Source organism: Sphingobium sp. LMA1-1-1.1, assembly GCF_040676365.1.
GTDB lineage: Bacteria > Pseudomonadota > Alphaproteobacteria > Sphingomonadales > Sphingomonadaceae > Sphingobium.
Map to the genome: position 1 here is coordinate 456,506 of NZ_JBEGHS010000023.1, position 57,081 is coordinate 513,586.

49 protein-coding genes (2 of these 49 only partly in view) are annotated in these 57,081 nt (G+C 63.2%); 24 read left to right on the plus strand and 25 right to left on the minus strand.

Annotated elements, in window-relative coordinates:
- The 12 genes from MRBLMA1_RS13530 to MRBLMA1_RS13585 form a co-directional block, all read right to left on the minus strand.
- A protein-coding gene (locus MRBLMA1_RS13530) for a PAS domain S-box protein (protein ID WP_363737341.1) crosses the window boundary here: on the minus strand, window positions 1–604 show its beginning. The gene continues 1,331 nt to the left of window position 1, outside the view; the window shows 604 of its 1,935 coding nt (coding positions 1–604); its start codon is at window positions 602–604; its stop codon lies off the left edge, out of view.
- A gap of 260 nt (window positions 605–864) precedes the next feature.
- Window positions 865–2,325: a lipopolysaccharide biosynthesis protein gene (locus MRBLMA1_RS13535; RefSeq protein ID WP_363737342.1), complete on the minus strand. Its 1,461-nt coding sequence runs from the start codon at window positions 2,323–2,325 to the stop codon at window positions 865–867.
- 10 nt (window positions 2,326–2,335) lie between these two features.
- On the minus strand, window positions 2,336–2,893 hold the full coding sequence (locus MRBLMA1_RS13540; protein ID WP_363737343.1) for an acyltransferase: 558 nt from the start codon (window positions 2,891–2,893) through the stop codon (window positions 2,336–2,338).
- Window positions 2,890–3,420 (minus strand): acyltransferase, encoded by a 531-nt coding sequence (locus MRBLMA1_RS13545; protein WP_363737344.1) that lies wholly within the window; start codon window positions 3,418–3,420, stop codon window positions 2,890–2,892. Before MRBLMA1_RS13545 ends, MRBLMA1_RS13540 begins: the two co-directional genes overlap by 4 nt.
- Before the next feature lie 4 nt (window positions 3,421–3,424).
- Window positions 3,425–3,658 carry an acyl carrier protein gene (locus tag MRBLMA1_RS13550; RefSeq protein WP_363737345.1) on the minus strand — a complete coding sequence of 78 codons (234 nt, stop codon included), beginning with the start codon at window positions 3,656–3,658 and terminating at the stop codon, window positions 3,425–3,427.
- Window positions 3,655–5,451 (minus strand): HAD-IIIC family phosphatase, encoded by a 1,797-nt coding sequence (locus MRBLMA1_RS13555; RefSeq protein ID WP_363737346.1) that lies wholly within the window; start codon window positions 5,449–5,451, stop codon window positions 3,655–3,657. Before MRBLMA1_RS13555 ends, MRBLMA1_RS13550 begins: the two co-directional genes overlap by 4 nt.
- Before the next feature lie 3 nt (window positions 5,452–5,454).
- Entirely contained in the window at window positions 5,455–6,672 is a 1,218-nt protein-coding gene (locus tag MRBLMA1_RS13560) for a polysaccharide biosynthesis protein (RefSeq protein WP_363737347.1), read from the minus strand.
- Entirely contained in the window at window positions 6,669–7,859 is a 1,191-nt protein-coding gene (locus MRBLMA1_RS13565; RefSeq protein WP_363737348.1) for a glycosyltransferase, read from the minus strand. The genes MRBLMA1_RS13560 and MRBLMA1_RS13565 overlap by 4 nt, the downstream gene beginning before the upstream one ends.
- Entirely contained in the window at window positions 7,856–8,590 is a 735-nt protein-coding gene (locus tag MRBLMA1_RS13570) for a hypothetical protein (protein WP_363737349.1), read from the minus strand. The genes MRBLMA1_RS13565 and MRBLMA1_RS13570 overlap by 4 nt, the downstream gene beginning before the upstream one ends.
- Window positions 8,583–9,746 (minus strand): FAD-dependent oxidoreductase, encoded by a 1,164-nt coding sequence (locus MRBLMA1_RS13575; protein WP_363737350.1) that lies wholly within the window; start codon window positions 9,744–9,746, stop codon window positions 8,583–8,585. Before MRBLMA1_RS13575 ends, MRBLMA1_RS13570 begins: the two co-directional genes overlap by 8 nt.
- Complete coding sequence (locus tag MRBLMA1_RS13580; protein WP_363737351.1) at window positions 9,739–10,716, minus strand: glycosyltransferase family 2 protein; 978 nt, start codon at window positions 10,714–10,716, stop codon at window positions 9,739–9,741. The genes MRBLMA1_RS13575 and MRBLMA1_RS13580 overlap by 8 nt, the downstream gene beginning before the upstream one ends.
- Window positions 10,717–10,719: 3 nt before the next feature.
- Window positions 10,720–11,655: a glycosyltransferase family 2 protein gene (locus MRBLMA1_RS13585; protein WP_363737352.1), complete on the minus strand. Its 936-nt coding sequence runs from the start codon at window positions 11,653–11,655 to the stop codon at window positions 10,720–10,722.
- 242 nt (window positions 11,656–11,897) lie between these two features.
- Here MRBLMA1_RS13585 and MRBLMA1_RS13590 point away from each other — a divergent pair, with 242 nt between their 5' ends.
- Genes MRBLMA1_RS13590 through MRBLMA1_RS13600 form a run of 3 tightly spaced genes read left to right on the plus strand, consistent with a single transcriptional unit; the run spans window position 11,898 to window position 15,342 of the window.
- Window positions 11,898–13,625, plus strand: a complete 1,728-nt coding sequence (locus MRBLMA1_RS13590; protein WP_363737353.1) for an ArnT family glycosyltransferase — start codon at window positions 11,898–11,900, stop codon at window positions 13,623–13,625.
- A complete protein-coding gene (locus MRBLMA1_RS13595; protein ID WP_363737354.1) occupies window positions 13,622–14,350 on the plus strand; it encodes a class I SAM-dependent methyltransferase in 729 nt (242 codons plus the stop codon). The genes MRBLMA1_RS13590 and MRBLMA1_RS13595 overlap by 4 nt, the downstream gene beginning before the upstream one ends.
- Entirely contained in the window at window positions 14,347–15,342 is a 996-nt protein-coding gene (locus MRBLMA1_RS13600; protein ID WP_363737355.1) for an NAD-dependent epimerase/dehydratase family protein, read from the plus strand. The genes MRBLMA1_RS13595 and MRBLMA1_RS13600 overlap by 4 nt, the downstream gene beginning before the upstream one ends.
- A 5-nt stretch (window positions 15,343–15,347) precedes the next feature.
- Here MRBLMA1_RS13600 and MRBLMA1_RS13605 read toward each other — a convergent pair whose 3' ends face one another.
- Window positions 15,348–15,923: a hypothetical protein gene (locus tag MRBLMA1_RS13605; protein ID WP_363737356.1), complete on the minus strand. Its 576-nt coding sequence runs from the start codon at window positions 15,921–15,923 to the stop codon at window positions 15,348–15,350.
- Between the two features lie 68 nt (window positions 15,924–15,991).
- Here MRBLMA1_RS13605 and MRBLMA1_RS13610 point away from each other — a divergent pair, with 68 nt between their 5' ends.
- The 9 genes from MRBLMA1_RS13610 to MRBLMA1_RS13650 are packed head-to-tail and all read left to right on the plus strand — an operon-like array spanning window position 15,992 to window position 26,313.
- Complete coding sequence (locus MRBLMA1_RS13610) at window positions 15,992–17,017, plus strand: glycoside hydrolase family 5 protein (protein WP_363737357.1); 1,026 nt, start codon at window positions 15,992–15,994, stop codon at window positions 17,015–17,017.
- Window positions 17,017–18,216, plus strand: coding sequence for an outer membrane beta-barrel protein (locus MRBLMA1_RS13615; protein WP_363737358.1), 1,200 nt, complete (start codon window positions 17,017–17,019; stop codon window positions 18,214–18,216). The genes MRBLMA1_RS13610 and MRBLMA1_RS13615 overlap by 1 nt, the downstream gene beginning before the upstream one ends.
- 10 nt (window positions 18,217–18,226) lie before the next feature.
- Window positions 18,227–19,024, plus strand: a complete 798-nt coding sequence (locus MRBLMA1_RS13620) for a polysaccharide biosynthesis/export family protein (protein WP_363737359.1) — start codon at window positions 18,227–18,229, stop codon at window positions 19,022–19,024.
- Between the two features lie 22 nt (window positions 19,025–19,046).
- Window positions 19,047–20,297: an AAA family ATPase gene (locus tag MRBLMA1_RS13625; protein ID WP_363737360.1), complete on the plus strand. Its 1,251-nt coding sequence runs from the start codon at window positions 19,047–19,049 to the stop codon at window positions 20,295–20,297.
- 30 nt (window positions 20,298–20,327) lie between these two features.
- Window positions 20,328–21,698 carry an exopolysaccharide biosynthesis protein gene (locus MRBLMA1_RS13630; protein ID WP_363737361.1) on the plus strand — a complete coding sequence of 457 codons (1,371 nt, stop codon included), beginning with the start codon at window positions 20,328–20,330 and terminating at the stop codon, window positions 21,696–21,698.
- Window positions 21,695–22,363: a hypothetical protein gene (locus tag MRBLMA1_RS13635; protein ID WP_363737362.1), complete on the plus strand. Its 669-nt coding sequence runs from the start codon at window positions 21,695–21,697 to the stop codon at window positions 22,361–22,363. The genes MRBLMA1_RS13630 and MRBLMA1_RS13635 overlap by 4 nt, the downstream gene beginning before the upstream one ends.
- A gap of 5 nt (window positions 22,364–22,368) precedes the next feature.
- The gene (locus tag MRBLMA1_RS13640; RefSeq protein WP_363737363.1) at window positions 22,369–24,255 is read left to right on the plus strand and encodes a WecB/TagA/CpsF family glycosyltransferase; all 1,887 of its coding nucleotides are present in this window, start codon (window positions 22,369–22,371) and stop codon (window positions 24,253–24,255) included.
- Window positions 24,245–25,297, plus strand: a complete 1,053-nt coding sequence (locus MRBLMA1_RS13645; protein ID WP_363737364.1) for a glycosyltransferase family 2 protein — start codon at window positions 24,245–24,247, stop codon at window positions 25,295–25,297. Before MRBLMA1_RS13640 ends, MRBLMA1_RS13645 begins: the two co-directional genes overlap by 11 nt.
- Complete coding sequence (locus MRBLMA1_RS13650) at window positions 25,294–26,313, plus strand: polysaccharide pyruvyl transferase family protein (RefSeq protein ID WP_363737365.1); 1,020 nt, start codon at window positions 25,294–25,296, stop codon at window positions 26,311–26,313. The genes MRBLMA1_RS13645 and MRBLMA1_RS13650 overlap by 4 nt, the downstream gene beginning before the upstream one ends.
- A gap of 84 nt (window positions 26,314–26,397) precedes the next feature.
- Here the strand turns inward: MRBLMA1_RS13650 and MRBLMA1_RS13655 are convergent, their stop codons facing one another.
- Window positions 26,398–27,366, minus strand: coding sequence for a glycosyltransferase family 2 protein (locus MRBLMA1_RS13655; RefSeq protein WP_363737366.1), 969 nt, complete (start codon window positions 27,364–27,366; stop codon window positions 26,398–26,400).
- A gap of 133 nt (window positions 27,367–27,499) precedes the next feature.
- On the opposite strand from MRBLMA1_RS13655, the gene MRBLMA1_RS13660 reads away from it, so the two are divergent.
- From MRBLMA1_RS13660 to MRBLMA1_RS13675, 4 genes are read left to right on the plus strand one after another with little or no spacing between them, the layout of a single operon-like run.
- Window positions 27,500–28,636: a glycosyltransferase gene (locus MRBLMA1_RS13660; protein ID WP_363737367.1), complete on the plus strand. Its 1,137-nt coding sequence runs from the start codon at window positions 27,500–27,502 to the stop codon at window positions 28,634–28,636.
- Entirely contained in the window at window positions 28,633–29,757 is a 1,125-nt protein-coding gene (locus MRBLMA1_RS13665) for a polysaccharide biosynthesis protein GumK (RefSeq protein ID WP_363737368.1), read from the plus strand. The genes MRBLMA1_RS13660 and MRBLMA1_RS13665 overlap by 4 nt, the downstream gene beginning before the upstream one ends.
- 25 nt (window positions 29,758–29,782) lie before the next feature.
- Window positions 29,783–31,006, plus strand: a complete 1,224-nt coding sequence (locus MRBLMA1_RS13670) for a polysaccharide biosynthesis protein GumE (protein ID WP_363737369.1) — start codon at window positions 29,783–29,785, stop codon at window positions 31,004–31,006.
- On the plus strand, window positions 31,003–32,091 hold the full coding sequence (locus MRBLMA1_RS13675) for an acyltransferase family protein (RefSeq protein WP_363737370.1): 1,089 nt from the start codon (window positions 31,003–31,005) through the stop codon (window positions 32,089–32,091). The genes MRBLMA1_RS13670 and MRBLMA1_RS13675 overlap by 4 nt, the downstream gene beginning before the upstream one ends.
- Here the strand turns inward: MRBLMA1_RS13675 and MRBLMA1_RS13680 are convergent.
- From MRBLMA1_RS13680 to MRBLMA1_RS13690, 3 genes are all read right to left on the minus strand, one after another.
- A complete protein-coding gene (locus MRBLMA1_RS13680) occupies window positions 32,055–35,003 on the minus strand; it encodes an amidohydrolase family protein (RefSeq protein WP_363737371.1) in 2,949 nt (982 codons plus the stop codon). The genes MRBLMA1_RS13675 and MRBLMA1_RS13680 overlap by 37 nt on opposite strands.
- A gap of 12 nt (window positions 35,004–35,015) precedes the next feature.
- Window positions 35,016–36,890: a gamma-glutamyltransferase family protein gene (locus MRBLMA1_RS13685; RefSeq protein ID WP_363737372.1), complete on the minus strand. Its 1,875-nt coding sequence runs from the start codon at window positions 36,888–36,890 to the stop codon at window positions 35,016–35,018.
- A gap of 120 nt (window positions 36,891–37,010) precedes the next feature.
- Window positions 37,011–37,241: a hypothetical protein gene (locus tag MRBLMA1_RS13690; RefSeq protein WP_363737373.1), complete on the minus strand. Its 231-nt coding sequence runs from the start codon at window positions 37,239–37,241 to the stop codon at window positions 37,011–37,013.
- Window positions 37,242–37,343: 102 nt separating this feature from the next.
- Here MRBLMA1_RS13690 and MRBLMA1_RS13695 point away from each other — a divergent pair, with 102 nt between their 5' ends.
- The gene (locus MRBLMA1_RS13695) at window positions 37,344–40,463 is read left to right on the plus strand and encodes a TonB-dependent receptor domain-containing protein (protein ID WP_363737374.1); all 3,120 of its coding nucleotides are present in this window, start codon (window positions 37,344–37,346) and stop codon (window positions 40,461–40,463) included.
- A 75-nt stretch (window positions 40,464–40,538) separates the two neighbouring features.
- Entirely contained in the window at window positions 40,539–42,416 is a 1,878-nt protein-coding gene (locus tag MRBLMA1_RS13700; RefSeq protein ID WP_363737375.1) for a gamma-glutamyltransferase, read from the plus strand.
- Between the two features lie 208 nt (window positions 42,417–42,624).
- Here MRBLMA1_RS13700 and MRBLMA1_RS13705 read toward each other — a convergent pair whose 3' ends face one another.
- The 3 genes from MRBLMA1_RS13705 to MRBLMA1_RS13715 all read right to left on the minus strand — a co-directional run bounded on the left by MRBLMA1_RS13705 (window position 42,625) and on the right by MRBLMA1_RS13715 (window position 45,025).
- Window positions 42,625–42,816, minus strand: coding sequence for a hypothetical protein (locus MRBLMA1_RS13705; protein WP_363737376.1), 192 nt, complete (start codon window positions 42,814–42,816; stop codon window positions 42,625–42,627).
- Between the two features lie 27 nt (window positions 42,817–42,843).
- Window positions 42,844–43,110: a DUF2171 domain-containing protein gene (locus MRBLMA1_RS13710; RefSeq protein ID WP_133652783.1), complete on the minus strand. Its 267-nt coding sequence runs from the start codon at window positions 43,108–43,110 to the stop codon at window positions 42,844–42,846.
- A 181-nt stretch (window positions 43,111–43,291) separates the two neighbouring features.
- A complete protein-coding gene (locus MRBLMA1_RS13715) occupies window positions 43,292–45,025 on the minus strand; it encodes an acyl-CoA dehydrogenase (protein WP_363737377.1) in 1,734 nt (577 codons plus the stop codon).
- A gap of 127 nt (window positions 45,026–45,152) precedes the next feature.
- Between MRBLMA1_RS13715 and MRBLMA1_RS13720 the strand changes: the two genes are divergently transcribed.
- Window positions 45,153–45,866, plus strand: coding sequence for a helix-turn-helix domain-containing protein (locus MRBLMA1_RS13720; RefSeq protein WP_363737378.1), 714 nt, complete (start codon window positions 45,153–45,155; stop codon window positions 45,864–45,866).
- Window positions 45,867–45,902: 36 nt separating this feature from the next.
- Here MRBLMA1_RS13720 and MRBLMA1_RS13725 read toward each other — a convergent pair whose 3' ends face one another.
- Window positions 45,903–46,487 carry a TetR/AcrR family transcriptional regulator gene (locus tag MRBLMA1_RS13725; RefSeq protein WP_363737379.1) on the minus strand — a complete coding sequence of 195 codons (585 nt, stop codon included), beginning with the start codon at window positions 46,485–46,487 and terminating at the stop codon, window positions 45,903–45,905.
- A gap of 64 nt (window positions 46,488–46,551) precedes the next feature.
- Window positions 46,552–47,247 carry a FadR/GntR family transcriptional regulator gene (locus MRBLMA1_RS13730; protein ID WP_363737380.1) on the minus strand — a complete coding sequence of 232 codons (696 nt, stop codon included), beginning with the start codon at window positions 47,245–47,247 and terminating at the stop codon, window positions 46,552–46,554.
- Between the two features lie 220 nt (window positions 47,248–47,467).
- On the opposite strand from MRBLMA1_RS13730, the gene MRBLMA1_RS13735 reads away from it, so the two are divergent.
- The 5 genes from MRBLMA1_RS13735 (at window position 47,468) to MRBLMA1_RS13755 (ending at window position 53,496) form a co-directional block, all read left to right on the plus strand.
- Window positions 47,468–48,607 carry an NAD(P) transhydrogenase subunit alpha gene (locus tag MRBLMA1_RS13735; protein ID WP_363737449.1) on the plus strand — a complete coding sequence of 380 codons (1,140 nt, stop codon included), beginning with the start codon at window positions 47,468–47,470 and terminating at the stop codon, window positions 48,605–48,607.
- Window positions 48,604–48,894 carry an NAD(P) transhydrogenase subunit alpha gene (locus MRBLMA1_RS13740; RefSeq protein WP_025549500.1) on the plus strand — a complete coding sequence of 97 codons (291 nt, stop codon included), beginning with the start codon at window positions 48,604–48,606 and terminating at the stop codon, window positions 48,892–48,894. Before MRBLMA1_RS13735 ends, MRBLMA1_RS13740 begins: the two co-directional genes overlap by 4 nt.
- Window position 48,895: 1 nt before the next feature.
- Window positions 48,896–50,290, plus strand: a complete 1,395-nt coding sequence (locus MRBLMA1_RS13745) for an NAD(P)(+) transhydrogenase (Re/Si-specific) subunit beta (protein ID WP_363737381.1) — start codon at window positions 48,896–48,898, stop codon at window positions 50,288–50,290.
- Window positions 50,291–50,449: 159 nt separating this feature from the next.
- Window positions 50,450–51,919, plus strand: a complete 1,470-nt coding sequence (locus MRBLMA1_RS13750) for a DUF4139 domain-containing protein (protein ID WP_363737382.1) — start codon at window positions 50,450–50,452, stop codon at window positions 51,917–51,919.
- Window positions 51,920–51,927: 8 nt separating this feature from the next.
- The gene (locus tag MRBLMA1_RS13755) at window positions 51,928–53,496 is read left to right on the plus strand and encodes a DUF4139 domain-containing protein (RefSeq protein WP_363737383.1); all 1,569 of its coding nucleotides are present in this window, start codon (window positions 51,928–51,930) and stop codon (window positions 53,494–53,496) included.
- Between the two features lie 111 nt (window positions 53,497–53,607).
- Here MRBLMA1_RS13755 and fdhD read toward each other — a convergent pair whose 3' ends face one another.
- The 3 genes in view from fdhD to fdhF are tightly spaced (at most 10 nt apart) and all read right to left on the minus strand, a layout consistent with a single transcriptional unit that may run on beyond the window.
- Window positions 53,608–54,426 (minus strand): formate dehydrogenase accessory sulfurtransferase FdhD, encoded by an 819-nt coding sequence (gene fdhD / locus MRBLMA1_RS13760; RefSeq protein ID WP_363737384.1) that lies wholly within the window; start codon window positions 54,424–54,426, stop codon window positions 53,608–53,610.
- Window positions 54,423–54,659, minus strand: coding sequence for a formate dehydrogenase subunit delta (locus tag MRBLMA1_RS13765; RefSeq protein ID WP_363737385.1), 237 nt, complete (start codon window positions 54,657–54,659; stop codon window positions 54,423–54,425). The genes fdhD and MRBLMA1_RS13765 overlap by 4 nt, the downstream gene beginning before the upstream one ends.
- Before the next feature lie 10 nt (window positions 54,660–54,669).
- A protein-coding gene (gene fdhF, locus MRBLMA1_RS13770; protein WP_133652774.1) for a formate dehydrogenase subunit alpha crosses the window boundary here: on the minus strand, window positions 54,670–57,081 show its 3' portion. The gene runs 435 nt beyond the window's last position; only the last 2,412 of its 2,847 coding nucleotides appear in the window; its start codon lies beyond the right edge, outside the window; its stop codon occupies window positions 54,670–54,672.

Sequence of the window (57,081 nt, forward strand, 5' to 3'; positions counted from 1 at the left end):
AGAGCAGCGATACGGGGCGATTCATGATGTCGCGGCTGTCCCAACCGGTGAAGCGTTGGGCGCCCCTGTTCCAGTGGACGACCCGCCCCTCCACATCGGTCATATAGAGGGCATAGTTGACCGATCCGTCAGTCAACAGCTTCAACTGCTCGGTCAGCCGGTTGACATAGGCGCCTTGCCGCTCCGCCCGCGCGCGCCAGAAGGTGGATTTAAACGCCACCCCATTGGCCGCCACCATGACCAGCAGGAAAGCCAGGCCGTCCTCGCCGCTTCCGCCCCTGATCTGCACGTCGACAATGGCGTAGATGACCGTCAGCAGGCCGGTAGTAGTGACAGCGGCCGGGCCAATTCCCATCAGGGTTGCGACGGAAATCACGATCAGGGTCAGGATCGCATAGTCCTCGGCAGCCAGCGACGCGACCCCGTCGCGGAAAATCCAGGAGGAGGCGAGAAAGACGATGATCAGCGAGGCAATATATTTGCCAAGGCCGCTCCAACGCACTTCGACAATCCACGCGGCAGGGGTGAACCGCTGCGACGCATTACGCATGAGTGCCAGCGAGAAACGCCGCTGAAGACGCTCATCGGCGCCGGTTGCAAGCATAGTCTTTCACTCCGCGCTTATAGCCCAGAACTATTTCTTGCGACCTCGGTTTACCGTATTTATTGGACCCGGCCGGGATCGGCCCGGCTCAGCTCATGCATCATCCCATACGCCAGCCCCTTTAAGGGAAATAGCTTAAGGGAAATTGCTGCGTTGCAATGGTCGTAACAGCATGATCGGGGATTGCCTAGTAGGTATTGCTACGGAATTTTACATCTTTACGGCAACAAAATCGCCCAAGAGCAATATGCTAGCATAGGTTACACTGTTCCGTACCGCCCCTTGGCGAACATCAACAGCTGAACCAGAGCGTTTCGCCCGAGCAACAAAAGGGCCATGCCATAGGTCAGCGCTCCGATGAGGATAGTGAGGGTCAGGACTTCCGCCGGCGCCATCTCGACAAGAAAAGGCCGCGCGCCCAATACGCATCCCGCCATGGCTGCGGACGCGAACAAGCCCGGCCGAACGGCCTTCCAATAGTCCTTCCAGCTGATCGGCAGCAACAGGATCACGCCCAGGACGGAGAGCGGATAAAGCAACCAGGCGCGGAGCGTGAAGGCGGCTGCGATCGCGCCCGGCCCCTGATCCGCCGCCGCCAGGAAGAGGGTGCAGTTCACCACGGCATAGAGGGCGGCCAACCACGTCTGCCATTGTGGCTTACCAAGGGCAAGCATAAGCGATTGATTATAAATGCCGATTGCCTGGAGCGCGCCAAAGAAGCTGAGACATTGCATCACCGGCACCGCTCCTGCCCAGCGCGGCCCGAAGAAGAGATGGATGAAGGAATCGGCCACCAGCGCCATGCCGACGAAGGCCGGGGTGGTGATCAGCGATGTCGCGGAGACGAGCTTGAGGAAGGCCGCAGCCAATCGCGGCGGATCATGCTTGAGCTGCGAGAAGGCCGGGAAGGCGATCCGGGAGAGAGCCCGCGCCAGCAGCAGATTGGCCGCCAGCAGCGCGCGCTTGCCGACCGTATAGACGCCCGTCGCCGCCGCACCCAAGACAACGCCCACGATCAGCACGTCGGAGTTGGAATTGAAGAAATTGGCGATGCCCGTCAGCGTCACATGGCGGCTGTAAAAGAAGATTTCCTGCCCCTTCTTCCGAACGAAGCGAAAGCGCGGCCGCCGGGAACACCCCGCCCAGAGGATCGCAGTGCCGACCAGAGCGGTCGCCATATTCTGCATCACGAGCGCCGTCAGCCCATAGCCCGCCATGGCCATCGGAATGCCAATCAGCGCGCCCGCCAAGGTCGACAGGGTGGATCGCACCGCCAGCGGTCGCATCATCAACGCCCGGGTCAGCCAGGCTTGGGGCACGACGTTCAGCGCGGAGAGAAAATTGGCGATGCTGAGCCAGTGCAGCACCCACGCCAGTCCCGGCTGCTCCAGCGTCCGCTCCACAACACCCGCGCAGGCGAGGGTGAGCAGCAGCATCAGCGCGCCGATCGTGAAGGCGATCCAGAAGGCGGTATCGTCCAGATCGGGATCGTCGCGCCCCGCGCTGACCATCGGGGCGCTTATGCCCGACAGCAAGGTCATCTGGAAGAACTGCCCCGCCAGCAGCGCCATGGCGACCACACCCAGCGCGGCGGCGTCGACATAGCGGGCTACCATCATGAACCCCAGAAACTGAATCGCCTGAACGCCCCAGCTTTCGACCAGCGACCAGGCCATGCCCGATCGGATTTTTCCGGCTATGCCGCCAGTGGTTGGGGACATGATGCTTCCCTTATCGCCTTATGAAATCGTCGCCCGCGCGGACATGCTTGACGAAACCCGCTGGATTGCCGCGCCAGAGCTGGCGGGCGGGAACATCCTCGAACACCACTGCACCTGCAGCTATCACGCTGTGATCGCCAATCGACACGCCCGGCAGGATCGTGGCGTGGCGCCCGATCCAGACGTTGCGGCCGATGTGGATCGGCCGGGGCCGTGCGGCATGCCCCTCATGGACCGCATGGAAGCTGGTGTCGAACAGGCTGGCATGGTCCCCGATCCGGCTGAAGGCGCCGATCTCCACGCTGGCGGCGCTGAAGATGGTGACGCCACTGTTGAGCGACACCTGATCGCCCAGGACGATCCGGCCGCTGCCAACGGCCTTCAGCCTGATGCGGGCGGGCTCGTTGCGCAAGCGCACGGCCTCACCCAGAACAAGTTGCCCAGCGAGATAGGGCACGCCACCCCGCACCCGCAGAGCACGGCCCCCTTTGCCGCCTGTCACCCGCAGACGCCAGCGGGTCCATCGCGCATAGAGGTCGTCGAGCCGGGCGGTGACGAAGAGCCTCATCGGCGCATGAACACCAGCTTGGCGGGATTGCCCGACATGACCGACATGGCGGGCACCCGGCCCGACACCACCGCGTTCGGCGCTATGATCGCGCCATCCTCTATCTGGCTATTGTCCAGGATCACCGCGCCCGCGCCGATCCAGACATTGTTGCCGATGCGGGTCGGGCCAGCCGACTGCACTCCCTGTTCGCGGATCGGCAGGTCGGCGCGGTCATAACGGTAATTGACGCCGATAATCGATACGTTGGGACTGATCAGGCAGTCGTTGCCGATGACGATGCCATGGCTGTGCCCGGCGATGAACACGCCGCAGCCTATGTCGGTCCGTTCACCCACCCTCACCGGCCCTTCGCTCGCCTTGATCTTCACGAAGGAACTGATCTGCGACTTGCGACCGATCTTCAGCAGCCTGCTCCATTCCAGTTCCGCGCGCGGGCTGACGATCGCGCGCCCGACGAACAGATGGTAGAGGCTGTGCACGAAGCCTGGAATGGCGAAACGGCGTATGGCGACACCCAGGCGCATGGCGTCATGCCTCGCCCAATGTCTGCGACAATTGTTCCACCGTACGTATTCCGGCAATCTGCTCCATGCTGAGGCGCACGCCATATTGCGCTTCGAACGCCGTGATGATCCGCAGATGGGCCAGCGAATCCCAGCCGGGAACCCCGTCCCGGTCCAGGCGCAGGTCTATCCGGGACGGATCGACTTCGATGATATCACCGACGAGGTTCAGCAGGTCGTCCATATCCACAGTCATCATCTCGCCTCCAGCATGATCCAGTCGCATTCCCTGAACGCGACATCCGCGCGGGAAAGCGCGTAGTCCGTGCCGTCGCCGCCCTTGATGGCGGCAAAGCCCTGATCGTCGAAAAAGCCGCGCACCGGATCGTTCTTGGCCGTCGGAACGTAGCTGCCGTGCAGGAATGCGGCGTCGCTTTCCAGAAAGCGACGCTTGACCTCATTCATCATGGCATGTTCCAGGCCGCGGCCCATGGCGCGGCAACTCATCAGCAAATGTCCGATATGGAGCGCCGTGCCCTCTCGCCTCAAGGCGCAGATCGCGACCGTGCCCAATTCCCCGAAGCGGTCGCGCAGATCCGCAACGATGAGCTGCCATGCCGGGCCGGTCATCATCGCCTCCACCTCCCCCATGGTCGGGCGGCCGGTGGTCAGGTTGAACTGGTTGGTCTTGTTGAAAAGCTGATGCACTCTCAGCAGGTCTGCAGGCCCCGCGTCGCGGACCGCCGCGCGCATGTCAAGGTCGCGCAGATAATCCATCGGATCGCAGGAAGCACACAGAGCCTCCCGCTTGGCAGCCAGCGCATATTGTTCGGTCCTGGCCCTGTCCTCCGCCGTCAACCGGCTTTTCTCGAACCAGGGCAGCGCGTCCAATATATCGACAAAGTCGGACGGATCTGGCGGCAGAAGCACCGCATGGACATCCGGGCAATATTGCCGCACGGCCGCGATCTCCGCCGCGTTGTCATCCAGGAACACCAGAGCGTCCAGACCGATATTGAGCTGGCTCGCGATCTTCTCTATACTCGCATATTTGGTATCCCAGCCTATCGCCGTCGCCGCCATGTCCGACAATTGTAGCGGCATGTCGGTACGCAGGCGAAACACTTCCTCGACATCTTCCGGATTGTTCTTGCTGCACAATGCGAGCATGATGCCGCGTTCCTTGAGCGCCTTGATGCGGAGTTGGAAGGCACGGAACGCCTCACCCACCATGTCGCCGCGGCCGATGCGGATACCGTGCGGCCCGTCCTCGCCCACCACCCCGCCCCACAGGCTGTTGTCGAGGTCCAGCACCAGGCATTTGCGCGCTGCTCCGAGTGCGCCCACAAGCGCATGGGCGAAGACCGCGCCGAATTCCCGCATCATCATGTCGGTCCAGCCCAACCCGGCGAGATAGTGCATCCGGCGGTCTATCGCATGCCGCGCGCCGACCCGGCCCATCGCTTCGACCACGTCCAGCATCATCGCCCTGGGGCGCGCCCGTACGGCGCGGATCAACGCCAGGTTCAGCTCCAGGAAGAATTCGCGCTCGCCATATTCACTGCTGAGGTCCGCGACGCCCAGCGCGCTGGAAGGACAGGGGAAATTGGCTACCATCAGCGTCGCTGTGGTGCGCATGACCGCGCTGTCGATCCAACCCTCTATCTCCGCCGCCATATCGGCCCGCAAGCGATGACGGTCCTCAACGGAAAGTTGATGGAACCGTGCGAAGGCATCGGGCCGCATCACCTCCGCCGACAGTAGCAGAACGATGACGTGGGGATCGAAGCACTGCAGCGCCTCGCCATGCAGATCCTGCATATATTGACCGAAGGGGCTGACATGGAATGCGGACATCTGGCCGACCTTCGCGGCCTCCACACGCAGGAAGGGGGTGAGAAGGTCCAGCGTGACATTGCCCATCAGCGCGACGCGCACGCCGGCCTGCGCCTCCATCTCGCGCAATAGCCTGCCGGTCTTGCGATAATCAAGCGACGCCGATCCGATGTACAGGGATTGCATCATCTCAGAAAAGCCCATTTGGGTGGTCATGTCTCAATCCTTTCCAAGCCGACGCCAGGCGAGGTGCAGGGTAAAGAGCGTGGGGATCGCACCGCCCAGCGTCGCGCCCCATAGCAGCCCGGTGATGCCGTAAGCGGCCCCGGCCAGCGCACCGCTGACCGTCAGCGCCAGACCCACCACGCCCCATCCGTTGAGCAGCACCAGATCGGCGGGCGATCCCGCCGCCGTGAGCATCGCTCGGGGGAAGGCCATGGCGACCTTTCCCACACCGTTCACGCAGGCGGCGAAGACCAGGGCCGGACTGATGGCGTAGAGGCCACCGGTCACCATCGTGGCGAGCAACGGGCCGCAGACGGCAAGGCCCGCCGTCGCCACGATGATCACCGCGAGCAGCGGCCTGGCCTCCGCCAGCACAATGGCCTGTCGGCGCGCCGGTTCCGCACCGATCAGCCGGGGCGCGAGGGTGAAGCCAACGCCGGAAGCGAGCAGGCGGAAGGGAAAAATCGCGACCGACGCCAGCACGCCGAACAACGCCAGATCCTTCAGGTCCAGCAGGATCGGAATGACGATCCGTTCGATCTGTAGCGACAGCGTGCCGAGGGCGACGAGGCCCAGCATTGACCCCGCCTCGCGCCAGCGCCGGGCGGGATGGCCGACATCGCCGTCCTTCGCCCTGCATCGCAAAAGACTCCAGCCGATCGCGCCGAAGACGATGTTTCCGGCGGCGAATATGGCAAGAGGCGTCGCCCCATGCTTGATGCCGAGAAGGACAGTCAGGGTTCCGGCAAGCAGGAGGATGAAACTGGCCGAAATCGCGAGCAGCATGGAGGCACCGGGCATCTCCCATGCGCGAAGGCCGGTGCTGGTCGCCGCGACAAGCCCGCCGCCGGCAATTGCCAAGGCCGTCAGCCATGCCTCGCCCCGGTGCAGTCCGCCCAGCAGGCCAGTTACCGCGCCCACCACACCGCCCACCACAAGGCCGGAGAGGATGAGGAAAGCCAGCAAGCCCCTTCCCGCCCGCATCGGCCCGCGCAGGAACAACTGATCCACGCCCATCGGCGTCAGCAGGCCGAAGATATTGAACAAAGCAACCGCCAGCGTGAAACGGCCATAAGCCTCCACCGGCAGCACCCGCGCCAGCAGAAGCATGCCCAGGGTGAAGGCTGCGCCCGACAGACCGAAACCCAGCGCGGCGAACAGGCTGGAGGGTGCGCCCTTCACCACCCGCGCGCTGGTGCCGATGGCCGTCATGCGGCCTCCAGCGCTGTGGGCGAAGGGGGTGTCGTGACATCTGACGAAAGCACGGCATAGGCGCTCCGCAGCCGCTCGACGAAGGCGGCATGGCCATAGTCGAGCCGAGCCCTTGTGGCCGCCGCCTTCCCCAGACCCTCTCTCAGCGCGTCGTCAGCGCAGAGCCGTCGCAGCCCTTCCGCCATGTCCTGCGGCGTTACCGGTGTCAGCATGGCGCAACGACCATCCAGAACCTGGGAATGGCTTTCGATATCGGTTGCCAGCAGCGCCCTGCCCGACGCCATATAGGAGAAGATCTTCATCGGCGTGTTCCGGCCCTTCAGGCGCGGCGAGCAGAGGATGTCCGCCTGCGCCAGATAGTGGCTGAGGCCATCCAGCGGGCGCGGCCCCAGCAGATGCACGTCGCCTTCCAGCCCGCGTTGCAAGGCGAATTGCCGATGCTGCGCGACATGGTCCGCCTGGCCGCCTATCACGACCAGCGCGGGGCGCTCAACAGGCGCAAGGGCCGCCATCGCTTCGATCAGCAGGCGGACACCCTGATAGGATTCCAGATTGCCGACATAGAGCGCGAGCGGACGATCCTTCGCATAGAGGCGCAGATCTTCGACGGGTGCTGCAGCAGCGGGTCCTTCCATCGCGACGTCGGGCAGCAGATGGATGCGCCCGGGGGCTGCGAAACGGCTGGCGCTTTGCAGGATGGCGGGGCAGACGGCGATCACCAGATCGCTGCGGCGGAAGACGAATTGCTCGCATCGCTCGACGATCCAGGCGAAGACGCCGGCTCCGGGCCATTTCTCGACGATCTGCTCGCTCAGGATCGAATCCGCATCATAGACGAGGCAGATTCCGAAGAGCCGGGACAGGGGCAGCGCGAAGAAGGCCGCCTCCTCGACAGCGTGGATCACATGATGACGATAGCGCCGAAGCAGGCCGATCGCGGTGAAGAGCATCCAGAAATCGCAGGCGAGCTTCTTGAGCGAAAAGCCGATCGGGACATTCCGCACCCCCGGCGGAGCCGCGATGCGGTGATGCCGCACGCCGGGCATCGGCACGTCGCGCCCCTCATGGAAGCTCAACAGATCAACCTCATGTCCCTGCGCAGCCAAGGCTTCGGCTGCCATTCGCACGGCAATGGGCGTGCCGCGTTCCTCGTAAAAGGGCTGTGGCGCCAGCATCAATATCTTCATGAGGCCATTCTCAGGCGAAACTGGTTGCCGAGGAAATGCAACGGCCCGGCGAGCGCACCATAATGCCGCGCCTGCCTGCCGGTCGAGCGGATCAGCAGGCGCAGGTCGCGGCCGGGACGATCGGCCGAAAGCCTGCCCTGCACCATGGTCCCGAAAGTACCGATCCGCCGGGCATCGCCCCCCAACGGCAAGGGGTCCGATCCGCGCAGAACCGTCCGATGGCGGAAGCGACGTTCCGGCCAGAAAGCAGGACGCCCGCCATTGTCGCCCAACAGCAGTCGCTCCTCCGAATCTCCGGCCAGCAGCCTGTCGACCAGCCGCCCTCGCGCACCGGCCCATTTGCCGACGCCCCAGGGAAGGATGATCAGCGCGTCCGCAGCGTCCATCGCCTCGATCAATTGTTCGGCCGGCGCGCCATCGACAAAGTCGGCGGCCGTAGCCAGCGCCAGCATCTCGAGCCTTTCGGCGCTGACGACCTGCCTTCCGGCCAGCACCAGCAGGTCTGCCGAACCGGTTTCCAGCCAGAGGCTTTCCGGTTCCGCCGTGGTCCGCGCCGATGCCTTCAACGTTCCGAACGCATCGCACCCCTGTTGCTCCGCCAGCATGAAGACAGCCAGGCAATCCTTCCCACCCGCCGCCGCCATCATGCGTTCATGCGCCTGCATCAACCTGTCCCATGGGTCGTCGCCGGGATGCAGATGGACGTGCGCGTCGATCATCAGTTCAGGCATGACGCGGTCGCCATCCGCCGGTTTGCGGCAAGAGCGCGGCGGGCCACAGGCGGCGCGCCACCTGTTCGCTCAGCAGCGGCGCGGTGGTCAGCTTGCCGCCCAATAGCATATGATAGCCCTCCGGCCCGGGACGCAAATGCCGGTCTCCGGGATGAAGCGCCCGCCCGCTGCCGTCACGATCCGGCAGCAGACCGGCATAGATGGCCAGCACCGATCCTTCGTCCAGTTCAAGGTTCGGAAGGCATTGGCGAATGGATGTGAGGGCGGACCGGACATCCTCCGCCGTCGGTTGAGGCGAAAGGCTGCCGGGTCCGGGACGGTAGAAAGTGCCGACCAGCGTCGCTGCGCCATAGCGGCGAAAGAAGAAGCTGCGGCCGCGGCCGGGCGTAGGCGACAGGGCATAGGCGTCGCTGGCGGGGGGCGCGGGAATGTCCATCAGCAGGTTGAAGGCGAGGACCGCCGCGCTCGGCACCCGGCGCGCCGGACCGAGGCAGCGCCCCGCTTGCGCGCCACCGCAATCGAATAGCAGGTCGGCAGCGATCCTCTGCTCCCGCCCGTCCTTCACGTTCCGCAACTGGACGGCCCGGACGCCTCCGCCCTGCTCGATCAGGCCGGTTATCTCAGTGGAGCGCAGGACGACGCCGCCGCGCTGCTCCACCTCAGCCAGCATTTCCCTCAGCAACGCGGGCGGGTTCAGCAACTGCGCATCATACCAGACCGCGCCGCCCAGCAGACCGTGAGCCGCGACATCATAGGCCTGCAAGACCTCCTGCCGCGAACAGGCCCCGTCTTTGGGAAGCGGCACATGCTGGCCGAGTGCCGTTCGCAGCATATGGTCAAGTCCTCGCGCGAGGGCGAACAGGCGGGGCGACCGGGGGGTACCGTCATAGAGCGGCATCACACAGCGCAGTGGCCGGACCTGATGCGGATAGCGGTCGATATACCAGTTCTGCGCGCGGCGGCTGCGCACCCAGCGGGGGATGTTCATCGACTGGAGGTAACGCAACCCGCCATGGATGATGCCATAGCTGTTGACGGACGCGCCGGAGGGATGATCATCCCGATCGACCAGGACCGGGCACACGCCCCGTTCGAGCGCGGCCAGTGCCAGCGTGGTGCCCTGGATGCCTGCCCCTATTATTATGGTTTCAGGCATCGGCGGACACATGCTCCACGATCTTTTCGACACGATAATGCTGCTTGCCGTCGCCGCGGGTGAAGATGACGATCTCCGCGATCAGGCCGATCGCCGCGATCTGGATGCCCAGCACCAGCAGCAGCACGACCAGCACCAGCAATGGCCGGTCACTCAGCGGAATATTGCTGACCTCCCGCTGGAACAGCAGGAAAGCCATCAGGGCCAGGCTACACAGGATCGACGCCGCGCCCACAGTGCCGAAGAAGCGGAATGGACGTTGCATGAAACGGACGAGGAAGCCGACGGCCAGCAGGTCCATCATCACGTCGAAATAGACGCCCGGCTTATGCTGCGGCCGGCCCGCGTCGCTTTCCGCCTGAGGCAAGGTGAGTTGGACGACCTTGAAGCCGTGCACCTCCGCCAGCAGGGGCAGGAAGCGCTGCTTTTCATCCTGGATCGGAATCTCGTCGAACACACTCCGATGGACGGCGCGGACGAGGCAACCTGGATCATCATATTTGGCCCCGGCGAAGCGCGCCATCTTCTGAAAACCCCAGCCGCGCAGCCGGTTGAACATGGCATCCGCCCGCCTGTCGCGACGGGCGGCGACGACGTCGGCTTCGTCCAGATGGTCCAGAAGTTCGGAGATCGCCGCGCCACCGATCTGGAAATAGGCGGGCAGGAACAGCAGGTGTCGTCCGGTCGACTGGCGGATACCTTCGCGCAGGCAGGCCGATTCGCCGAACTCCCGGCCGAAGCGGATGATCTCTATGGGTTCGCCGTCGCGCTGCAATTGCTCCAGCGTGGAGACCGGGTAATCCGGCTGTCCATCGACGACGAAAATGAACTCATAACTTTTCCCCGAGGCCACGATTCTATCCCGATATTCACCGTAGACGCTTGCAACATCATCGAAACGCTTGAGGACAGGGACGATGACAGAGATGTCCATGACTTTGACCAGATCCAGCTTTGCCGTGGCAACCATTGCTCAATTCCCCGATTTGATTTGGGTCGACAGTTTCGCGCCTAGCGACGCAAAATCGGAAACATTCCCGGTCAGGCTGGCGAGCATCTGTCCGATCACCGCCCAACCCAGCAGGAACAGCGCCAGCGACAGCCAGAGTACGCCAATCGCCAGCATCGGCAGTGCCAGCCCCTCGCCCCAGATCGCTACCGCGACGGACAGCAGGCCAAGCAGGGTGATGCCGACTATCATGTGCCGCGGCCATGCCATGGGCCGCCGCACGAAGCTAAGCAGGATGCGGATCGAAACGATGTCCAGCATCACCTTATAAATCCGCGAGAAACCATATTTGGAGACGCCGAACTGACGCGGATGGTGCCGGACTTCGATCTGCGCCAGCCGCGCGCCGGCAAGGCGCGATAGGGCCGGAATGAAGCGGTGCATCTCTCCATACATGGGCAAGCACTTGATGAGGATGCTGCGGAAGGCCTTCAGCGAACAGCCGCTATCCCGTACCGCCACGCCCATCAGCCGGGCCATGATGCGGTTGGCGCATTTCGATACGAAGACGCGCAGCCCGCCATCCTGTCGCTTCCTGCGCCAGCCGACGACGATGTCATGCCCGGCGTGGATCAGCTCGACCATGCGCGGTATGTCCAACGGGTCGTTCTGCAGGTCGCCGTCCATCGTGACAATGATGTCGCCGCGGGCATTCTGGATACCGGCCGCCATCGCCGCGGTCTGGCCGTAATTGCCGCGGAATTTTACTATGCGCACACGCCTGTCCCGCTCGACAACTTCCGCGGCGCGGACAAATGTCGCATCCCTGCTTCCGTCGTCAACCAGCACGACTTCATAGCTGGGTTGAAAATCCGCCAATGCATGGCTGATCGCTTCATGCAAGAGCCCTATATTGTCCTCTTCATTATAAAGAGGGACGACAATAGAAACATCGACCATGCGTTCATTCCTACAATATTATAAAATATTGCCGGCGATGCCCTCAAGATTTCCACAATCGGGTTCCACGCCAATCGATTCCGCGACCTCAGAAACACATTCACATGAATTGCAGAAACATACCATTATGTAGTCATACCTACGGCTAGGCGTTCTCCCGTATATTGACTTGAATACTGTTAGATCGAATTCTTGGGCCATCGAACATCCTGTCGGCTTTTGCCGAATGTGAGATCATATTCATGGCCACCATATCGGAGCATCTGGGATCGCGTGTTGCCCTGCCGTCGCAGAATTGCCGGCGCGCGCCCATGGCGTTGCCCGGAGCAGCCGCGTCCCTGCTTGCGGCATTGTTCGCGTGCCTGGTCTACGCACTGACCATTCAGACGCGCCCGGCCCATATCGACGAATTCTATCATCTGCTGGCGGGACGCAGCTGGGCCGCGGACGGCAGCTTCGCGATCCTGGACGGGCGTTATGAACGGGCGCGCCTGTTCACCGTCATGGTCGGCAGCAGCTTCGATCTGTTCGGGCGGTCCGACCTCTGGGCGGCACGCATTCCCGCGCTGCTCTGTTCGGGCATCAGTGTGGGACTGGTCTTCCACTGGCTGCGACAGAGCGGCGGCATCTGGAGCGCAGTGACCGGCGCCGCATTGTTCGCTCTTGCCGGTTATACACTCGATATCGCGCATTTCGCTCGCTTCTACGCCCTGCACGCGCTGGCGATCCTGGCTGCGGCGGGAAGCCTGTTCGTGGCCACGCGGCCGGAGAGCCGTTTCAAGCCGGGATGGCTGACTGCGGCAGCGTTCTGCCTTGCCATCGCCGCCCATCTGCAACCCGTGACGGCTATCGCCGCGATGACCATGGGATGCTGGCTGCTGGTCGATCAGCGCAAGACCATTGGGGCGATGCGCCCACTGCACCTTGTCATACTGGGCACAGTCGCGCTCGCCGGCGCAGCCATTGTCCTGTCGCAGGCGGATTCGGCGCTGGAAAGCTATCGTCATGCCGAACGCTGGGCGGTCGGATCGCAGCATGATGCCTATTATTATCTGCGCGAATTCTGGACGCAAATGCCCCTTATGCTGATGCTCTGGCCGGTCGCGCTCGCGGCGGCTTGGCGATGCAATCGCTCGCTGGCCAGCCTGTGCGCGGTCATGGTGACGCTGTGCCTGGCGCTCCACAGCTTCGCGGGGATGAAGGCGTGGCGCTACAGCTACTATGTCTTTCCGTTCATCTGCATGGCCTATGGCCTCGCGATAAGCACGCTGATCGAACGGCTCGGCGGCACCGGATCGCCGTTGCGCCCCGTCGCGCTGGCGGGCACGGCGCTATTGTTGTTGATGGGCGGAGACTTGGTCTATCGTCATTCCGCACGGCTGATGGCATCGGCCCTTGCGCAGGAACCCGCCTCACTCGCCGTCCGGGTACCTGATGGCGAATGGGACAAGGCGACAGCTGAACTGCGGCAGATCGCGCAAGGCAGCAGCCTGCTCATCACCGGTGACGACCTGCGTACCCTGGCGCATATCGGACCGTTCGACCTGTTCATCAGCCACAGCCGGCTGGGCGAGCTCAAGCCGCCGTCCGATTTCAACAGCGACTTCCGCACCGGCCGCCCGCTGATCGACAGCAGGGCAGCCCTATCCGAAGTCATCGACTGCATGGATAGCGGCGTGGTCATCGTGTCCGATCATCAGTGGCGTAACCCCATGGGCGTGCGCCCGGAAATCGCCAATGAGATCGAGCGGCGGCTGACCCCCGTCCCGACGCACAGCAGCTTCCACGTCTACAGCTGGCGGCACCCAACCGTGCGGCGCGCCTGCCCCCATGTCGGGAAGCAGGCCCTTCCCGGCACAAAAGGTGCGTCCATGGTCAGGCCCCTGCCGCCCCGCGGGCGGTGCGTGCCGTCAGGCCAGTCATGTCCGCATGCGTTCTTGAGCATTGCAGCAACCGCAGGCGCGGCATGACTGGTTTGCTTCCTCCCCCTGATCTGGAAACAGGGTCTGTCCAATATGCCCGCCGCTTTGCAGGGCCCTCGGGCGCCTATCTGCTCGACATTCAGGAGCGAGGGCTGCGCGATCTGGTCGACGATGGACCGCCCGTCCACCAAAGCGCGCTGGATGTCGGCGGCGGTCATGGACAACTTGTCGGCGGGCTGCTGGGCATGGGGCTGAAGACGACAGTCCTTGGCTCGACGGCGGACTGCGCCGAGCAATTGTTTCAGGGCACCGACACCGGCAGGGTGGACTATGTCACCGGCGATCTGCTGGCCCTTCCCTTCCCGGACGGCAGTTTTGACCTCGTTACGAGCATCAGGCTGCTGGCCCATATCGACGATCCGGACAAGCTGATGGATGAACTCTGTCGCGTCGCCCGCTACAGCGTCATCATCGATTATCCGACATTGATCGGCGCCAATGCGCTGTCGGCAGCCACCTTTCCCATCAAGCGGCTGATCGAGAAGGACACGCGCTCCTATCGCAGCTTCTGGCCGGGCCAGATCGAGCAGGCCTTCCGCCGCAACGGCTTCGCATCCCGACGCAGCTTCAAGCAATTCAGCGCGCCCATGGGCCTCCATCGCCTTGCGGGGAAACCGGTACGCATGATGGAGGAAGGATTGCGCCTCATTGGCGTTACCAGGCTGATCGGCAATCCGGTACTACAGCGCTTCGACCGGGAGAAGGAGGCATGAGCGGGAACGAGCGCCCTGTCGTGGCGGTCACCGGCGCAACCGGCTTCACCGGCGGAGCGCTGGCACGCCGGCTGATCGGCATGGGCTATCATGTCCGGTCCATGACCCGCCGCCCGCCCAGCGCCGCCGAAAGGGAGAGCGGCATCGAATGGATCGGCGGATCGCTGACCGACACCAATGCCTTTGGCCAATTGGTGGAGGGTGCGACGACCTGCTTCCACATTGCCGCGATGTACCGGTCCGAAGGCACGCGGGAGGAATTCCTGCGCGCCAATCGCGACAGTACGGCCGCGTTGCTGGCAGAATCGCGGAAGGTGGGCGTAGCGCGCTTCGTCTATTGCTCATCCATCGGCGTGCACGGCGATGTGGCGGAAACGCCAGCCGACGAAAGCGCACCCTTCGATCCGCGCGACGCATATCAGGAAAGCAAGTTGCTGGCGGAGGACCTCTGCCGCGACGCGATGATGCAGCCCGGCATGGACGTCGTCATCATCCGCCCCTGCGCCATTTACGGGCCGGGCGATACGCGCATGCTGAAGATGTTCCGTCTGGTGCAGCAGGGCCGTTTTCTGTTCATCGGATCACGGCGACCCAATTTCCACCCGGTCTATATCGACGATCTGGTCGATGGCTTCCTGCTGGCGATGACGCGCAACGCAGCACCCGGCGGCACGTTCATCATTGGTGGCAAGACTTATCTGCCCCTGCGCGATTATGTTGCGACCGCGGCCAATGTGCTGAACGTGCCGACGCCCAAACGCACCGTACCATATGGGCTGGTCAATCTGGCCGCACACGGCTGCGAACTGCTCTGCGCGCCGCTGGGCCTGCAGCCCCCTCTGCACCGCCGCCGCCTGACCTTCTTCAAGCATAACCGCGCCTTTTCCATCGCGCGGGCAGAGGGAGCGCTGGGCTTCCAGCCCGCCGTCGGGCTGGAGGAGGGCTTCCGCCGCACCGTCGCATGGTATCGCAATGAAGGGTTGCTGGCGTGAGCGCTTCAACCGACCAGGCGCTTGACGCGCCCCCGGTCACGCCGGTCCCGGCGATGGAGGCCGAGCGCGGCCGCGCCCGCGACCATGCCCGCCAGGGCCGTAACCGGCGCCACAACCCCGCACAGCGCGGCGATACCGCAGACCGTGCCCGCGCCGGCGCTCCATCGAACGAAGCGGGAAGCACCCGCGCCATATTGTCGCAATATGGCCTCCAGATCGGCTATGGCGATCCAGTCCCGACTGACCGGTGGACGCACAGCGATCGGCCGCACCGCACCATCGGGGCAGGTCAGCGATTTCACCAGCAGGAAATCGCCCGCCGCGATAGCCATGGAAATCGGGAGGGAAAGCGACAGCAAGGCGCCCGAAGACCGCCGATAATGGATTGGCCGGGTGCCGCCCGGTTGAGGCGCGCCGAGATCTACGACCCTGCCCTTTTCCTGGAGCAATCCCACCATGCCGAAATGGGTAGGCACATTGTCGGCACCCTGAAACCAGGGGAAGGCATCCGCCTCCACCATGTCGGGTGGGGGATCGCCGGGCAGGGCCTTTGCGAGCAGGTCGGCTTTCGCGCTCATCATGTCTCCTTCCCTTCAGCACCTAGCGGGGACGCAGGCACATCGCCATGGCAACAAAGGGACTTCATCCGATGAGGGTGGCAACTCGCCTCGCCACGCCGCCGCTGCTGATGCTGCTGGCCCTGCCGCTGACTGCCGAGCAACCTGCCACCGGGCGCGCACCCCTGTCGGGCGTCAACATAGCCGGTGGGGAATTCAACTCCGCCCGCAAGCCCGGTATCTTCGGGAAGGATTATATCTATCCCGACGCAAAGACGGCCCAGCCCTTCATTGACATGGGAATGCAAGTTGTCCGCGTGCCGATCCTTTGGGAACGGGTGCAGCCGACGCCGTTGAAGCCACTCTCCACGACGGAGATGGCCTTGATCGACAAGTCGCTCGCCAGTCTGGCGCCGTTCCGGACCATCGTGCTGGATGTCCATAATTATGGCCGGTATAACGGCCAGAGGCTGGATCAGATTTCCAATGGTTCCGCCATGCTGGCCGATCTGTGGCAGCGGCTGGCAGAGCATTACAAGGGCGATGACGCCATCGCCTTTGGTTTGATGAACGAGCCCTATGGCATGACGCCCGCCGCCTGGCGGCTGCTGGCGGACGGCAGCGTCGCGGCGATCCGGCGAACGGGGGCCGCAAATCTCATCCTGGTGCCGGGCTCGAAATATAGCGGCGCACACAGCTGGACCGCTGGCGGATCGAACTCCAATGCGCTCGCCTTCGCAAATTTCCACGATCCCGGCAGCAACTATGCCTTCGAAATGCACCAATATCTCGACACAGACAGTTCCGGCACTGCGACGAGCTGCGTCAGTCCGGACATGATCGACGCTCACCTGGCGGGCGCGACGACATGGCTGCGGACCAATGGTCATCGTGGTTTTCTGGGGGAATTCGGTGCGCCGCCAAACGACAATTGCCTGCACGGTCTCGACATTCTGCTCACCCATTTGCGCGCCAATGGCGACGTCTGGATGGGATGGACCTATTGGGCAGGCGGCGCCTGGTGGGGCACGCGCTATCCGATGAGCGTTCAGCCGATCGACGGCCCGCGTCCACAGGCTGCGATCCTCAGCAAATATATCGTTGCAAGAGAGCCCTGATGAAGCAGTTTTCCGTCATGAGCGCTGCCGCCACGGCGGCCTTCATGATCCCGCAGGCGGCCTTGTCCCAGACCGAGGTGGAGGTTCCACCCGACGGCTTGCGAGTCAGGCCGACCGTGCGCCTGCTCTACGACAACAACATCCTGCGACAGAATGACGATCTGGTCACGGGGGAACAGGACGACCTGCGCATCACGCCCAGCGTGGATGTGACCTACCGGCGGCAGTTCGGCCTTCACCAGCTGACGGTGATCGGGTCGGCAGGTTATGATTTCCACCAGCGTTTCGAATTTCTGGACCGGGAACGGATCAGTCTTCAGGCCGACGGCGATCTATCCGTTTCCGGTTACTGCCATGTCCATCCTCGGGCGCGCTTGAACTTCGCACAGTCGAATCTGTCCGATCAGGGTGTGATCGACGGCAACACCCAAAAAACGCAGGATTATCGCATCGCCGTCGATTGCGAGAAGCCCTATGGTTTCTTTCCCGTGGCTGCCGTCGGCTATCTTAACACCAGCAACAGCGCTTCACGACGCCGCGTGTTCGATATCGATACGTCCACGGCGATGGCGGGCATCGGCTATTCCATGGCCAGCTTGGGCGAAATCCGCGTAACGTTCCAATATGAGCGCTTTCGTCGCCCCAATGCCGACGAGGCAATAGACGATCTGCCCGACGGCGCCGAGAATCATCGCGCGGGCATCCTCTTCCGTCGGGCCGTTGCCCCGCGCCTGAGCTGGCAGCTGGGCGCCAATTATTTCAGGACCAAGCCGCGCGCGCCAGGCATTGCGGATTTCTCTGGCCTGGGGGTGGAAGCACGGGCGGCCTATACCCCCTCCAACCGGCTGTCGATCAGGTTCGATGTCGATCGCAGCTCGCGCAATCAGAGTAATACGGGCGCGACCTATATCGTACAAACCGACTTCACCCTGCGCGGTAATCTGAAGCTCGGCGGGCGGTCGGGCCTCTCGCTCGGCGGAACCTATAGCCGCCGCCTGTTCAAGGGCGAGCTGCAGCTCGACACTCCGCTGCTGCGACGGTCGGACCGCACCAGCGCAGTCTTCGCGGGCTATCGTTACCAGTTGCGCGGCCGCCTCAATGCCGGAGCGGAGATACGCCACGAATGGCGAACAACGGCCGTCGACCAGTTCCGGTATAAAAGTACGTCGGGCCTGCTGTTCGTCGGACTGGATCTATGAGGTACTGGCCATGAAACCGATCTTCCCCGCCCTTTCCGTCCTGGCCCTCGCATTCCTTGCTGCTGCCGTTCCGGCGGTGGCGACGGATGCCGCGCCGGGCGCAGCTCTGGCGTCCAGTTATATATTGGGCGCCAATGACGAGATAAGGGTGTCCGTCTTCGGCGCCTATCCATTTGACGTCAAAACCCGGATCAAGGAGAACGGCAACGTCACCCTGCCCAGCGTCGGGGAAGTCATGGCGCAGGGCGTGACCGCCAGCACACTGGCGACCAAGGTGCGCGACCAGTTGAAGGCGGGCGGCTATTTCGTCAATCCGATCGTCAATGTAGAGGTCGTGAGCTATGTCAGCCGGGCCGTAACAGTGTTCGGTAATCTCCAGAATCCCGGCATCTATCCGCTGGACCGGCCACAGACAATCGCAATGATGCTGGCCCGCACCGGCGGCGCGCGCACCGATGCAGCCGACTATGCCATATTGCAGCGCCAGGGCGAGGAGGACCGCCGCGTCCCGCTCGAAGATCTGAGCGGCGTGACAGGAACCGGGCAGATGCTGCGCCCCGGCGACTCCCTGTTCGTGCCCAAGGCTGAGGATGTGTTCATCTACGGCCAAGTCAACAAGCCCGGCAAGATCACCTATGAAAGCGGCATGACGCTGCGCCAGATGCTGGCGCAGGCGGGAGGTCCGACATTGGGCGGATCTGAAAAGAAGATCAGCCTCAATCGCGGCAATCAGAGAATCAAGCGCGCCGATCTGGACATGCTGGTGAAGCCCGGTGACGTCTTCACTGTCCAGGAACGCATCTTCTGACCAGGCTGGGAAGGATCCCGAAATGACCCTGTTTTCCAGGATACTTCAATGGCTGATGCCGAGACGCACCAAGAGCGAGGAGTTGGCGCGTCGCATGGCGGCCATCCGCACCGCCGTCGCTGCACCTGCTACGCCACAGTCCTCGACGGCCGACATGTTGAAGTCGGCCATCCGCAAGGGGTTCAACTCGACCCAGCCCGTCACCAGTTCCAGCCATCTTCACGGCCGGCAGGACCAGTTGGAACTACTGTGCGAGGGCGTACTGGACCGGGGCAATCACGCCCTGATCTACGGCGCGCGCGGGTCCGGCAAGACCTCGCTGGCGCGTGTCTTCGCCAATATGGCCGACGAACGGGGTTTGGTCGTCCTCTATTCAGCCTGCGAGCCCGATCAGGATTTCGGCGCACTCATCAAGCCCTATGTCGATGCTATGGCAGGGACGCGGATAGAATGGCCCGCGGATCGTCCGGTCAATCCGCGGGACGTGATCGAACAGATCGCGCCTCGCACGCGTCGTCGCTTCGTGCTGATCCTGGACGAATTCGACCGCATCACCGACCGTCCCGCGCAACATGACGTCGCCAGGTTGATGAAGATGCTTTCCGACGCGGCGATACCGGTCCATATCGTCGCAGTGGGCATCGCCGCAGGAGTGGACGCCCTGATCGCGGGTCATGCCTCCCTGCGGCGTCACATGTCCGTGATTCCGATTTCGCGGATAGAATCCCAAGCCGTGTTCGACATCATAGCCAGGGGTGCGGCGTCGGTCGGCATGAGCTTCACCGATGCCAGCCGCGAGACCATTGCGCATCTCGCCTGCGGGTCGCCCTATCATGTCCGGCTGTTCTGCGCTCTTGCCTGTTTCGAGGTGATCAAGCGGAAGGAACGGAAAGTAGGCCTGCCTGCCACGCTGGCGGGGGTGTCGCGGGCTGTGAATGACTGGGCGCTCACCAATGCGGAGGATGCAGCGCTGTTCCGGAAGGTGATCACAACGAACAGCCCGCACTGGAACATCATCGAAACCATCGTCCGTACCACAGCCGCCCAAGGTTTCATGACCCGGGCCGCAAGGAATGATGAAAGAGGCGATTGCATTTTGTTCCAGTTGAGGAATGCATTGATCATCGATGCGGAAAATGATCGCATTACATTCCAGGACAGTCTCGCACCGCAATTTTTTCTGGCCATGCTGTTCGCGGCCCAGAACAGCGAGAAAATCGACGAAAACATCATCAGCATGAACGATTTTCATCGCCAGATCGCCGCTGAATAGATCGGATCGCCATCAAACAGGATAGTGACTATGCTGATATTGGACATAATTCGCGCGATATTGCAGCGTTGGCGACTGATGGCGGGAATATTCTGCGGCGTGATGCTGCTCACCGCGATCTGGATATTGATGACGCCGCGCGAATATGTGGCGTCGGCCACGCTGCTGTTCGACACTCGCGCGCCCGACCCGCTGCCGGGCGAGACCCGCACGGCCAGCGAGCCCGCTGCCATGCTGGCGACCGAGGCGCAGATATTGCGCGGCGAGGCAATCACGAGCCATGTCGCCCGCGTCCTGGGTCTCGACAAGGATCCCGAATTGCACAAGCAATGGTTCGACCAGACCAATGGAACCCAGACCTTTCAGGGATGGCTCAACCGGCGCGTCCAGAGCGGGCTGGAGGTCACGCCCAGCTCAACGGGCAGCACCATCGACATCGCCTATCGCAGCACCAATGCAACGAAATCGGCTGAGATGGCGAATGCCTTTGCCGACGCGTTCAACAGGACGCGCCTGTCGATGAGCAATGAATTCGCCCAGCGCTATGCCGAATGGTTCAAGACGCGCCTCGGCGAATCCGAAACGCGGATGGAAAGGGCGCAGGGCGAACTGGCGAAGTTCCAGCGCGAGCATGGCATTGTCTCGACCGGCGCGATCGATGCGGAAAGCACGCGGCTGAGCGAACTGTCGTCCAAATTGTCCGCCGCCGAGGCTTCTGCAGCCGATGCGGGCGCCCGCGCCGCGGCCGGGGCAAGCATGCCTGAAGTGCAGTCGAGCGGGGTAGTGCAGGGATTGCGAGCGCAGATCGCGACGAAATCGGCCGAAATTCGTCAGATGTCGGCAGAACTGGGGCCAAGCCATGAACTGATGCGTGCGGCCCATTCGCAACTCGCCCAATTGCAGACAGCACTGGCGCAGGAAACGGCCAAGACGTCGGGCAGCCTGTCCGCAGCCAGTTCCGCTGCTGCGGCCAACCGGGGCGCCATGCAGTCGCTGCTGAACCAGCACCGCGCCCGCATGCTGTCGCTGGCTGGCGACCGCGGCAAGCTCAATGTGCTGGAAAGCAATGTGGAATCGGCCAAGAAGCAATATGAGACCGAGACGCAGCAACTGGCCGAACTGCGCGCCAAGAGCAGCATCCCCTCGCTGAACGTGCTGCATCTGAACGCGGCGGAGGCGCCGTTGCTGCCGAACGCGCCGAACATCCCCGTGCGGCTGCTGATGATGACGATATTGGGCCTGATGCTCGCCATCGGCACGGCAGTCCTGCTGGAATGGCTCCAGCCCCGCGTCCGCAGCCGCGATGCCGTCGGATATCTGACCGGAGTGCCTATGCTGGGACAGGCCGATCTCCGTCACATCGGACAGCAACTCCGCCTTGAAGGAGCCAAATGGTCATGAGACTCCGATCCACCGAAAGAACCGAGGAACCCGGCGCGATCTTCATCGCTGCGGGCCAGAACAAAGAGGCCGGAATGGAGGCCCCGGCTCCGGTTCAGGTCGATCCGCTGGTCGTGGCGATCAGCGACCCGGAAGACCGGCTGGCGGTGCAGGCGCGGGACATACAGTCGACACTGGCTGCACTTCGCCTGGCCGACGGACGGGTGCCCTCCTCCATCGCGGTACTCACGATTGGCGCGGTCGACGAGACGGCTATCCTAACCGCCAATGTCGCCGTATCGGCGGCGATGAGCGGGCTGCGGACGCTGCTCGTCGACATGAAACAGTCGGACTTCCTGCAGCACCGGCTGCTCGGCCAATCGCCGGTCATGGCGACCGATCCGGACGACGATCTCCATGCCTTCATCCGACCTGCCTTGATCCCCCGACTATCGCTTCTCGCGGCGACGTTTGACTGTCGGGGCCTGGCCGACATGATGGCCGATTTCGATTTGTGCCTGGTCGATGCCAGCCATGTCGAGGATCTCGCTCTGGCAGCGGCCAGCGCGGAGGTGGCGATATTGGCCGTCAGCCGCGACGCCACTACGACCGCGGACCTCAAATCCACGATCAACAAGCTGTCGATACTGGGCATGCCGTTGATCGGCACGGTCATGATCGTGTGACACGCATGAAGATCGTCCATATCTCGCGCCAATATTATCCCGGCATCGGCGGGCTGGAGAATTTCACCCGCAACCTCTGCGAGGAGCAGGCACGGGCAGGCCATGATGTCCGCATGGTCACGCTGAACCGCATCTTCGACGGCGACGGCGCGGAACTGCCCGCGCGGGAGACGATGGGCGGCGTGGAGATCGTCCGCCTGCCCTTCCGCGGTGGACGGCGCTATCCGATCGCGCCCTCGGTGCTGCGCCATGTGCACGATTGCGATCTGATCCATGTCCATGCCATCGATTTCTTCGTTGATTTCCTCGCGCTCACGCGATTCTTGCACAAGAAGCCGATGGTGCTCAGCACGCATGGCGGCTTTTTCCACACCAATTATGCGCAGCGGCTGAAGCAGGTCTATTTCCACAGCATATCTCGTCTGTCGCTGAGCCGTTTCAACGCGACGATCGCCTGTAGCGAGGCGGATCAGAACAGTTTTGCGCGCATTTGCGGCCCGAGGCTGATGCTGGTGGAAAATGGCGTCGACATCGACAAATTTGCAGCCACCGCCGACCCGGATGCGCGGACAATTCTCTATTTCGGCCGCATCGCCCCCAACAAGCGGATTGACCGGCTGATCCGCTGGTTCGCCGCGTTGAATGCGCTCGACCCCGGCTGGTCGCTGGTCGTCGCGGGCAAGCCGATGGGTGTCGCCATCCCTGACCTGCGCCGGATCGCTGGCGAACAAGGCGTAGTCGAGAAGATCGAATTTCACGATAGCCCCAGTGACGAGGCGCTTCGCGCGCTGATCGGGCGCAGCAGCATCTTCGCTTCGGCCAGCGCCTATGAAGGGTTCGGTATATCGTTGATCGAAGCGGTCTCCGCCGGCCTCTATCCCGCCGCCAGCGACATTCCGGCGCATCGCCGGTCCTGCGAGAAACTGGGTATCGGTACGCTCATGCATTTCGACGATCCACTGTCCGCGGCGCGGCTGTTCAAGGATTTCCGCACGGCCAGAGCCGGCGGAGCCCTGAAGGACGCGGAGGAACCGCTGCGGAGCTATAGCTGGCCGCAGGTCTCGGCGCGCATCGTACATATTTATGACCAAATATTGGGCCATCGCCAACGGACCATCGGCCCGGTGAAGGTTGCCGTACTCTCCCAGGCGGAGGCACTGGCGCAAATCCGCTGCCACATACGTGCGCAAAGCCCCAGGATCATCGCCTTCTGCAACGCTCATATGGCCAATCTGGCGCGGCAGAACGACCGGTTGGCCAAGGCTCTGAGTGACGCGCTGGTGCTGAACGACGGTATCGGCGTCGATCTGGCGAGCCGCCTGCGCTACGGTCGGCCCTTTCCCGTCAACCTCAACGGCACGGATTTCATCCCGCTCCTGCTGAAAGATCATCCCGAACGGCTCCGGTTGTTCCTAGTCGGCGCGGCTCCAGGCGTGGCGGAGCGAGCGGCGGCGGCACTCTCCCGCCTGTGCCCGCGCCTTTCCATCGTGGGAATGCGGCACGGCTTCTTCGACCAACAGGAGGAAGCAGACCTCAGCGAACAAATCCGGACAAGCAAAGCTGATCTGGTGCTCGCCTGCATGGGCAATCCTCGGCAGGAAATCTGGGCGGCGCGCTGGGCGCCAGAATTCGGACGACCCGTTCTCTGTGGCGGCGCTTTGCTCGACTTCCTCGCCGGACGGGTGCGGCGCGCCCCAGCCTGGGTGCGGCGGGTGCGGTTGGAATGGGTCTGGCGGCTGTGGCAGGAACCCTCGCGACTCGCGGATCGCTATCTGCTCGGCAATCTGAGCTTCATCGTCCGTGCACTGAAGGATGCCCGGCGCGGGCATAATTGGGAGGATATGCCTCCGCCTGCCCCAACCACCGCCCTGCGGGGGACCGATGCAGCCTGACCCCAGCATGGCTCTGGGCCGAACGGACAGCCCGAAGCGCATATCGGTCATCATCCCGTTCTTCCAGAGAAAGCGCGGGCTGCTGCGCGAAGCTCTCCGGTCGGTCGCCTGCCAATATCTTCCTTGGCCTGCCGAAGTTGAACTGATCGTCGTCGATGACGGTTCGCCGGTCGCGGCCGATCTCGATGCCCATAACCTCGTCCTCCCCGACTGGATCAGGCTGCGCATCCTCCGCCAGGCCAATGCGGGCCCGGCTGCAGCGCGCAACCATGGTCTGGACGCCATGTCGCCAGATTCCCACTATATCGCCTTTCTGGACTCCGACGACCAATGGTCGACCCACCATCTCGCCTGCGGGATCGACACGTTGGGGACGGCGCATGATTTCTACTTCTGCGACAGCGCCATGCCGCCGACGACCATGTTTGCGGCCATGGCATTTTTCCGGACACTGCCGACCCAACATGGTGTCGAACCACTCGACGGCACGCGCAGCACCTATCGCTTCATCGGGGCAAATGGCGGATCGTCGATGATGCGTGATTACCTGTGCCAGACGTCGTCGGTGATCCTGCGCGCTTCGGCTGTGGGACCACTGCGGTTCGAGGAGACCCTGCGTCATGCCGGGGAGGACTGGTTGATGTGGGCGCAGCTGGCGCATCGGGCGCGGGGCATCTCCTTCTCGCTTTCCGCTAACAGCGTGCGCGGCGAAGGCATCAACCTGTATCGCGACGCTCATGAGCGCCTGAGCGGGCGCAATCTGCGTCGCATCCTCTCCATGATCCGGATGAACGAGTTGATGGGCGCGATCGACGGCATCGATGCGCAAAGCCTGATGCTGACACAGCAACGGCGACGCAGCTTTCAAATGGAACTGGCGGCGATTCTGATGCACCCGCGGCTTTATCTGGGCCTGACAGACCAGCTCCAGCGAGCGACGATCGCAAGGGCATATCGGCATCTGGGACGCGAACTGCCCGGCTATTGGACGGAAATAGCGCGCCGCAAGCTACATCCCGATATGCGGGAGGTGTCCGTATGAAGCTCTATTACTATCGGGCGACGCAGGGAAATTTCGGTGATGACCTGAACAGCTGGCTCTGGGAAGAGCTGGCGCCAGGCCGCTGGTCGGACGAGGATGATGGGGAGCTGTTCTGCGGGATCGGCACGATCATCGGCAACGACATGCCGCAGGCGAAAAGGATCAGGGTGTTTTCCAGCGGAATCGGCTATCGTCCCCTGCCCGCCGATTTCAACAGCGAGCGTTGGAACGTCACGGCCCTGCGCGGGCCGCTGACCGCACAGGTGGTCGGGCGCCCGGAACTGGCGGTGGCAGATGGCGCGCTGCTGCTATCGACGCTGCCGCGGCTGAGGCCTCTGGCCGCGGAAGAACGGCACGGAACGATCCTCATTCCCCATTATGAGGCGATGGATGAAGGCCCTTGGGAAACGGCGTGCAGGCTGGCGGGCGTGGAACTGGTCGATCCCCGGCAATGCGGGCATCGTGTTATCGAGCGCATCCGAACAGCGCGGTTGGTGATAGCGGATTCCATGCATGCCGCGATCATCGCGGATACGATGCGGGTGCCCTGGGTTCCTGTGGCATCCTCCCGGCGTATCAACAGCTTCAAATGGCTCGATTGGACCCTGTCGCTGGACCTGCCCTATGAACCGATCGTGCTGCCATCGATCAGCCTAGGAGCCTATTATGAGGGGCAGGTGCAGCGCTGCACCGGACAGGATTTCCGTTTACCGCGGCCGGACAGAGAGAGTGCCATGGCACATTACCGGCGGATGATGCGCCGGGAAGGCAACAGGCTATGGCAATCCGTGCGGCCCAAGCTGAGACACCATCTGCGTGCGCTGCCAGGGCGCCTGCCGGCGCAAGCAGCCGCGCGGGACGCGATGGCGCGGTGGGACAGGCGGCGAACGGAGCGGATGGCAATGGTTTTGCATCAACTGGACAGTGCGCCTGCCTTCATGAGCGGCGACGTGATTTTCCAGCAAAGGGTCGAGCAGTTGAGCAGTGCACTGAACGGGATCGCAGGAGGGCGGTGAAATGGGTGGAAAGGAAACGGTTTCCTTGCGCTGCTTTTGACTGGAAGATCGCTAATGGCAGATTTTGCACCGGTTGCATTGTCCCTACCGCGCCGACGCCCGCGCCCGATGTCGCCGGACAAGGTGGCGCGCCAGCATTGGCCAACTGCGCCGGTCGCGCAGCATTTCCATTAATAGTGCCCACGGCCGCCGGCCGTGCAGGTGGGAATAGGCGCGATTCCAGATCGCCTGATCGCGAATTGCGTCCGCCCTTTTCGACAGCAGGCGCGCCAATGCCCTGTCTGCCCGAATGCGCGGGCGGGCGAGCAGGCCCAGCGTATGCTCGCGCATAGACTGAAGGTTGAGAATAGTGCGCGACTGGCCCGAACTGTCCGAGGAGATCGAACCGATGCGCTGGGTGAAGAGATAAAACCCCTCGCCCATCAGCATGAAGCGCGCGCCGGCCAGCAGCCAGTCCAGAACAAAGGCGAAATCCTCCCCATGACGCAGATCGGGCGGATATTGCAGCCCGCGTGCAGTCAGGAATCGGCGGTGAAATATTGGCTTGAGCTGGCCATAATCGAAGGGGGAACGGCCGGTCATGCAATGCCCGACGAAATCCGCCGCGCTGACCTGCTGCACATGATCGTCCGCCAGCCTGAACGCCCGGCCCGCCAATGCCTGCGCCTGCCAGTCGAAGAACAGCAGATTGTCGGCCACCAGATCGGCCTCATGCCGCCTTGCCAGCCCGATCATACGCTGCAACCGACCCGGAAGGAACGCATCGTCGGCGTCAAGTATCGCGACCCAGTCGCCCTGCGCTGCGGCCAACCCCTTGTTGCGCGCGATCGAAGGTCCGCCATTCTCCGTGCTGACGATCAGACGGACATTGTCGTGTGCCAGCGCCAGTTCCTGCGCCACTCGAACGGTGTCGTCGCTCGACGCATCGTCGATGATCAGGACTTCGACGGATATCTTTTGCGCCAGAGCCGAACTGACTGCGCGCGCCAGCGTATCCTGCGCGTTATAGGCCGCAATTATCACGGAGACACAAGGGGTTAGGTTCCGCTGCATAGGTGTTATGCCTTACTCGAAACAGCTGTGGGCTTTGGATATAACAGCCGCACAGGCAGCAGCGAATTGAGGGAATACCCCTAGGATATATCCCGAGGGTCGGAACCTGCTCTTCCCAGTGCGGACAGATATCATGCCCATGGTCGCCATTTACAGACGCGGTTTCCTACCCTTGTCCGAAACATTCATCGTGGACCATATCCATTCGCTCCGCCGGTATCGACCCTTCGTCATGGCCGACGATATTGTAGGTGGACATTATCGGGATGGACAGCAACTGCATCTCCTCCATCGACCGGGCTCTGGAAAGTGGAAAAGGATCAGCAATCGACTGACCGGACATTATGAGAATCTCGGCGGACAATTATGCTCACGCTCCACCGACCTTATCCACGCCCATTTCCTTCAGGACGGCGCGGCTATCCTGCCGCTCGCCTTGCGGCGAGGCATGCCGCTGGTAGTGACGGCCCATGGCTATGACGCCACCGTCACCGCCCGCGAACATGCGCGGAGGACCGAAGGACTTTGGTACCTGATGCTGAAGCCCGTCCTGATACGCTATGCCGACGGCATCATCTGCGTGTCGAACTGGATCAGGCAATGCCTGCTGGAGGCCGGCTATCCCGAAAACAAGCTGCGGGTCATTCGCTTGGGCATTGATCCCGCCGCGCTGCCGCCGGTCGATTCCCCCTCGCTGCGCCGCGGCGCGCTGTTCGTGGGCAGACTGGTCGAGAAGAAGGGCGTCAATTTCCTGCTCGATGCCTGGGCCAGGCTGCCGCTCCGCCTGCGTGAAGAGCCGCTCACCATCATCGGGGACGGTCCGATGAAACCGGCGCTGATGGATCAGGCGCGGAAATTGGGCATCCAACCGGCCTTTGTCGGTCCGCAACCCCGTGAGGCGGTGTTCGCGGCCATGGCGCGGCATCGGATTTTCGCCATGCCCAGCATGCGCGCCGCGAATGGCGACAGCGAAGGGCTGCCCATCGTACTGATGGAGGCGCAGGCGATGGGTATGGCGGTTGTCGCCTTCGACGACGGACCGATGCGCGAAGCGATCCTGCCGGGGCGAAGCGGCCTGCTGGCGGAGCGACGCGACACGGGCGGCTATGCCGCACACCTCGAACGACTGCTGCTGACGGCGGACCTGTGCGAAAGCTTCGGCCGAACCGGACGGGAATGGGTCAACAACAGTTTCCACATCCGCTCGAACATGGCGGCGTTGGAGGATTATTATGACGAAATCGTCGGCCGCAGGGAGAAACGCCATTGAACATCCCCTTTTCGGCCGCCCTCGCTCCCAATGGCATCTCCAACGCCCGCATCCTCATCCTGTCGCGCCATGACTATCGCACGGCACGGCGCGCCAGCGTGCATTTCATCGCCCAGAAAATGGCCGAGAGGGGCCACGACGTCGCCTTCCTTTCTATCGGCTACAGCTGGCTGTCGCGGCTGCGCGGCGACAGCCGGGCTCGGCTGGACCCGCGCGCCAACCGCTGGGAAAGGGTGGACGGCCTACACGCCTGTCTGTGGCGGACGCGCTGGCATCCGGTAAAGATGCCGCTACCCGACGCGCTGACCGGATGGCTGTTCCACCGCTGGGCCGGCATGGCCTGCCCTGTTCTGGATGAGGCAGCGGCGAAGGCGGACCTCATCCTCATCGAATCCGGCATCGCCCCCGCGCTGATCGGGCGCGTGCGCGCCATCGCCCCGCACGCGCGCATTGTCTATCGTGCGACCGACCTGCTGGCGACTGCGGGCGTGCCGCAATGCATCGAGGCGACGTTGCAAAGGCACGCGCACGACATCGACATGGTCGTGGTCGTCGCCCGCAGCATGCTGCCGCATTTCGACGCCTTCGATTGTCCGCGCATCTTCATTCCCCATGGCGTCGACCTGCGCAACCTGCGCCGGCCGACCATCAGCCCCTATGACCAGCCCCATAATGCGGTGGCGGTCGGATCGATGCTGTTTGACGAGGGCGCGATCCGCACGCTGGCGCAAGCCGTGCCGCATTTCACCTTCCACATGATCGGCACGCCCAAACGCGCCTTCCCATCCAATGTGGTGCTGCACGACGAGATGCCTTTCGAACGGACGCTGCCCTATATTCAGCATGCCGATGTCGGCATCGCAGCCTATCTGCCGGCGGAATCATCGGCCTATCTGGCGGATTCCAGCCTCAAACTGATGCAATATGGCGCTATCGGCCTGCCGGCCGTCTGCCCGGATTTCGCGGTGGGCGAGCATAAGCTGCGTTTCGGCTATCGCCCGGGCGATAGCCGGGACATGGTGCAGGCCTTCGCCAAGGCCGCCCAGACGCGCAGGCGGCCCGCGCCGACGCAGGATTGGGGTGATGTGGCAGACCGGCTGGTGGAGGTCGCCCTTGGCTGAGCTTGTCCTGCAAAGAGACGTCCGTATGCGAAGCGCCGTGGACATGCCGCGCGCGGTCATGCCAGTGGCGGCCGTTGCGCTGTTGGCGGCGACGGTCCTGTTCAACCCGCTCCTCGCCTGGGTGAACAGCCATGTGGCGCAGATGAGCGGATCGATCGTTTCCGTGATGCAGGGAGGCATCGTCATTTCCGCGCTGCTGATGGGCCTGTTCCAGCCGATCGCACTGGCGGCGCGATGGTGGGTGCTGGCCGCGCTGCTGGTTATGGTCGTGCTGCTGACCAGCGCAATCCGGGCGCAGTTCAATCCCAAGATATTGGGCGACGTGCTGCTGATCCCGGCCTTCATCCTGCTGGGCACGGCGCTTCGCACCGATCTGTTCCGTCGGTCGATCCTTGTCATGCAGGCGTGCATCCTGCTCGTGGGCATATGGGAACTAGCGCGGCCGGACCAATATGGTGCATTCTTCAACGTGGTCGACTATTATGTGAACACGCGCGGTTACGACGCCAATGCCTTCTGGGCGGGCGGATCGCTGTTCCTGAGTTCGGAACGGCCGGGCGGGCGGCTGCTGCTGAACGGCTTCGGCTTCCATCGCGGATCATCCCTTTTCCTGGAGCCGGTGTCGCTCGGCAACTGGGCGGTTGTCGCCACCATCTTCACGGCGGCCTGCTGGCGGGAACTGTCGCGCTGGTGCCGGACCTTCATGGTCGCGTCCACCTTCGCCTTGCTGGTGATCTGCGACGGGCGGCTGGCGATGACGGTCATCCTGCTCTTCTGCCTCTATCTGCCTCTCTGCCGTTATCTGCCTGATCGCTGGAGCGCGGTCTACCTTCCCGTCATGCTGGGCCTGCTTTGGCTGGGGGATGCGCTCGGTCTTCTGATGCCCAATGGCGACAATTTCGCCGGCCGGCTGGGCATCGGCCTGCATGCACTGGGAACAATGGACGCCACCGCATTGCTGGGGGTCAATCCCGAATTCGCGCGACTGGATGACGCAGGTTGGGCAGATTTCATCCAGTCCCAATCCGTGCTCATCGCACTTGGCCTATGGCTGACGCTGTCGCTGACGGGGTTCGGCACGGCACCCGGCGATCGCATGGCGAAACATGGCATCATGCTGTTCCTCATCCTGTGCCTGCCGATCAGCAATTCACTACTCTCCATCAAGACTGCGGCGCTGATGTGGGCGCTCTATGGCTTCTGCTTCGCACGCGGGCAGACGGCGGCGAACGGCATAGATACGGCATGAACGGGCGGCATATTCCAGCGCTGGACGGACTGCGCGGCTTTGCGGCGCTGATCGTGATGCTGTCGCATTTCCCCGATGTCGGGCTGCCGTCCTGGGTCAATCACCGCCTGGGCGATCATGGGGTAATGCTGTTCTTCGTGCTCAGCGGCTTCCTGATGGGCCATCTCTATCTGCGGCAGAGGCCCGACGCCCAGGTGCTGCTGCACTATGGAATCGCGCGGGCGGCGCGGATACTGCCGCTCTATCTGGGGGTATCGCTGCTGTCCTTCTTCCTGTTCAACTATGCCGATCCCGCCTTCATCTATCGCATAGACGGCCAGCAACTCCTGCGACTGCTCAGCTTTACAAGCGCACAGCCGATCTTCTGGTCCATCGGCCCAGAATTCCAATTTTACTTCCTCTTTCCGCTGATGTGGATGGCATTCTACAGCAGCCGCCGAAACAGGCCCATCGCCTTCCTGGCGCTGACGAGCGCGATCTGTCTCACCTATGCGATCAGCAGTTGGACGCCCGGCTTTTCCGTCTTCGCAAAGCTGCATATCTTCATCGCCGGGATCGGCGCTGCGCTGCTGGTCTGGGCCGGACCCCCGCGCCCGCTCCCGGCCATGCTGGTGCTGGCAAGCGCGCTTGCCTTCCTGACGGCGATCCTGCTCTCCCCACCGTGGGCGGAGCCCTTCCTCTTCCCTTCGACGCGCGGCGACCCCAAGCATATCGGCTATTATGGCGATCTGGCGAAGGTCCTACTCTGCGCCTGCGTCATCTACAGCGCGACCATCGATCATAGGCTGAACGACTGGTTGTGGGGCAATTGCGTCATGCGGCGGCTGGGGGCATGGAGCTTTTCGCTGTACCTGCTGCACATGCCCGCTCTTTATCTGGCGGGATATTTGCCGATACCGCAGGTCCCACGCGCCATGGCATCGCTGCTGCTGGCGGTCGGCATCGCGGCACTGTCCCATCGCTTCATCGAAGAACCGGCCAACCATCGGTTGCGCCGCCTGCTTGCAGGGCTGTTCGACCGGCAGTCCAAGGGCATCATATTGTCCCCTTATTGCCCGCCGGACACGAGTTCCTCCACATCATAATATTTGCCGTTGGCAATGACTTTCCTGACATTGAAAGTGTTGGCGATGTTCTCACGCGGATCGCCGGCGAGCAGGGCAATGTCAGCGAGCTTGCCCGCCTCCAATGTTCCTGCGTCCAGGTTGAGCGACCGGGCCGAATTGACCGTCGCCGTCTGCAGCGCCTGAAAGGGCGTCAGCCCGGCATCGACATAGGAGGACAGCTCCGCATGCAGGTTGGTCGCGATCATCGTGTCCGTGCCCGCCGCAACCAGCGTGCCGGCATCGAACATCTTCTTCAGGCTGGCCAGGCTTCCCGCCATCATCGGCCGCAACAACGCCATCATCGGCTCACTCTCCGTCACGGTCTTGCGCGCCCAGATCGGATAGAGGCTGATGCGCGGGTCATCGCGATAGGAAGGGTTCTTCTCCAGATAATTGGTCAGCGCGCCGAAATTGGTGGGTGTCAGCGTCCGGCCGCTCTTGCCGAATAGCTGGATGACATCCTCATAGGCCATGCCCATCGGCCCCTGTTTGGGCGAATAGCCGCGACGGCTGGTCGCGCCCAGATGCTCCGTCGCATCGACGCCCGTATAGGCCGCGGGGAAGATTTCATGGCCGGTGACCGGCACGCCCATCTCGTGCGCCGCTTCCACGATGCGACGCTGGTAGATATCGGGCATTCGGACATAGCTTTTCAATATGTCATATTTGAGGATGCGGGCGCGCTCCAGCTCCCGCTCCAAATGCGCCGGGCCGGATATGGCGACGCCCATCTTGTAATAGACGCGCTGCCATTCGAGCAGCGGGCCATTGACGTAGAGACGCGGGCTGATGCGCGCGCCCGCTTCGGCCGCCTCCCTGTCCTCTATCGCGTCATAGACCTGATTGCCCGGATCGCGCACGGTGGTGATGCCATAGGCCAGCCATGCACGCTCCAGATTCGAGCCGAAATCCTTCTGCAGATGGGCATGATGCTCGATCAGGCCGGGAATGGCGGTGAGACCCGTGCCATCAACGAAGCGGTCCGCCCGATGCAGCGCCGGATCATGATCGCAGATTGCAAAGATGCGGTTGCCCTCGATCACGATGTCCTTGTCGTGCTGGGTTTCGTCGCGGACGGAGTCCACCAGATTGCTGACATGGATTACCATCCGCCCGGTCGGGTTGGCGGGGCGGTAGGTGAGGTCGACCGGAATTTCCCGGATGACGCCCGTTTCCGTGTCGATCGCCTTCAACTTGTCGGATGACTGATAGAGAATGGTCCGGCTGTCGGCGGTCCAGCTGGGAAAATAGGCAATTTCGGAGGTATAGCTGCGCGGCGGCGCCATCGGCTTGCCGTCGGCGGCCACGGGCCAGATCTTCAGCAGGCCTTCATAAATGGCCGCCATCTTCGTGCCGTCAGGCGACCAGGCAGGCCCGCCCCCGCCACGCGTGTCGGTTCCGGCATTTTCCTGGGGCACTTGCCAGAAGGGTTCGCCCTTGCCGTCGCTTGGGATCATATAGATCTGATTGTCGCCCTCGCGGAAGCTGTTGGAATATTTGTAGGAAAGCGCGATGGCGACATATTTGCCGTCAGCCGACCAACTGGGGTTTCCCGGCTGCCCAAGCGACGCTTGGAGCCGCGTCACCTTGCCACTCGCCACGTCGACGACGCACACGCCCGCCACGCCCCAGCGCCCATCGACATCAAGGAAGGCAATGCGACTGCCGTCACGGGACCAGGCGGCGGCCAGAGGCTGGGTCTCGATATTGGTGAGCCTGCGATCCTTGCCCGTCTTGACATCGCGTATCCACAGCTGCGGCAGGCCGCCGCCCTTGTCGGAAGTGTAGGCGATGCTCTGCCCATCGGGCGACCAGGCAGGATCGGCATCCATCGCGGCGTCCCTGGTCAGATTTTCGGGCACGCCGCCCTTGGACGACAGGAGATAGAGATCGCCCAGCGCCACGAAGGCTATACGGCTTCCGTCGGGCGAAATGGTGGGATGGACGATGCCCAGCGCCTTGCGCGGCGCGGTGGAATCCCAGTCGCGCTTCGCCCTGGCATAGCTGGGCTTCACCACTTCCAGCGTGGCAGCGAAATCGACGGTCGACGATCGCCCGCCGCTGCGGTGCCTGATCTTGCCGTCCGAGACATAATAATAGCCGCCCTTCCCCCAGCCGATGCGGAACGGAAAGACATTCTCGGTTCCGCTCACCACCTTGCCCTCGATTTCCAGCCGGCTGCCCTTCGCGTCCTGCACCACATAGGCGAGTTCGCCGCCGGGACCGAAGGAGGGCGCGTCGATCCTGCCCTCCGCCTGTCTGAGCAGGCTTTCCGCGCCGTCCGCCAAAGCGGTCGTGTAGAGCGCCGTCTTATTGCCTTCCGTCCCCGCATAGACGATCCTCGCGCCATCCGGGGACCAGCTTGGCATCCTGTCCTCACGCGGATTGCGGCTGACCTGTTTCACTACCCCGCTGGCCACGTCCAGCGTCCAGATGTCGTAATTGCCGCTGCGGTCGGAGGAGAAGGCGATGGTCTTGCCGTTCGGCGACCAGGCTGGTTCGCGATCGTCCCACGCGCCTTCCGTCAGCTTGCGCATGCCGCTGCCGTCGGGCTTGATCGTCCAGAGATCATAGCCGCCGTCGCGATAGGCGAAATAGGCAAGCCGCGATCCGTCGGGCGACCAGACCGGCTGGCGGGCATCGTTGAAATAGTCGGTGATGCGCCTCGCCCTGCCGCCTTTGGCCGGGATGATCCACAAGGTGCCCTGAAGATCGACCGCCAGCCATTTGCCGTCCGGTGAGACGGACACACTCATGGACGTACCCTCATGCACGTCGAAGGCGATGGGCTTCTCACCGCCCGGCGGGGGCAGATTGGCTGGCTGGGCGTAGGCCTGCACGGCGCAGGCCGAAAGCAGGGCGATGGACAGATATTTCAGCGGAGATTGCATAGAGCGGTCCTCTTACCAGCCGAAGACATAGCGTTCGCGGCGCACATCCGCCCCGCCGCGCAGGGTGCCGCTGTCGGGCACGACACCGGCGGCAACGATGCCGGTGGAAACAGCGAACGGCCCCAATACATCGAGCTTGTGCCCGCGAGCGGCCAAATCGTCCCGCACCGCCTGCGGCACGCGGTCCTCGATTTCCAGCACGCCCGGCTCGTCCTTCTTGATCGCGAAGGAGGCGTGGAAATGATTGCTGTTGATGCGGGGCGCTTCGATCGCGGCCTGGAGCGGCTGGTCGAAGGCCAGCACGCGCAGCAGCACATTCATGATCTGCTGGTCCTGATTGTCACCGCCCGGCGTGCCGATAGCCAGATAGGGAGCGCCGTCCTTCAGCACCATGCAGGGGGAGAGCGTCGTGCGCGGACGCTTGCCGGGAGCAAGAACGTTGGGGCTTTCGGGATCCAGGTCAAAGACGGTCAGGCGATTGCTCATCGGCACACCCGTATCTCCCGCAATATAGGCGCCGCCCAGCAGCCAGCCCGAACTTGGCGTCGCACTGAACAGGTTCCCGTCCTTGTCCACCACTTCGATGGCGGTGGTATCAGCGGTCGGACGCGGCGGAGCCTTTAGCACATGGGGCGTGAAGACGGGCGTTGTGCGGGCGCTTCCCTCAAATACCCAGGGATCGCCATAGCGATGCTCCAGCGAGGCCTTGGGGCCGATCTGCCTCGCGCGTTCCGACGCATAGGCCTTGGATAGCAAGCCCTTCATCGGGATGGTCGCGAAATCAGGGTCTCCGAAATAGGCGTTACGGTCATCAAAGGCGAGCTTGATCGATTCCGCCACGACATGGAGGTAGGCGGCCGATCCCGGTTCCATCGTCGCGATGCCCGCAGCCTCTGCAATATTGAGCGCCATCAGCATGGCAGGGCCCTGGCTCCAGAAGCCCCCCTTGCAGACTTCATAGCCGAAGACGCTGGTCATCGTCGGCGTCTCGACCTTGCCCCTGTAGGCCGCAAGGTCTTCGTAGCGCATCAGACCCCCGTCGCGCTCCATCGCCGCGCCGATCCGACGGGCGATGTCTCCCTTGTAGAAGGCGTCGCGTCCAGCCTGGATCGCGGCCTTGCGGTCCTTCTTCTTCCTGTAGGCGATCCGGTCCGCTTCCGCGATGATGCGGATAGTCCTGGCCAGATTGGGCTGGCGGAATATCTCGCCCACTTTGGGCGATTTTCCACCCGGATAATAGGTTTCGTAGGCATCTTTCCACCGGGATGTCGCCTTCTTCTGGCTCGCGAAGACTTCAGCCAGGAAGTTGTACATCACGAAACCGTCCGCCAGTTCCATGGCGGGCTGCAGAACCTGGCTCAAAGTCATGGTGCCGTTAAGCTGTAAGGCCAGCGCCATGGCGTCGACCATGGCGGGAACCGTTCCGCCATTGGGACCATTGCCGGGAATAACGCCCGCCTTGGCGAACTTGTCCGGCGTGGCGAGCGCAGGGGCCACCCCTTGCCCGTTCACCACGGAGACTTGCTTCGCCTTCGCGTCGTAGACGATCGTCGGCGCCTCGCCGCCAAAGCCGAAATGGGAAATTTCCGTCACCGCGGCAGCAAACACGGCGGCGACACCTGCGTCGGTGGCATTGCCCCCCGCCATCAAGATACGCGTTCCCGCGGCGACCGCATAATGGCGCCCAGCGGCGACGATACCGAAATTCCCCACGATCTCCGGGCGCAGCGTTTCGCCGGCGCTCACCAGCCGGGTAGGTTCCAGCGGCGCTTTTGCCGCCGGTGCGGCGCCCTGCGCGAACGCCTGCCCCTGCGCCAGGACGGCGCCTCCGACAGCCAGTGCCGCCAAGTCACGACGGCTCAATCCCTGTCCTGCGGTATCCGTCATGAACGAAGATCCCCTGTAGTCGACATGGAAGCGCTGCCCAAGGGCAAGCGGGCATTGGTCCTGCCAGTTCCTTTTCCCTGTAACGATAAAGAACCCGCTTTCCGCTATCCTTGGGATATTTCACGCGTCCCAGGAAAATATTCGTCTGAATATGGCGGAAATCTTGATCTCATCAGTTCTACCCATTTGAACGGGCGCGGAAGTGGGCGCTGCGCCCGCCGATGCATGCTGCCGGCAGGGAGCCGGCAGCACATAGGCCCATATGGGGATGATGCCGGAACTCCAGCTACCGGGGTCCGCAAATGCACAGTCCGGAAAAATACAGAACTTACCAGATTCTTTGCCGGTCATGCACGATCTCCATCGGCGCGCGGCCGCCTGATAGCTGAAACCACGCAAAGTCCTTTGACCGCAACGTCGGAAACAAGGACTTCTTTACAGGGGAACAGAAAGATGAGGGTAAGAAGAGAGAGATTTTCAAAATTGGCAGGAGCCAGTCTTTGGGTATTGTCGGCCGGTGCCGTGCATGCGCAGACGGATAGCGTCCCGCTGTCAGAAATGGACAAGGGCGCTGAGATCGTCGTTATCGGTACCCAGATCAGAGGCGCGAACACGACCGGCGCGCTACCTGTCAGCGTCGTGGGCGAACAGCAGATCGAAGCAGTGGCTGCAGTCTCAGGCGCCGATCTCTTTCGTTCCATCCCGCAACTGGGCGGCGTGACGTTCAACGAGCAGGTGCTGGGCGGCGGCAACGCGAACGCCGCCCGTGGCGACGTTTCCACCGTATCCCTGCGCGGCCTGGGCCAAGGCAATACCCTACTGCTGATCAATGGCCGCCGAACCGTGCTGCATCCGACATCTCAGGCCATATCGGGCGTCATCGATTCCGGCGTTCCGACCTTCGGCTATAATGCCAATACAATTCCCGTCGGCAATATTGCGCGCGTGGAAGTGTTGCGCGATGGCGCTGCGGCCCTTTATGGATCAGATGCCGTTGCCGGCGTCGTCAACAATGTCCTCAATTCCGATTTCAACGGCGCGAAGTTTGACGCGCAATATGGCGGAGCTGAAGGCACGAACCTGCGCGAGTTCACGATCAATGGGCTTGTCGGCAAGGACTTCAGCGAAGGGCGCGGTAACATCACGCTGTTCGCCGGTTATGCGCGGAAGTCGAAGCTGTATCTCAGCGACCAGGACTATACCGCCAATGTCGACCGGCGTGGCTATGTGGCCGGCACCAGCTTCGCCAATGTCGCCGCGTTCAACGGCACCAGCACCAGCACGCCGTGGGGCACGTTCCGCGCGCTCAGTCCGGCCGCCAACGGATCCTTCCTCAACCGGACGATCACCAGCAACGGCATCGCCTTCACCAACAGTTCGAGCCAGTTCCACATTCAGCCAAGCGCCAACAGCGGATGCCGCATCCCCTCCGGCCCCGCAGGTACCTGCTATGACGACGGCAACGGCGCGACGGAGATGGCTACGGTCGACAGCAACCTGCGCTTCAATGCGCCCGCAACGTTCCAGAACCTCACCACGCAGCCCTCGGTCAAGCGCGTCAACCTGTTCGCCAACGGACATTTCGACCTGACCGATAATCTGACCCTCTATGGCGAAGCGGGCTTCTATCGCGGCAAGACACAGGCGATCATCGGTGCGCCGGGCTCGCTGGCGAACATTCCCATCACAGTCGCCGCCAACGCCTATTGGAACCCGCTCGGGCCCGTCGGCTCGCCCAACCGCCTGCCAGGCCTCAATACCGCGGTCGTTCCCGCCTCAGGCCTGCCTGTACAGATCACCTCGTTAAGCTATGTCGACTTCGGATCGCGCAAGGTCGACGTCACCAACTACCAATATCGGTTCCTCGGCGGCCTCAAGGGGAATATCGGGAACTGGGACTGGGATTCGGCAGCCCTGTACACCTGGGCGACCGCCGCGGACACGCAGGAGAACTTCTCCAACAGCTTGCTGCAGGCCGCAATCAACCGTACCACGCCCGATGCCTACAATCCCTTCAACGGCGGCTGCGTCGATACGCCGTCGATCGGGGACTGTACGCCCAACAGCGATGCGACCATCGACAGTTTCCGCATCAAGGCGACGCGCAGGACACGCACATCGCTGGCGCTGTGGGACTTCAAGATTTCAAATGCTAATCTGCTGGGCCTGTGGGCGGACAACAGCATCGGCATTGCGGCGGGCGTCGAATATCGCCGCGAGACCTATCATGACAACCGCTCCCCCTATCAGGGCGGAATAAGAGGGATCGATACAACCTATACCGATGCGGTCACCGGCATCTTCTACGGTTCCGACCTGGGCGGGGCTAGTCCGAGCCCGGACGTGCGCGGCAAGCGCGACGTAAAGTCCGCCTATGCGGAACTCGCCATCCCGATCTTCAGTCCGGAGATGGAGGTTCCCTTCTTCCGCAGCCTCGATTTCCAGATCGCCGGACGCTATGAAGATTATAGCGACGTCGGGTCGGTCGCGAAGCCGAAGATCGCGGGGAGCTGGGAACTGCTTGAGGGCATGCGGCTGCGCGGTTCCTGGTCACAGGGTTTCCGCGCTCCCAACCTGGAGGTGATCAATACCTCTACGCTGGACCGCGTGAACACCGGCATCGATTATGTGCTGTGCGAAGCGGACCTGCGCGCCGGACGAATCGCCAATTTCTCGCAATGCAACCGCAGTATTTCCGTGCTGCGGCGCAGTGGAGGCAATCCCAATCTGAAGCCTGAGGAGTCGGAAAGCTGGAGCTTTGGCGCGGTCATCTCGCCGCCGCTGGGCGAAGGATGGGGCAAGGTGACCTTCACCGTCGACCGCTGGCGCATCAAACAGAAGAATGTGGTCGGTTTGCTTGACTATCAGAACGGCCTCAACCTCGACTATCTGCAGCGCGTGCAGGGCAGCAACAATCCCAATGTCGTACGTCGCGATCCGACTGCGGATGATATAGCGCTGGTTGCGGGCACCGGCCTCGCGCCCGTGGGCGAACTGCTCTATGTGGTCGCCAATTTCGAAAATCTGCTGCCGGTGACCGTGCAGGGCATCGATTTCAACCTCGACTATCTGCTGCCCACCGTGACCGTCGGAACCTTCTCGCTCAATGTCAACGCATCACGCCTGATCAGCTATTATGTCGATGCTCCGGCGGGCGTGACGGCGGTGATCAATGGGCGGTCCGCGGGCCTTGTCAATGCGGGCGTGCCAATCCAGGGCGGGGGCGATGTCGTAGGGCGCGACGGCCAGCCGCGCTGGCGGCTCGCCGCGACGCTGGACTGGACCCTGGGGCCGGTGAAGATCGGCGCCTATACGCAGTTCATCGACAGCGTCTATGAAAACGCGGCACGCGACGCCTCGACCAATCCCTGGATCGTAAAGGGGCAGACGACCGTCAATCTCTATGCCCAATATACGTTCAGGAATGGTGGCCCGCTCAAAGACACCAGCATCCAGATCGGCGCCCGCAACATCTTCGACAAGGATCCCCCACTGGCATCGACCGGCTATCTGTCGAACCTCTACCAGCCGCAAGCACGCTACTGGTACACCAGCATCAAGAAATCCTTCTGATGCGGCAGGGTGCGGCGCCAGGGTTCCCACGCCGCACCCCCTCCTCCCCTTGCCATGAGGATCAAAGGTTGACCCATGTCCGCTCCCAATAAGCCCGTGCGCCCGGAAGCGCTCCATCGTCGAGAATTGCTCGCCGCCGGCCTTTCAGGCATGGTCCTCGCCGGCTTTCCTTCCGCTGCCCGCGCGCAGTCGGGCTCCCGTGCACCGGATGCGCCCCGCGCCGGCGGGACTAGCGTCGCAGCACACCGCGTCGAGGTGCCGATGCCGCATGGCGGCGTCACCGCCGGTCATCCGCTCGCCGCAATGGCGGGAACGCGCATGCTGATGCAGGGCGGCAGTGCGGCCGACGCGGTGGTGGCGGCCATGGCTGTGATGAACGTCGTCGAACCCTGGGCGTCGAGCGCGGGCGGCAACGGCTTCGCCACCTGCCTCGACCGCAAGGCGGGCAAGGTCCATTCGCTCGCCTTTACGGGCGGTGCACCGCGCCTGCTCGATCCACAGGTTGATCCCAGGGCGCTCGACCATGGACCAAGGGCACTCACCGTGCCGGGCGCGTTCGGTGGCTGGATCGCACTGGCCCGACGCTTCGGCAGGCTACCGCTCGCCATATTGCTGGAACCGGCGATCGGCTATGCCCGCGACGGTCACCCCCTCGATCCGTCGATCGCTCTGTTCATCGGCCGGGCGCAGAAGACGCTGAGCCTCTATCCGACCAGTGCCGCCCTGTTCCTGCCGGACGGGCAGCCGCCGTCACCCCGCTCGATCTTCCGCAATCCCAATCTCGCCCGCACCTTCCAGACGCTGGCCGATGCCGAGATGAAGGCGCTGGACGGCGGCGCTGACCGCAACCGGGCCCTGCAAGCGGCCTATGATTATTTCTACTCAGGCCCCATCGCCCAGGAATTTTCTCGCTTTTCGAACGAAAGCGGAGGCTGGTTGCGCCTTGATGATCTCAAGGCCTATCAGCCGCGCTGGAGCGATCCGGTCAGCACGCATTATCGCGGGCTGGACGTCTACAGCAGTCCGCTCACATCCCGCACCGGGCTGGAACTGTGCGAGCAGCTTAATCTGGTCGAGGGTTTCGACCTTGCCGCCCTGCCCGCGGACGGAGCGCAACTTACCCATTTGCTGATCGAGGCGATCAAGGTCGCCAAGGCGGATGTCTACCGCTATGCCGCCGATCCCCGCTTCGTGCAGACGCCGGTCGAGGGCCTGCTGTCCAAGCCTTTCGCGGCAGAACGGCGAAAGCTGATCGATCCGATCAAAGCGGCCTCCTATCCGGAGGGTGGCGATGCCGCCGCCTACGGCCGGATGGCGCAGCAAGGATCACGACCCCGCTTTGCCGCGCGGGGAGACGACCGCACGCGTGACGGCGATACCACCAGCCTTTCCGCCGTCGATGCCGAGGGGAACGCCATCGCCGTCACGACGACCATCGGCGGCGGTTTCGGTACGTTCCTCGTGATGGGCGATACGGGTATCCTATTCAACAATGGCCTCCGACTGGGATCGACGGCGCCATATGACGACCACCCGAACAAGGTAGTGCCAGGAAAGCTCGCGCTTTTGGGCAATGGTCCCACCATCCTCCTCGACAAGGGCCGGTTGCATCTGGTGTTTGGATCGCCAGGCGGCGAGACGATCGGACAGACGCAGTTCCAGTTCCTGGTGAACATCGTTGATCGCGGCATGCCTATCCAACAGGCCATAGAGGCGCCGCGCTTCGCGCTCGATGCGGATCCGAATTTCTACAAGCCCGGCGCGGCCATTACCGTGCAGGCGGAGGGGCGATTTGCCGATACTGTGCTGCAAGGGCTGACCGCCATGGGCCATCGGATCGAGAAGGTCGGTCCCTATGCGATTGGCAGCGTCCAGGGAATATTGGTCGACTCATCCGGCGCGCGCATGGGCGGGGCAGATTCCCGCCGCATGGGTTATGCCGTAGGCTATTGAGGCCGCGGATCTTACCGCTTCTGTAGCGATTCCGGTTTATGCGCGGCCTCTTGCCCTCATCCGTTTCCAGGACGAACTCAAGACTGTCAGGCGTGGCTAGGGTCTTGTGGTCCTTGATCCGGGTGGTGCCGGTAACCTCCTTTCACCACCTTGCCATGAGCCTCTCCGCCACGTCTGTCATGTCGCGGCCTCGCCTTTCCTAAGGGTTTTAGCCATTAGGCGCGCCCGGATCGACCGAGAGAGCGATCTCGCGCCGAGCCATTTCGTCGACCACGGCCCGGAGGAAGGGAAACAGATTTTCCGTCTCCTCCCCCGATGCCGTTTCCCAGCTGTCGATGAGTTCCTCATCGGTCATGTTCGCAACTTCGGCTCGATGATCGCAGGGACTACTTCCAGTCATGACGCTTCTCCATGCGGAAAGCCGGAGTCAGTCTCCATCGTCCATGATTGCTTCGCCGCCTTCCTCTTCCTCCAGAAGAACCGCTGCGGCGCCCTCCGCAGAAAGGCGGACCTGATTGCCTTCGACCGCCGCGACCAGTCCACCGGCGATGAAATGATGATGGTTGCCGTGCGAACCACTGTCAGCCTTCACCATCTTGATCCGGTCACCCTCGACCTTGTCGACCGTACCGACATGAACGCCGTCGGCGCCGATGATGTCCATATGTTCCCTGATTGCGCTCAAATCTGCCATGGCTCTCTCCTTCTTCGTCCTGAACGACCGGACGCCGCAAGAGATGCGTCAGCCATCGCCGATCGGCGCGCTGAAGCCACGGCTTCACGCAGAACCATCCATCAAGCGGTCAAGGCGGGCACAGCAACACCGCCTTCCTTCCCTCCAACGATCGGCCGCGTGGACAGCGATGACGATCTCTTCAGAAGGCATCGGCGCCGAGCGCCATGATGGTGGCTTCACCCGCCGCGATGCCGCTGGCCAGCCCGTGGGCCTGCGGCAGCATATGTTGCGCGAAATAGTCGGCCACCGCGCGCTTCGCCTCATGCAGCGGCGTGCTTCCCTGCGCCGCCACGGCCATTCGCGTCCACATCCAGCCCATGGAGACCAGCGCGAACAGGCGCAGATAATCGACTGCAGCCGCGCCCACCGCGTCCGCCCCGGCACCGCGGAGCGATATCGTCACCCCGCGCAGCAGAGCGAGCGCTTCGGCAGTCTTCGCGGCGATGTCCAGCCCCGCCGCAGCATCCAGATCCGCTTCGACAAGGGCGAGGAAGCCCTCGACCACCGCGCCGCCGGCCATGGGCAGCTTGCGTCCCACCAGATCCATCGCCTGGACGCCGTTGGTGCCCTCATAGATCTGGGCAATGCGGGCATCGCGGACATATTGCTCCATGCCCCATTCGCGGATGTAGCCATGACCGCCGAACACCTGCTGCGCCTGCACCGCGCTTTCGAAGCCGAAATCGGTGAAGGCCGCCTTCACCACCGGCGTCAGCAGCGCGACGAGCGCATCCGCCTTTGCCCGCTCGCCAGCGTCGGGATGGTGGTGCGCCCGATCGAGCTGCAACGCCGTCCATCCCGCAAGCGCGCGCCCGGCCTCCACAAAAGCGCGGACGTTGAGCAGCATGCGCCGCACGTCGGCATGCTCGATGATCGCGACAGGGTTGCGCGCTCCATCGGCGCTGCGTCCCTGGAGCCTCTCCTTCGCATAACCCGCCGCCTGCTGGTAGGATGCACCAGCGATGCCCAGGCCCTGGATACCGACCATCAGCCGCTCGGCATTCATCATGGTGAACATCGCGGCCAGCCCCTTGTGTGGTTCCCCCACCAGCCAGCCGGTCGCGCCGTCATAGTTCATCACGCAGGTCGGCTGGGCATGGATGCCCATCTTCTTTTCCAGCGCACCGACCGACATGGCGTTGCGGATCGTGAAGCCGCCATCGGCATCGGGGAGATATTTGGGCACCAGGAAAAGGCTGATCCCCTTCACCCCGGCGGGAGCTTCGGGCAGGCGGGCCAGCACCAGATGGATGACGTTGCCGCCGAAATCATGGTCGCCTGAAGAGATGAAGATCTTCTGCCCGGTGATGGCATGGCTGCCGTCCTCCTGCGGCATCGCCCTTGTCTTGAGCAGGGCGAGATCGGTACCCGCGCCGCTTTCGGTAAGCGCCATGGCGCCGGTCCAGGCGCCGCTCACCATGGGCGGTACATAGGTCGCTTTCAGGGGAGCGCTGGCATGGGCGATAATCGCTTCGCACGCCCCGCGCGTCAGGCCGGGGAACAGGCCGAAGGAGAGATTCGTCGCGGCGAGCATCTCGTCCAGCCAGAGCTGAAGGATGAACGGCAGCCCCTGCCCTCCATATTCCGGATCCGCCGACAAGGACGGCCAGCCGGCCGCCGCGAAATCGCGCCAGGCCTCGGCAAAGCCGTCCGGCGTCTTCACCGACCCGTCGACCAGGCGGCTGCCCTGCTCATCACCATGGCGATTGAGCGGGTGCAGCCGGTCGGCGCACATGCGCCCGGCTTCCTCCAGCACCGCCACCGCCAGATCGGCATCCACTTCCTTGCCGATGTCCGCCATCGCCTGGTCGAAACCGAGCACCTGCGTCAGCAGGAAACGATAATCGTCGATCGGCGGAACGTAGCTGAACATCGGAATCTCCTGAAGGTGTGGAGTTCATACACCAAACATCTGTTACAATCAATCTTATCCGAGCGCCGGCCATCCCGTAAAGCCGCTATTAACGTTCCGGAAACCCGCTTGCGCGCATGAAGGGACCATGCCCATTCATGCAACTGTCGATCAGTCACCCGAGTCCGACAACAGGCGCGACGCCCCGCGCTGGCGCATCCGACTCGAACTTCCCGGCACGCCCGAGGATGGCGCCGCCAGTCTGGTGATCCATGATATTTCGACGGCCGGCATGCTGGTGGAGACGAAATCGACGCTGGAGATCGGGCAGAGTGTCATGCTGTCCTTGCCAGACGCGGACCAGGTCGTGGCTCGCGTCGTCTGGCAGAATGATATCCTGTTCGGCTGCCGTTTCGAGACCACGCTTCCCCAAGGGGTGGTAAGCGCGATCAGGCTCCGCAATCCCGGCCGCGACGACGACATGCGGCCTGCCGCCGAGCGCCCGGAAAGCCCGGCCGAGGAAGATCTGGGCGCGCGCCTGCTCCGCCTGCGCCACGAAAAGGGGCTGAGCCGCACGGCGCTTTCGGAACGGACAGGGTTCAGCAAGCCGACCATCTGGGGCTGGGAAACGGGCCGAACCACGCCGCGACGGGAGAATCTGCGTATTCTCTCGGCCGTTTTCGGCCTCACCGAACAGCAGCTGCTTTATGGCAAAGGACGTCCGGCGGTTCAGGAAACGGATCGATCGGGACGGGAAGCCTATGCCCGATCGCTAAAGGACATCATCGATCAATCGAAGACGCGCATTGCCGAAGCTGCGGGAGTGGACCGGCTCAAGGTGCACATCTCCATCGAATTCTAGCGCTCACGGGCTGCCCGTTCCCCCATCAGGCAGGGATCATTCGTGCCGGAAGACGGCAACGACCTGGGCAGCCAGTTCCGCCGGCGTGAGCTTGCCGGGCCGATACCAGTCCGCGGTCGAATTCAACTGCGCAAGAAGCAGATTGCGATATACCGACCGGTCGATATGAGGTGGAAGCGGCAGTTCCTGCACCAATGCGCGAAACAGCCCCTCGAACCGGTCGCGCCGCGCGATCAGTTGCTGGCGCACATCCTCGGCCACTTCCCGAAAGTCGTTCATCATCGGGGTGGTCAGAGAATCGGGGGCGAGCTGAATATCCAGCAATGTCTCGCAAGCCGCCTTCAGCCTGGCCCATGGATCGGACTGCGCCTGCACCGCCTGGATTATCCGCGTTTCCGCCTGGTCAAGGGCGGCATTGTGAAGTTCGACGAACAGCGCGTCCTTGGACCTGATATGATGGTAGAGCGAACCGCCCAGCACGCCGGCCTGCTCCCCGATGTCCCGCATCGACGTGCCGCGATACCCCTTTCTGGCAAATAGCCGGGCGGCAATCTCCAATATCTGGCGCCGCCGCGTCGATGGCTCCTCATGCGGTTCGGCGGGTGGGACAGGCTTTGTCATCGTCGGGGCGCTAGCATATCCTCGATTGGCCGCGAAGCCTCTGTTCGAGTGGGGGCCGTTTCCTTCAGATGGCAGCGTCGAGCCGGCGCATGATCTCACGGCGGCGCCGTAGCGCTTCGAACCGGGCCCGCTCCGGGTCGCCGTCGAGGATCGCGGCGATGATGGCGCGCCGCTCCCGCTTCCAGCGCTGCTTGCCGTCGCTTCCGCCATAGACCGGGCCACGCGGATATTCGGCATAATGGTGCACCGCCACGCGGGAGAGAAGTTCCATGAGCGGCCGGTCGACCATCAGATAGAGGATGTCCAGCATGCTCTGGTCAAATGCGCCGCGCTGTCGCGCCGTATTGCGCCCGTCGATGGATTTGACGAGCGCGGCAAGCTTTTGCCGAAGCTCCTCATTCGTCGCCCGGGCAGCGGCGGCCATGAGTTCGCAGTCAAGCAGGGTGATGATGTCGATCGCTTCGGGGTGCGCGGAATGGTGCATGGCCAGGAAGCCCGAAATCGCCTGGCTGAGGCCCTCTGCATCGGGGCGGGTGCCGTAATAGCCGCCGCCGGGCCCGCGACGAACCTTCAGAAAGCCTTCATGCTCCAGCACGCGCGCCGCCTGCTGAACGGTGACGATGCCCACGCCCAGCGCCTTCGCCAGATCCGGCAGGGATCCGATCTGCGCTTCGGGCGGCTGCGCCACGATCATGTCGCGAAGCTTCGCCACCGCCGCCGTAACCAGTCCTTCGCGGGAATTCTGCTTGCGAATGCTCATCATGCTCCTCGTCTGGATCCCCTGCCCTTAGCGAATTCGCGCAGGAAATGGCACTGCTGTTCCGCCATCCTCAATTATATGCATATTATTTGTTGGAATTATAACGAATCGACGGTATGGCGATTCATATAGGTCGATAATGGGCACATTAGACCAGGCTGGGGATGTGGCGGCTTCGGCCGGATCAGGGGCGCGCCAACGCAGGACGAGGGTGGAAATAGTGAAAATCGGCATAGTGAAAGAGATGGCGCCTGGTGAGCGCCGCGTTTCCGGCACGCCGGAAACGGTCAAGAAATTCACAGCGCTGGGCGCGACGGTGGCGGTGGAAACGGGTGCAGGTCTGTCCGCCGCCATATCCGACGCGGATTATGTCGCCATGGGCGCGACGGTCGCCGATCGCGCCGCCACGGTGGCGGACGCGGACATCATCCTGGGCGTGCAGGGACCGGATGCGGCCAGCGTCGCCGGCGCCAGGCCCGGCGTCTGGATCGTCGCCGGGCTCAATCCCTTTGTCGAGCGCGCGCGGATAGACGCCTATGCGGCGGCCGGCTTTGAAGCCCTGGCCATGGAGTTCATGCCGCGCATCACACGGGCACAGTCGATGGACATATTGTCGTCGCAATCCAACCTTGCCGGATACAAGGCGGTGCTAGACGCCGCGGCCGAATATGGCCGGTCCTTCCCGATGATGATGACGGCAGCAGGCACGGTTTCGCCGGCCAAGGCCTTCATCATGGGCGTGGGCGTCGCGGGCCTTCAGGCGATCGCGACGGCGCGGCGGCTCGGCGCGCAGGTCTCTGCGACCGACGTGCGCTCCGCGACCAGGGAACAGATCGAGAGCCTGGGCGCCAAGGCGATCTTCGTGGAAAGCGTCGCGGGGATCGAGGGTGAAGGCAAGGGCGGCTATGCCACCGAAATGTCCGAAGAGTACAGGCAGGCCCAGGCTGAGCTCGTGTCGTCGCACATTGCCAAGCAGGACATCGTCATCACGACGGCGCTGATCCCCGGCAAGGCCGCGCCGCGGCTGGTTTCCGACGCGCAGATCGCGTCGATGAAGCCGGGCAGCGTCATTGTCGACCTGGCCGTCGAACAAGGCGGCAATGTCGAGGGCGCAGTCGCGGGCGAAGTGGTCGAGCGGCATGGGGTGAAGATCGTCGGACACAGGAATGTGCCATCGCGCCTCGCCGCTGACGCATCGGCGCTGTTCGCGCGCAATCTCTATAACTTCCTCTCCGCCTTCTGGAACAAGGAACGGAACGCTCCAGTGCTGGACGAGGAAATCGGCAACGCCGTCCGCGTGACGCAAGGTGGGAAAATCGTCAGCGAAAGGCTGCTTCAATTGGCGGGGGGAATGCAATGAGTTCGCTAAATCCCGATTATCTGTTCGTCTTCATCCTGGCGGCCTTTGTCGGTTTTCAGCTTATCAAGAAGGTGTCGCCGCTGCTGCATTCGCCCTTGATGTCGCTGACCAACGCGATCGCGGCGGTGGTGATCGTCGGCGCCATTTCCATTACCGGCGAGGAAGGCGCGACGCCGCTGGCGAAGACGCTGGGCTTTGTCGCCGTATTCTGCGCCACGGTCAATCTGGTGAGCGGTTTCATGATCACCGACCGCATGCTCAAGATGTTCAAGCCGCGGGGGAAATGAGATGAACGCATTCGTACCCTTTGCGGCGATCATCGCGTCGTCGCTGTTCATCCTGGCGCTGATGTGGATGAGCCATCCCTCGACCGCGCGCCGGGGCGTTCGCGCGGGCGAGATCGGCATGCTGGTGGCGATCGTCGGCGCGCTGGTCCAGCATGAGGTGGTCGACTACAACCTCATCATCATCGCCATGATCGCAGGCGCGGCCGCCGGCATCCCGATGGCGCTGCTGATGCCGATGACGGCGATTCCGCAGCGGACCGCCATCTCCCACGCTTTCGGCGCGCTCGCCGTCGGCCTGATCGGCGCGGCGGAATATTACAAGCATGCCCATGGCGAATATGCCGGCAGCTTCATCATGTGGGCGCTGATGTTCGAGATGCTGCTGGGTTTCCTGACCTGCACGGCATCGGTCATCGCCTTCGCGAAGTTGCAGGAGATCATGGGCAGTCGCCCCGTCTCCTTCGTTGGACAGCGAGTGGTGAATGGCGGCGTCGCGGTGGCGACGGTGGCGATCGGCGCGATGCTGGCGATCGATCCGACCCAGACGTGGCTGTTCCCCGCCTTCGTGGCGCTGGCGCTGCTGTTTGGCATCCTGCTGGTGATCCCGATCGGCGGAGCCGACATGCCGACCGTCATCGCGCTGCTCAACAGCTATGCCGGTCTGGCGGCAAGCGCCATGGGCTTTGCCCTGGGCAACAAGCTGCTGATCGTGGCGGGCGCACTGGACGGGGCGTCAGGTTTCATCCTGGCGGTCATCATGTGCAAGGCGATGAACCGCAGCTTTGCGAACGTCATGTTCGGTGGCTTCGGCAAGGTCGTGGCGGGCGCCGTGGGCGGCAAGGACGACCGCGTCGTCCGCTCCGCCTCTGCCGAGGAAGCGGCGCTGCAGCTTGAAAATGCCAGCAGCGTCGTCATCATTCCCGGCTATGGCATGGCGGTGGCGCAGGCGCAGCACAAGGTGAGCGAACTGTATCAGGCGCTGACCAAGAAGGGCATCGACGTGAAGTTCGCGATCCATCCGGTCGCCGGTCGCATGCCGGGCCATATGAACGTGCTCCTGGCCGAAGCGAATGTGCCCTATGAGCAGCTGATCGAACTGGACGACATCAATCCAGAGCTGCCGCAGGCGGACGTGGCGCTGATCATCGGCGCGAACGACACGATCAATCCGTCGGCGCGCGACGATCCGCAGAGCGCGATCGCGGGCATGCCGATCATCGAGGCGGATCGAGCCAAGTCGGTATTCGTGATCAAGCGGTCAATGAATGCGGGCTTTGCCGGGATCGACAATCCGATCTATTACAACAGCAACACCCAGATGCTGTTCGGCGATGCCAAGGATATGGTCGGCACCATCGCCAAGGAGCTGGCGGGCGGCGGTTCCGGCCTGCACTGAAGGGCGGACCGGCCGCTCCTTGCGCGCAGGTCCGCCTTCCTCCTGAAAGGCAACAAAGGTCGTTCCGGGATTATGTCTCTGGAATGGCCTTTGTTTTTGCGGCATGTCTAGCACGGTTGGCGGAGGGGAGCTTCGATGCGTCTGATATGTTCTGCGATAATGTCGATTGTCGTTCTGGTTCCCCAGCCGCTTTTCGCTCAATCATCGACCCCAAACGCCCAGGGTGATCTGTCCGTCACCATCTACAATAATGATCTGGCGCTGGTGCAGGACGTCCGCCGGATCGCGCTCCCCTCCGGACGCTCGCGTCAGGAATTTCCCGATGTCTCCGCGCGCATACGCCCCGAAACAGTGACATTGTCGGGCGAAGGCATCGGCATAGTCGAACAGAATTTCGACTATGACCTTCTGTCGCCCGCATCGCTGATGGAAAAAGCGGTCGGCCAGACGATCACCCTGCTCCGCACCAACCCCGCCACGGGCGCGGAAACGCGGGAACAGGCGCTGGTGCTGGCGGCCAATGGCGGCGTGGTGCTGAAGATCGGCGAACGGATCGAGGTGCTGCGCGACGACGGTCTGCCGGTGCGGGTCATTTTTTCCTCCATTCCGCCCAATCTGCGCGCGCGCCCGACGCTGAGCGTCACCATGGATGCGCCGCAGGGCGGTGCAAGGCCGGTGACGCTGAGCTATCTGACGCCGGGCATGAGCTGGAAATCGGATTATGTCGCCCTGTTCGACGAGAAAGCGGGCAAGCTCGACATGCAGGGCTGGATCACGCTCAACAACAGCACCGGCACCACCTTCGCCAACGCCCGCGCCCTGCTGGTCGCCGGGGAAGTGGGACAGGTGCAGCAGGGTTATGTCGGATATAATGGCGGGCGACCCCAGCCTCGCGGAAACCGGCCCGGGACGGAAAGTGGCGGCGGCGAGCAACTGGGCGATTTCCATGTCTATCCGATCGAGGGCCACACGACGATCGCCAATGCGCAGACCAAGCAGGTGAGCTTCCTCGACGCTTCAGGCGTCCCGGCGGAACGCGGTTACGAGTTCCGCAGCAACTGGATGGAGAGCAAGGATCAGGCGGAAAGCGCTGCATCCGTGCTCAAATTCTCCAATGCCAAAGCATCGGGTATCGGCGCGGCGCTGCCCGCGGGCACGGTTCGCGTCTATATGCGCGATACGCGGGGGCAGGCCCAGTTCGTGGGGGAAAGCGGCATTCCGCACACGCCCGGCGGCTCCACCCTTGCCTTGCGCACAGGCGACGCCTTCGACGTGAAGGTGCAGCCGGTGGTGGAACAGCGCGACACGATCACGACGGACGAATGGACGAAGACGGAACGCTGGCGCGTCACCTATCCCGACGGCACGAAGGCGGAAGGCTATGCCGAGCGGCCGCAGAAATATTATCGCACGCGCATGCGCTATATCGTCACCAATGCCAAGGCGGTGCCGGTGAATGTCGATGTGGTCCAGTCCGGCCTTTCCCAATGGTGGTGGTGGCGCGACCTGCGCGTGCCGGAGGAGAGCATTCCCGGCGTGCAGGAAACGGCTGACGTCCGGCGATGGGTCGTACCGGTGCCCGCCAATGGCAAGGTCGAACTGACCGCCACTTTCCTCACTCCCTGGTAAGCGCCGTCATGCCCCGCCTGTGGCCGTGGCTGTTGATCCTGCCGCTCTGGACGCCCATGGCGGCAAGGGCGCAGTTGCCGGTCGTGATCTCCAGCGGCCCGGACAAGGTCGCGGTCACGCTCTACCGCGATCCGGCGCGGGGAGAGGAGCCGCTCAACCGCGATGATCCCGCTGCCTTCGCCCTGATCGCGGAGACACGCACGGTAATGTTGCCGCCGGGCGAAGCCGTGATCCGGTTCGAAGGGGTCGCAAGCGGCATCGTGCCGCAATCGGCGATCCTCTTTGGCGCTCCGCCGCGGGAGCGCAATCGCGACGCGGCGCTGCTGTCGCAAAAGGGGCTGGTCGACGCATTCACCGGGCAACGGGTGATCCTGCGCCGCACCGATCCGGCGAGCGGCAGGACGGTCGAGGAAAGCGCAACCGTCCGATCCGCCGCCGACCGGCTGGTGGTGACGACGGCGCGCGGAGTGGAAGCGCTCTATTGTTCCGGACTGCGTCAGACGCTCCTCTATCCGGGGGCGCCCGCGACACTCTCCGCAAAACCGGTGCTGACCATGACGACCAGGGACCAACCCGGCGGCCTGGCGACGATCACGCTGGCCTATATCGCCACCGGCTTCGACTGGGATGCAACCTATGTCGGCACATTGGCACCGGACGGCCAGTCACTGGACCTGCTCGGCTGGCTGACGCTGGCGAGCGCGGACGACACCAGCTTTGCCGATGCAACCGCTTCCGCCGTGGCGGGAAGGGTGAACCGTTCAGATGACAGTCGCGACGAAAGCGGGGAAAGGGCACGCGATGAAGCCCGCTATCTGAACAGATCCAGTGCCTGCTGGCCCGCCGGGACGACCAGCGACCTGGGCAACGGCCTGCTGCCGCCGTCCCCTGCACCGCCGCCCATGGCAATGATGATGGCGGGCGAAGATATCGTCGTGACGGCCCAGCGGCGACAGGAAGTCATGCTGTCGGCGCCCATGCCGGTCGCCGTGGTCGCCAGGGCGGAAAATCTGGGCGACCTCAAGATGTATCGCATTCCCGTTCCCGTCACGGTCGCCGCCCGTGCACAGAAGCAAGTGGCGTTCCTGGTGAAGCAGAAGGTTAAGGGTAGCCTGATCTATCGGACGGCAATGAACTGGGAAGAGCCGGACGAGATCCGGATGCTGTTCCGTTTCAATAACAGCAAGAAGGACGGGCTGGGCGACCCTCTTCCGGCGGGCCGGGCAGTCCTTTACCAGGACAGCCCCTGGGGCCGCATGTATGTCGGGGAAAACGCGACAGACGACAAGGCCGTCGATGAGGAGGTCGAATGGCCCTTCGCTGAAGCCAGCAACGTGACCCTGGACCCTGAGCAGGAGGCGGCGGGCAAGGGGGTCATCCGCCACAGTCTGGTCGTGCGGAACGCCAACCCCTTTCCCATCCGTTTCGAGATCGACTTTCCAACAAATAGCGGGCGGCTGTTCAGCGGCTTCAGCGGTCGCCTGACGAAAAAGCCGGGCAAGCAGGTCTGGGCCATGACGGTGCCGGCGAACGGGACGATAAGCCTGCACTTCCAATCCGCCGAGCGAACAAACTAAAGCTTCGCGCGGAAACCTGCCCCTGATACAACGCGGCACGCGCCGGCTCTGGATTCTTTGCTTTCCGCGATTTCTCAACCAGCGATCCGAACCGATCGCTTGGAAATCGCTCTATTCCCCGCACTTATCCAGACCCAGCGCACCTTCCCCGTACAACAGGATGGAATCGGAGCGCGCCAACGCCACCAGAGCAAGCCCCGCCCCCGCCGCCCTTTCGGCGGCAAGGCGCGTCGGCGCCGAAATCGTCACCAGCAAGGGGCAATCCGCCAGTACGGCCTTCTCCACCAATTCGTATGAGCAGCGCGAGGAGAGCAGCGCGAAGCCGCCATCCCATGCCCATCCACGCTGCCACATCGCGCCAATCAGCTTGTCGAACGCATTGTGCCGCCCGACATCCTCCCGCGTCAGGCGGATCGTGCCATCGGCCGCCACGAGAGCCGCTGCGTGGGCCGCCCCTGTTCTCGCATTGAGTGGTTGATGTCCCTTCAAATCCCCCAATGCCCGGAAAACAGCCTGGCTGTCGCTCATTGAAGAGGCCGTGACGGACGGCAGGGGCCGGATCGCCTGGTCCAGATTTTCCAGCCCGCAAATTCCGCAGGAGGATTCCGAGGCGCGATGCCGCACCCGGCTCAGCAAGGCTTCGGTTCGCCCTTCCGGCAGGGTTGCGCGGGCAATGATGCCTTGCCCGGTCGCATGTACATCCACATCAAGGAGCGCATCCTCCCGCCCGATCAGCCGCTCCGCCAACGCAAAGCCAAGCACCAGTTCCTCTATGTCGGCGGGCGTGGCCATCAGCACGGCATAGCCGATACCGTTAAATTCGATGGCGATCGGCATTTCATCGGCCAGTTCGCGCGTCACGGGCGCGATGGGGCCTTCCGGCACTATTCGCCTGAAAATGAAGGATCGATCTTCCTGCTCCGCGCTCAAGGCGCCGTGATCCGTCCGACAGCTGCGGCGGCAATGGGCGACAGCGCATCGGGGCGGGCCGTCGCCAGCACAGCAATGCGCTGCTTCATCGCCGGATCCCAGAAGGCGCGGATATGATCCGCCGTCATGGCGACCGCCTCCACCTCACCCAATGCCGCGACATTGCGGGCAATCTGGTTGGCCATGTAGATCAGGCGGTCCTCGGTCGACATGACCTCATTTTCATCGCTCATGCGCGCTATCCTATTCGGCCGCTTCCAGGGGCGCAATGCGTCTGCTCTGGCGCGCCTGACTTGCATAATCGCGCTGCCAGTCGCTCGGCCCGTTCGAACGCATGACCTGCACCGCCGTCACCTTATATTCCGGGCAATTGGTGGCCCAGTCCGAATAATCGGTCGTGATGACATTGGCCTGCGTGTCGGGATGGTGGAAGGTGGTGTAGACCACGCCCGGCGCCACGCGCTCGGTGATCAGGGCGCGCAGGCTGGTTTCGCCGGCGCGGCTCTTGAGCGACACCCAGTCGCCATCGTTGATGCCCCGGTTTTCCGCGTCGGTGGGATGGATCTCCAGCCTGTCCTCTGCATGCCAGGCCTCATTGGCCGTGCGCCGCGTCTGCGCGCCGACATTATATTGGCTGAGGATGCGCCCTGTCGTCAGCAGGAGCGGGAAGCGCGGCCCCGTCTTTTCGTCCGTCGGCACATAGTCGGTGACGACGAACTTGCCCTTGCCCCGCACGAAACCGTCGATATGCATGGTCGGCGTCCCGTCCGGAGCGGCGTCATTGGCGGGCCACTGCAGCGACCCTTCCTCCTCCAGCCGGTCATAATGCACGCCTGCGAAGGTCGGGGTCAGGGCCGCGATCTCGTCCATGATTTCGGACGGATGCGCATAGGACCAGCCCAGCCCCATCGCCTGCGCGACGAGCTGCACGATCTCCCAATCCTCAAAACCATTCAACGGCGCCATCACCTTGCGCACGCGCTGGATGCGGCGTTCGGCGTTGGTGAAGGTCCCGTCCTTTTCCAGGAAGGTCGATCCCGGCAGGAAGACATGGGCGTAATTGGCGGTTTCGTTGAGGAACAGATCCTGCACCACCACGCATTCCATCGCCGCCAGTCCCGCGGCGACATGATGGGTGTTGGGATCGGACTGAAGGATATCCTCGCCCTGGATGAAGATACCCTTGAACGTCCCGTCCGTCGCCGCATCGAGCATGTTGGGAATGCGCAGCCCCGGCTCGGCATCCAGCGTGACGCCCCAGGCCTGTTCGAACTGGCCGCGCGCCGCATCGTCCGACACATGGCGATAGCCGGAAAGCTCGTGCGGGAAGCTCCCCATGTCGCAGGCGCCCTGGACATTATTCTGCCCGCGCAGCGGGTTCACGCCAACGCCTTCGCGACCGATATTGCCGGTCGCCATGGCAAGATTGGCGATCGCCATCACGGTGGATGACCCCTGGCTGTGTTCGGTGACGCCCAGCCCGTAATAGATGGCAGCGTCGCCGCCGGTCGCATAGAGCCGCGCCGCCATGCGGACTTCCTCCGCGCTGACGCCGGTCAGCGGCTCGACGGCTTCTGGCGAACGCTGCGGTTCGGAGACGAAATCGGCCCATTCGGCAAACTCGTCCCAATCACAGCGCTCCCGGATGAACGCCTCGTCATAGAGCTTTTCCGTGACGATCACATGCGCCAGCGCGGTCAGCATGGCGACATTGGTGCCGGGCCGCAGCGGCAGATGATGATCCGCCTCAACATGGGGCGACTTCACCAGGTCGATCCGGCGGGGATCGATGACGATCAGCTTCGCGCCCTGCCTGAGCCGCTTCTTCATACGGCTGGCGAAAACCGGATGGCCGTCGGTCGGATTGGCGCCGATGACAAGGATCACGTCGGCCTGCATGACGCTGTCGAAATCCTGCGTCCCGGCGGACGTCCCAAACGTCGTCTTCAGCCCATAGCCGGTGGGCGAATGGCAGACCCGGGCGCAGGTATCGACATTGTTGTTGCCGAAGCCCTGGCGGATCAGCTTCTGGACGAGGAACGTCTCCTCATTGGTGCAGCGGCTGGAAGTGATGCCGCCGATGCTGCGCGTGCCGTATTTCGCCTGGATACGCCGGAACTCGCTGGCGGTATGGGCAATGGCTTCCTCCCACGACACCTCGCGCCAGGGTTCGTCCACCGATGCGCGGATCATGGGATTGAGGATGCGGTCGCGATGCTGGGCATAGCCCCAGGCGAAGCGCCCCTTGACGCAGCTATGCCCGCGATTGGCCTTGCCATCCTTCCACGGCACCATGCGCACCAGTTCCTCGCCCCGCATCTCCGCGCGGAACGTGCACCCGACGCCGCAATAGGCGCAGGTGGTGACGACCGCGCGATCCGGCGTGCCGACCTCCACCACCTTCTTCTCGGTCAGGGTCGCAGTCGGGCAGGCCTGTACGCAGGCGCCGCAGGACACGCATTCGGACGAGAGGAAATCCTGTCCCTGGGACGGCGCGACCTTCGAATCGAAGCCCCGCCCCTCGATCGTCAGGGCGAACGTTCCCTGCACCTCGTCGCAGGCGCGCACGCAGCGCGAGCAGACGATGCATTTGCTGGGGTCGAAATCGAAATAGGGGTTCGACTGGTCCTTGGCCTGGCCCATATTGGTCGCGCC

Bases quoted from the DNA above. Each gene is read 5' to 3' on its own strand.
- MRBLMA1_RS13535 (WP_363737342.1), bottom strand. From the start codon at position 2,325: ATGTCCCCAACCACTGGCGGCATAGCCGGAAAAATCCGATCGGGCATG.
- MRBLMA1_RS13540 (WP_363737343.1), bottom strand. From the start codon at position 2,893: ATGAGGCTCTTCGTCACCGCCCGGCTCGACGACCTCTATGCGCGATGG.
- MRBLMA1_RS13545 (WP_363737344.1), bottom strand. From the start codon at position 3,420: ATGCGCCTGGGTGTCGCCATACGCCGTTTCGCCATTCCAGGCTTCGTG.
- MRBLMA1_RS13550 (WP_363737345.1), bottom strand. From the start codon at position 3,658: ATGATGACTGTGGATATGGACGACCTGCTGAACCTCGTCGGTGATATC.
- MRBLMA1_RS13555 (WP_363737346.1), bottom strand. From the start codon at position 5,451: ATGACCACCCAAATGGGCTTTTCTGAGATGATGCAATCCCTGTACATC.
- MRBLMA1_RS13560 (WP_363737347.1), bottom strand. From the start codon at position 6,672: ATGACGGCCATCGGCACCAGCGCGCGGGTGGTGAAGGGCGCACCCTCC.
- MRBLMA1_RS13565 (WP_363737348.1), bottom strand. From the start codon at position 7,859: ATGAAGATATTGATGCTGGCGCCACAGCCCTTTTACGAGGAACGCGGC.
- MRBLMA1_RS13570 (WP_363737349.1), bottom strand. From the start codon at position 8,590: ATGCCTGAACTGATGATCGACGCGCACGTCCATCTGCATCCCGGCGAC.
- MRBLMA1_RS13575 (WP_363737350.1), bottom strand. From the start codon at position 9,746: ATGCCTGAAACCATAATAATAGGGGCAGGCATCCAGGGCACCACGCTG.
- MRBLMA1_RS13580 (WP_363737351.1), bottom strand. From the start codon at position 10,716: ATGGTTGCCACGGCAAAGCTGGATCTGGTCAAAGTCATGGACATCTCT.
- MRBLMA1_RS13585 (WP_363737352.1), bottom strand. From the start codon at position 11,655: ATGGTCGATGTTTCTATTGTCGTCCCTCTTTATAATGAAGAGGACAAT.
- MRBLMA1_RS13590 (WP_363737353.1), top strand. From the start codon at position 11,898: ATGGCCACCATATCGGAGCATCTGGGATCGCGTGTTGCCCTGCCGTCG.
- MRBLMA1_RS13595 (WP_363737354.1), top strand. From the start codon at position 13,622: ATGACTGGTTTGCTTCCTCCCCCTGATCTGGAAACAGGGTCTGTCCAA.
- MRBLMA1_RS13600 (WP_363737355.1), top strand. From the start codon at position 14,347: ATGAGCGGGAACGAGCGCCCTGTCGTGGCGGTCACCGGCGCAACCGGC.
- MRBLMA1_RS13605 (WP_363737356.1), bottom strand. From the start codon at position 15,923: ATGATGAGCGCGAAAGCCGACCTGCTCGCAAAGGCCCTGCCCGGCGAT.
- MRBLMA1_RS13610 (WP_363737357.1), top strand. From the start codon at position 15,992: ATGAGGGTGGCAACTCGCCTCGCCACGCCGCCGCTGCTGATGCTGCTG.
- MRBLMA1_RS13615 (WP_363737358.1), top strand. From the start codon at position 17,017: ATGAAGCAGTTTTCCGTCATGAGCGCTGCCGCCACGGCGGCCTTCATG.
- MRBLMA1_RS13620 (WP_363737359.1), top strand. From the start codon at position 18,227: ATGAAACCGATCTTCCCCGCCCTTTCCGTCCTGGCCCTCGCATTCCTT.
- MRBLMA1_RS13625 (WP_363737360.1), top strand. From the start codon at position 19,047: ATGACCCTGTTTTCCAGGATACTTCAATGGCTGATGCCGAGACGCACC.
- MRBLMA1_RS13630 (WP_363737361.1), top strand. From the start codon at position 20,328: ATGCTGATATTGGACATAATTCGCGCGATATTGCAGCGTTGGCGACTG.
- MRBLMA1_RS13635 (WP_363737362.1), top strand. From the start codon at position 21,695: ATGAGACTCCGATCCACCGAAAGAACCGAGGAACCCGGCGCGATCTTC.
- MRBLMA1_RS13640 (WP_363737363.1), top strand. From the start codon at position 22,369: ATGAAGATCGTCCATATCTCGCGCCAATATTATCCCGGCATCGGCGGG.
- MRBLMA1_RS13645 (WP_363737364.1), top strand. From the start codon at position 24,245: ATGCAGCCTGACCCCAGCATGGCTCTGGGCCGAACGGACAGCCCGAAG.
- MRBLMA1_RS13650 (WP_363737365.1), top strand. From the start codon at position 25,294: ATGAAGCTCTATTACTATCGGGCGACGCAGGGAAATTTCGGTGATGAC.
- MRBLMA1_RS13655 (WP_363737366.1), bottom strand. From the start codon at position 27,366: ATGCAGCGGAACCTAACCCCTTGTGTCTCCGTGATAATTGCGGCCTAT.
- MRBLMA1_RS13660 (WP_363737367.1), top strand. From the start codon at position 27,500: ATGCCCATGGTCGCCATTTACAGACGCGGTTTCCTACCCTTGTCCGAA.
- MRBLMA1_RS13670 (WP_363737369.1), top strand. From the start codon at position 29,783: ATGCGAAGCGCCGTGGACATGCCGCGCGCGGTCATGCCAGTGGCGGCC.
- MRBLMA1_RS13675 (WP_363737370.1), top strand. From the start codon at position 31,003: ATGAACGGGCGGCATATTCCAGCGCTGGACGGACTGCGCGGCTTTGCG.
- MRBLMA1_RS13680 (WP_363737371.1), bottom strand. From the start codon at position 35,003: ATGCAATCTCCGCTGAAATATCTGTCCATCGCCCTGCTTTCGGCCTGC.
- MRBLMA1_RS13685 (WP_363737372.1), bottom strand. From the start codon at position 36,890: ATGACGGATACCGCAGGACAGGGATTGAGCCGTCGTGACTTGGCGGCA.
- MRBLMA1_RS13690 (WP_363737373.1), bottom strand. From the start codon at position 37,241: ATGACCGGCAAAGAATCTGGTAAGTTCTGTATTTTTCCGGACTGTGCA.
- MRBLMA1_RS13695 (WP_363737374.1), top strand. From the start codon at position 37,344: ATGAGGGTAAGAAGAGAGAGATTTTCAAAATTGGCAGGAGCCAGTCTT.
- MRBLMA1_RS13700 (WP_363737375.1), top strand. From the start codon at position 40,539: ATGTCCGCTCCCAATAAGCCCGTGCGCCCGGAAGCGCTCCATCGTCGA.
- MRBLMA1_RS13705 (WP_363737376.1), bottom strand. From the start codon at position 42,816: ATGACTGGAAGTAGTCCCTGCGATCATCGAGCCGAAGTTGCGAACATG.
- MRBLMA1_RS13710 (WP_133652783.1), bottom strand. From the start codon at position 43,110: ATGGCAGATTTGAGCGCAATCAGGGAACATATGGACATCATCGGCGCC.
- MRBLMA1_RS13715 (WP_363737377.1), bottom strand. From the start codon at position 45,025: ATGTTCAGCTACGTTCCGCCGATCGACGATTATCGTTTCCTGCTGACG.
- MRBLMA1_RS13720 (WP_363737378.1), top strand. From the start codon at position 45,153: ATGCCCATTCATGCAACTGTCGATCAGTCACCCGAGTCCGACAACAGG.
- MRBLMA1_RS13725 (WP_363737379.1), bottom strand. From the start codon at position 46,487: ATGACAAAGCCTGTCCCACCCGCCGAACCGCATGAGGAGCCATCGACG.
- MRBLMA1_RS13730 (WP_363737380.1), bottom strand. From the start codon at position 47,247: ATGAGCATTCGCAAGCAGAATTCCCGCGAAGGACTGGTTACGGCGGCG.
- MRBLMA1_RS13740 (WP_025549500.1), top strand. From the start codon at position 48,604: ATGAGTTCGCTAAATCCCGATTATCTGTTCGTCTTCATCCTGGCGGCC.
- MRBLMA1_RS13745 (WP_363737381.1), top strand. From the start codon at position 48,896: ATGAACGCATTCGTACCCTTTGCGGCGATCATCGCGTCGTCGCTGTTC.
- MRBLMA1_RS13750 (WP_363737382.1), top strand. From the start codon at position 50,450: ATGTCGATTGTCGTTCTGGTTCCCCAGCCGCTTTTCGCTCAATCATCG.
- MRBLMA1_RS13755 (WP_363737383.1), top strand. From the start codon at position 51,928: ATGCCCCGCCTGTGGCCGTGGCTGTTGATCCTGCCGCTCTGGACGCCC.
- MRBLMA1_RS13765 (WP_363737385.1), bottom strand. From the start codon at position 54,659: ATGAGCGATGAAAATGAGGTCATGTCGACCGAGGACCGCCTGATCTAC.